The sequence below is a fragment of the Micromonospora pattaloongensis genome, from assembly GCF_900107255.1.
GTDB lineage: Bacteria > Actinomycetota > Actinomycetes > Mycobacteriales > Micromonosporaceae > Micromonospora_I > Micromonospora_I pattaloongensis.
The window spans coordinates 57,672-114,241 of record NZ_FNPH01000004.1 but is presented as its reverse complement, the minus strand read 5'-3'; the positions used below and the strand labels follow the sequence as shown (position 1 = coordinate 114,241).

The following is a 56,570-nucleotide window of genomic DNA, read 5'->3' as shown; positions in this document are numbered from 1 at the left end:
GCGCGGCGCGCACGCCGATCTTCGTGCCGCTCTGCCAGAACTCGGGCGCGCGGTACATGACCTGCTTTCCGTCGTCGGTCCAGTGCCACACGCCGGGCTGCGGCGGATCGGTGGTGACGAAGAGCCGCCGCTGCACGTCCGCCCGCTTGTCCTTCGGGATCCCCGGGTCGAAGTCCACCGCGACCGGCAGGGCCGTGCCGTACGTCTCGTTGTCCTTCACGTACAGCGTGGTCTTGGTCTGCTTGGCGGGCTTCTTCATGGTCGTGAAGGTCGTGCTCTGGCTCGTCGTCTTGCCCTTGTTGTTCACCGCGGTGACCCGGGCCGTGTACGACTGGCTGTACCGCAGCGCGCGGTCCGGCAGCCAGCTCGCTCCGTCGGCCCGCATCACGCCGTCGACCTTGGCGCCCTTGGCGTCGGTCACCGCGACCTCGGTGACCTTCCCGCCGGTGACCGAGACGCCGAGCTCCGTGCTCACGGGGACGTCCGCCGCGTTGCCGCCGGGCGTGAGCGCGACGGTCGGCGGTGGCGCCCCCTTCTTGATGGGATTGTCGGTGCAACCGGTCATCACCAATGGCGCGGCGGCGACCATCGCCACCAGCACTCCCACGCGACGCTGTCGTTTCATGATCCCCACCCCATTCCGTTGGCTGCTCGGGCCCAGTCTGTGCCGCGGCAGGGTGAGGCCGAGCGGGTTCAGCGCAGAACCGTCCTGGCGGTCCGGGGGGACACTCCGACCTCGGTGCCGGAAATCCTCATGTCGCTACGTGATTCGACGATCACGGTGTGCATGGAGCGGCCCGGGGCCGCTGATCTGAAGGAGTGCCCATGCTCACGTACTTCTCTTCGCACCTGACGTCGTTCGTCAACGCGTTGCGCGAGCGCGCGGACCGCGGCGCCACGGCCGTCGAGTACGGCCTCATGGTGGCCCTCATCGCGGTCGTCATCATCGCCGCGGTGATGCTGCTCGGCGACAACCTGAGCGGGATGTTCAGCGGCGTCGCGGACGAGGTGGGCGCCACCACCCCCACGACCGGGCCGTGATCATGCGGGCGTGTCCGGCGTCGCTGCGGCGCCGCACGCCCCCGTTCCCGCGGACCCGGCCGGCCGGGCGCCCCTTCTCCCTCCGGGGCGTCCGGCCGGCCGCACCCGGCCACGACCGCGGCGCGGCAGCCGTCGAGATGGCGCTGGTGATGCCGCTGCTGCTGCTGTTGCTCTTCGGGATCATCGACTTCGGTCGGATGCTGCATGCGCAGATCACGCTGACCGAGGCCGCCCGGGAGGGGGCGCGGGCGGAGTCGCTGCGCCAGCCCGCCGGGCCGCGCGTGACGGCGCTGACCGACCGGCTCGGCCCGGTCACGATGCAGACCATCCGCTGTGCCGGCGCCGCGCCTTACGCGGACGCCGTCGTGACGCTCTCCCATCCGTTCGAGCCGGTCACCCCGCTGGGCCCGATCATGCGCATGGTCGGCGGTGAGGAGACCGGCGCGGTCACGATCACCGCCAAGGGAGTCATGCCATGCCTCGGCTGAGCCGGATCCGCCGGCCGTCCGACGCCGATCGCGGCGCGGTCACGACCACCGTCGCGATCGTGCTCGGCTGCGGCGTCCTGCTCGGGATGGCCGCGATCGTCGTCGACGTCGGGCGGCTCTACGCCGAACGGGAGCAGTTGCAGAGCGGCGCGGACGCCGCGGTCTGGGCGATGGCCGAGGAGTGCGTCCGCACCCCGGCCGACTGCACCGACCGCTCCCCCACCGCCGCCCGCTACGCGAACGCGAACGCCGCCGACGGCGCCGCCACCGTGGCCGTCGTCTGCGGCCGCGGCGGCGCCCTGCCCGGCTGCCCGCCGCCGGCCACGAACCACACCGCGTGCCTGGGCGCCGCGCCCGCGACCGGACCGTACGTCGAGATCCGCACCGCGACCCGGCTGCCGGACGGGAGCACGCTGCTGCCCGCCACGTTCGCCGCCGCCGTCACCCCCGGCGACGACGACGGCACCGAGGTCGGGGCGTGCGCACGGGCCGCCTGGGGCTCGCCCCGCAGCGTCGACGGCCTGGCCGTGACGATCTCGACGTGTGAGTGGCGCGAACTCACCGACCACGGCACCACCTTCTGGCCCGCCCCCGAACTCGGCAACCCGCCGACGAGCGCGGAGCGGGTCCTCTACCTCAAGGACGGCAAGAGCCGGACCTGCCCGGCCGGGCCCTCCGGCTGGGACGCGCCCGGCGGGTTCGGCTGGCTGGACGCCCCCGCCGGCACCTGCCACACCATCGTCGCCGTCGACGGCGCGTACGACGGCGACACCGGCAACTCCGTGCCCGGCCCGTGCAAGACGGCGCTGACCGACGCCCGCGCCGACCGACGGGTGCTGTTCCTGCCCGTCTACGACGGCGTCACCGGCCAGGGCGCCAACACCCGCTACCACCTCGCCGGCTTCGCCGCGTTCGTGCTCACCGGCTATGAGATGTCGGGCTTCTCGGCCCCCTCGTCGCTGACCGGCAAGCGGCCGTGCAGCGGCGCCGAGCGGTGCCTGTCCGGCTACTTCACCCGGGCCCTCGTGCCGACGGCCGTCGGGCAGATCGGCGGACCGGAGATGGGCGTGTCGATCGTGAAGCTGGTGGGCTGACCCGTGGAGATGACGCAATGAGACGACGCATCCTGGCCGGACTGGTCGCGCTGGGGTTGGCCGCCGTGGGCTGCCTCGCCGTGCTGGCGTACGTCCGGGGCGCCGACGCCCGGGCCCTGGCCGGCCGCGAGGCCGCCTGGGTGCTGGTCACGACGCGGCGGGTCCCCGCCGGCACCACGGCGGTCGCGCTTCGCGAGCAGGGGTACGTCGAGCGCGTGGCGATGCCCGCCAGCACCGTGCCCGGCGACGCGCTCGGCGAACTCGACCCGCGCTTCGACGCGCTCGCCATCACCGGCGACGTGCAGGCCGGCCAGTTGCTGCTGCGCGCGATGTTCGGCGAGCCCACCCGGCTCAGCGGCGGTCTGGCGCTGCCCGAGGGGAAGCTGGCGGTCAGCGTGGAGATGACCGCGGCGGCCCGGGTCGCCGGCTACGTCCGCCCCGGCTCGAAGGTGGCGGTCTTCGACACCTTCGCCGTGCAGGAGGGCAAGGGCCGGGTGCCGGCCAGCGGGCGAAGCGGCCGGGGCGGAAACCAGGCGACCCGGGTGCTGCTGCCGCGGCTCGAGGTGATCGCGGTCGGCGAGCGCGGCACGGCCGGCGCGGCGACCTCGGCGGGCACCCCGGCGACGACGGCGCAGGGCGACCAGGGCGCCGCGCGGGGCGGCGCGACGATGTTGATCACGGTGGCGGTGACCCAGGACGAGGCGGAGCGGCTCGTGCACGCCGCGCACACCGGCACGCTCTACCTGGCGCTGCTCGACGACACAGCCAAGATCGAGCCCGGCCAGGGCGTGGACAACAACACCATCTTCCCGTGACCGGAGCCGCGCGATGACCGTCTACTGTGACCCCAGCCGCCGCCCCTGGCCGGGCGGGCCCGACGAGTCCGTCCGGGTGGTGGAGAGTCTCGCCGGGCTCGCCGCGGCGCTCGACGCCGACCCCGCCGAGCGGCTGGTGGTGCTCGGCCCCTCGGTGCCGCTGGACGCGGCGCTGGGCTGCGCCGAGTCGTACCGGGTCGGCCGTCCCACCCTCGGCGTACTGCTGCTGCGCGACCGGGTCGAGGTCGACGTCCTCGCCGCGGCGATCCGGGCGGGCCTGCGCGAGGTCGTACCGGCCGGTGACCCGGCGGCGCTGGGTGCGGCCGCCGAACGGTCGCTGCGGCTCTCCGCGCAGCTCGAGGCCGGACCCGCTCCGGGCGGCGCGCCCCGCGAGCGCGCCGAGGCGCAGGTCGTCACGGTCTTCGCCGGCAAGGGCGGCTGCGGAAAGAGCACGGTCGCCACGAACCTCGCGGTCACGCTCGCCGCCGGCGGCAGCCGCCGGGTCTGCCTGATCGACCTGGACCTGCAATTCGGCGACGTGGGCATCCTGCTGCAGCTGACGCCCGATCGCGGCATCGCCGACGCCATCGCGATGGCCGGCCGGCTCGACGAGGCGGGGCTGCGCTCGTTGCTCACCCCGTACCGCCCGGGCGTCGACGTGCTGTTGGCCCCGACGCGGCCGGCCGAGGGCGACCACGTGACCCGGCAGCTCGTCACGGAGCTGGTCACGCAGGCCCGGTCGCTGTTCGACTTCATCGTCATCGACACCCCTCCGTACTTCAGCGATCAGGTGCTGGCCGCGCTGGACGTCACCGACCGGTTCGTCCTCGTCGTCACCCCGGACCTGCCGACGCTGAAGAGCATCCGGCTCACCCTGGACATGTTCGAGCTGCTGGGGTACGCGGCCGACCGCCGACTGGTGCTGCTCAACCGGGCCGACTCCGCCGTCGGGCTGAGCGTGGCCGACGTGGAGCGGGCCGTCGGCGCCCCGATGGCCGTGCTCATGCCGTCCTCGCGCGACGTGCCGGTCTCGGTCAACCGGGGCGTGCCGCTCGCCGTGGAGAAGCCGCGGCACCCGGTGAGCCGGGCGATCGGCGAGCTGGCGGCGCAGTGCGTGCCGGGCGGGCGGGCGACCACGCACCGTCGGCGCGGCGTCTTCGGGCGACGGGGCTGAGCATGGGGCTGGCCGATCACCTCTCGCAGCGGCGCCGCGACGTCGACGCGCCCGCGCCCTCCGAGTCGGACCCGGTGCCGGCGCCGGCGACCGGGTCCGACGAGCCGCCGCGCTCCGACGGCGGCGAGCGCTACCGGGCCGCCGGCCAGCCCACCGGCGGTCAGCTCGCCGAGGTCCGGGCGCGGGTGCAACGCAGCCTCGCCGAGCTGCTCGGCCCGAAGCTGTACGACGACTTCGGCGCCGGCGACGACCTGGAGCGGCGGGTGCGGGCCACCCTCGCCCAGCTGCTGGCCCGCGAGGAGACACCGCTGGCGAGCGCCGACCGGGCGCGGATCCGGCAGGAGATCATCGACGAGGTGCTCGGGCACGGCCCGATCGAGCCGCTGCTGCGCGACCCGACCGTGACCGAGGTGATGGTCAACGGGGCGCACCGGATCTACGTGGAGCGGTCCGGGCAGTTGGAGCCGGCCGAGGTCTCCTTCGCGGACGAGGCGCACCTGCGGCGGGTGATCGACCGTATCGTGTCGCGGGTGGGGCGGCGCGTCGACGAGGCCAGCCCGATGGTCGACGCGCGGCTGCCCGACGGCAGCCGGGTGAACGCGGTGGTGCCGCCGATCGCGCTGGACGGCTCGTCGCTGACGATCCGGAAGTTCTCCCGCGACCCGTTCACGGTGGACGACCTGATCGCGTTCGGGACCCTCACCCCGCAGACCGCGGAGCTGCTGCGCGGCTGCGTACGCGGCCGGCTGAACATCCTGGTCAGCGGCGGCACCGGTTCCGGCAAGACGACCACGCTCAACGTGCTCTCCGGCTTCGTCCCCCCCGACGAGCGGATCGTCACCGTCGAGGACGCCGCCGAGCTGCAGCTGCACCAGGACCACGTGGTGCGGCTGGAGTCCCGACCGTCCAACGCCGAGGGCAAGGGGGCGATCACCGCGCGGGACCTGGTCCGCAACGCGCTGCGGATGCGTCCCGACCGGATCGTCGTGGGCGAGGTCCGCGACGGCGCCGCCCTGGACATGCTGCAGGCGATGAACACCGGCCACGACGGGTCGCTGACCACGCTGCACGCGAACACCCCCCGCGACGCGCTGGCCCGGCTCGAGACGATGGTGCTGATGGCGGGCATGGACCTGCCGGTACGCGCGATCCGCGAGCAGGTCGCCTCCGCCGTGGACCTCATCATCCAGGTCACCCGCCTTAAGGACGGCAGCCGCCGGATCACCCACATCACGGAGGTGGTCGGGATGGAGGGCGAGATCGTGACCCTGCAGGACCTGTTCGTCTTCGACTTCCGGGCCGGCACCGAGCCGAGCGGCCGGTTCCGGGGCACCCTGCAGCCGACCGGCCTGCGGCCGCGGTTCCTGGAGGAGCTGAGCGCGCACGGGGTGACCGTCCCGGTCAACGTCTTCCTGGCCGGCCCGCGATGACAGGTCGCAACGATCGTGGACTCCTGTCGCGGTACTCCGGCTCGTGTGGAGCCCTGACGCCGCGAGCGTCTGGAGCGCTGCGCGCGTGGGTCGCCACGGCGGGCGTGGCGCTGGTCCTCGCCGGGGTCGCGCCGGTACCGGCCCGCGCCGAGGTGTCGCCGAACGTCATCGTGACCGGCGTGCAGGCCTCCACCGGCGCGGTCGAGTTCTTCCTGGCCGCGCGGCACCTGCCGCCGGGAGTGACGCTGGCCGGCGCGCGGATCGGCGTCCGCGCCGACGGCGTCGAGCTCGCCAGCACCGTACGGCAGGTCGCGCACACGGACCGGGCGACGCCGGTGCGCGCCGTCGTCCTCGTGGTCGACGCGAGCGGTTCCATGCGCGGCGCCCGGCTGACCGCCGCCCGCGCCGCGGCCGCCGACTACGCCGCCGTTGCGCCGCCCGGCGTGCGGCTCGGGCTGGTGACGGTCGCGACCCGACCCACGGTCGCGCTCGCCCCCACCGCGGACCGCGCCGCCTTCGCCGCCACGGTCGCGCGGATCTCGGCCGACGGAGACACCGCGCTCTACGACGGCGTGGCCGCCGCCGCCCGCCTGTTGGATCCGGCCGCGACGCCCGCGGCGGCGCGCTACGCCGAGCGGCGCATCGTGGTCCTCTCCGACGGCGCGGATACCACCTCCGGCCTCGCCCTGGCAGAGCTGCAGCGCGACCTGGCCCGCGGACGCGCCACCGTGGACGCGGTCGCGTTCGGCGCCTCGGCGGACCTCGGACAGCTCGCGTCGCTCACCGACCGCACCGGCGGACAGACCGTGCGCGCCCGCGACCAGCAGGCGCTGCGCGCCGCCTTCCGGGCGATGGCGGCCGAGGTGTCCGCGCCGGTCGTGGTGACCGCCGTGGTCCCGCCGGAGCTCGGCGGACGCAGCACCGAGCTGCGGGTCACGGTGACGCTGCCATCGGCGAGCGCCACCGCCACCACGCCGGTCACGTTCCGGATGGACCCGCGCGCCGCCGCCGGGCCGGCGCGATTCTCGTCGCCCGCGGCCCGGCAGACCGGGCTGCTCACCGCCCTGGCGAGTCTGGCGGCCGGGGTCCTCCTCGGCGGATTCCTGCTGTTCGGTCCGCTCATCGGCCGGAGCACGGCGCAGCGCCGGCTGGCGACGCTGGACCAGTTCGTGATCGGCCGCCGCGCGGCCGCGCCGACCCCGGCCGCGTTCCCCGGCGCGCCGATGGTGCGCGCCGCCGTCGCCGTCGGCGAGCGCAGCGTGAGCGCGCCCGGCCGCCGGGACCGGATCGAGCTCGCGCTGGACCGGGCGGGAAGCTCGCTGCGGGCCGCCGAATGGCAGGCCATCCGGCTGGCGGTCACGCTGGCGACGGCGGTGCTACTCGCCCTGGTGCTGCCGTGGTGGCTGGGCGCGCCGCTCGGCCTGCTGGCCGGCTGGATCGGCACCGGGCAGTACCTGCGGCTGCGGGCCGCCCGACGCAGCCGACGCTTCGCCGACCAGCTCCCCGACGCGCTGCAACTGCTGGTCAGCTCGCTGCGCGCCGGTTTCTCCCTGCAACAGGCGATCGACGCGCTGGTGCGGGAGGGTGAGGAGCCGGTCGCCGGTGAGTTGGGCCGGGCGCTGGCCGAGACGCGGCTCGGCGGCGACCTGGAGGACGCGCTGGAGCGCGTGGGTGAGCGCAACTCCAGTCGGGACATGGCCTGGCTGGTGATGGCGATCCGGATCCAGCGGGAGGTCGGCGGCAACCTGTCGGAAGTGCTGGAGACCGCGGTGACCACGATGCGCGAGCGGGCACGGCTGGGCCGGCACGTCCGGGCCCTGTCCGCCGAGGGACGGCTCTCCGCGCTGGTCCTGCTCGGCATGCCGATCGTGCTGGCCGCCTGGATGTTCGCGTTCCGGCGCGACTACCTGCGTCCGCTCTACACCCAGCCGCTGGGGCTGATGATGCTCTTCGCATCGGTCGTCATGATGGTCATCGGCGGGCTCTGGTTGCGCAAACTGGTCCGGGTGGAGGTGTGATGCTGCTGCTGATCGGGTTGGGGGCGCTGGGCGGCGCCGTGGTGGTCGCCGTGCTGACGCTGGTCGGCGCGCCGACATCGCGGGTCGACGTGGCCCGGGTGATGGCCGTCGCGCACCCGCGTCGCCCGGGCGGCTACCTCGCCCCCCGCGACCAGCCGATGCGGCAGCGGTTCGTCGTGCCGCTGGTCCGGCGACTGGGCGGGCTCGGGCGGGCGCTGACGCCGACCGCCGCGGTGGCGCGGCTGCAACGGCACCTCGACTACGCCGGCAATCCCCCGGGCTGGCCGGTGGAGCGGGTGGTGCCGCTCAAGGGGCTGACCCTCGCCGCCGGCGCGGCGCTCGGCGCGGCGCTGGGGCTGCTGTTCGGCGCCGCCGCCGGCGCGATCGTCGGCGCGATCGTCGGCGCGGCCCTCGGGCTCTTCGCCCCCGACCTGATGGTCTACAACGCCGGACTCAAGCGCCAGCAGGAGGTGCTGCTGTCGCTGCCCGACGTGCTCGACACGCTGGTGATCAGCGTCGAGGCGGGGCTGGGCTTCGACGCCGCGATGGCGCAGGTCGGCCAGAACGGCAAGGGGCCGCTGGCCCGGGAGATGGTGCGGGTGCTGCAGGAGATGCAGATCGGCAAGTCGCGGCCGGACGCGCTGCGCGCGCTGGCACAGCGGACGACCGTGGCGGACCTGCGGACCTTCGTCACCGCCGTCGTCCAGGCCGGCGAGCTGGGCGTGCCCATCGCCGCGGTGCTGCGCGAGCACGCCCGGGAGATGCGGATCCGGCGGCGGCAGCGGGCCGAGGAACTGGCCCAGAAGGTGCCCATCAAGATCCTGTTCCCGGTGCTGTTCTGCCTCTTCCCCTCGCTGTTCGTGGTCATTCTCGGACCGGGCGTGCTGCAGATCATGGCGGCGTTCGCCCGATGAGCACGGCGTGGGTGCCGGGGGCGGCCCTGACCGGGCTGCTGCTCGCGCCGTGGCTGCGCCGCGCGATCGAGCGGCACGCCGTACCGGCCGGGCAGCCGTGGCGGCGGGCCTGCCCCCGCTGCGCCGCGCCCCGCCGTGGCACGCCGCCGTACGCCGGTCGGTGTCCGCGCTGCCGCACGCCGGTCGGCGCACCGCCGCTGCTGGTCGAGGCCGTCGCGGCGGCGGCGTTCGCGCTGGTGGCGCTGCTGGCCGGTACGCCGTGGGAGTTGGCGGCCTACGGCTGGCTCGCCGGATTCGGCGTCGTGCTGGCCTTCGTCGACGTCGCGGTGCACCGGCTGCCGGACCGGTTGACGCTGCCCGCGTTCGCCGGCGCCGGCGTGCTGCTCACCGCGGCGGCGCTGACCGACGGCCGCCCGGCGGCGGCCGGCCGAGCGGTGCTGATCGGGCTGGCGGTGGCGGCGTTCTACCTGGTGTTGGTGCTGATCTATCCCGCCGGGATGGGGTTCGGCGACGTGAAGCTGGCGCTCGCCACCGGCACGGTCCTGGGCTGGCACGGCGGGACGGTGGCGGCGCTCGGGACCGCCGGCGGGTTCGTACTGTCCGGGCTGCTGGCCGTGGCGCTGCTCGTGATCGGGCGGGCCGGTCGCGGCACGGAACTGCCGCACGGGCCGTTCATGCTGCTCGGCGTCCTCGCCGGTCTGGCGCTTACCGCCTGATCGCGCGTCGTCCCGGTCGCGCGTCGCCCCCGTTGATCAAGGGGTCGGCAGCGCGCGGAAGGGCGATCCCCGCCGCCGGGCCCTTGATCGACGGGGGCGCGCGCGTCGCCCGCGGTCACGGTCCCGGCACGCCGATGTCAGCAGAGGTCGCCGACCACGCGGTCGCGTCCGGAGCGCTTGGCGGTGTAGAGGTTCCGGTCGGCCTGCGCGAGCAGCGCCGAGGGCGTGATCTGACCGGCGGGCACGGTGGTCAGGCCGATGCTCGCGGTCACCGGCAGTTTCCCGGTGACCGGCTCCCACGGGTGCGACCCGATCGCCCGGCGCAGCCGCTCGCAGTGCCGCATCGCCGTCGCCGCGTCCGCGTCGGGCATGATCAGCAGGAACTCCTCGCCGCCCAGCCGCGCCGCGAGCGCCTGGTCCCCGGCGCCCTCCGCGGCGCCCGCCAGGAGTCGGGCGACCTGTTTCAGCACCACGTCGCCGGTCTCGTGCGACAGGGTGTCGTTGACCCGCTTGAAGTGGTCGAGATCGAGCAGGGCGACCGAGATCGGGGCGGCGAGCTGGGTGGCCCGGGTGAGCAACGCCGGCAGCAGCTCGTTCACGTGACGCCGGTTGTGCAGCCCGGTGAGGGCGTCCCGGTGCGCCATCTCGCGGAACCGCTCGCTCGCCCGGCGCGCCTCCTCGGTCTCGAAGACCGCCTGCAGCGCCCGCGCCCGCGCGTCGCGCTGCGCCGACAGCAGCGCCTGGGCGTCGGCGTAGAACCCGCGGTGCTCCTCGTACGCCTCCCGGTAACGGCCGGTTGCGGCGAAGAGCTCGGCCTGCTTCTGACGCACCCGCGCGCGCTGGCTGGCCAGGCCCCGCTCCTCGCAGACCCGCCGGGCCGCGTCGAGCGTCGCCTGCGCCTCAGCCAGCGCGCCGCGCAGCCGCTGCGCGTCGACCGTGGTCAGCAGGCACTCGGACAGCGCGTTCCCCTCGGTCAGCAGGTGCCCGGCCGAGCCGTCCAGAACGGGCCGCAACGTCTGTTCGGCCTCGGCGTACCGGCCGCGCATCATCTGGATCCGAGCGATCGTGTCGAGGTAGTTCGCGCCGAGCTGCACGCCGTAGCGCGACTCGATCCCGCGCATCCGGGTGGCCAGGGCCTCGGCCTCGTCCGGCTCGTCCGCCTCGTACGCCGTGTAGGCCATGTTGTTCAGCACCTGCAACGACAGCGCCGGGTCCTCGATCGTGGTCGCGATGTCGAGCGCCTCCTGGAAGCGCCGCGACCCCTCCTCGGCCGAGCCATTCTCGTGCAGGGTGATCGCCAGCGTGCACAGATGCCGGGCCCGGATGCCGGGCGGCACGTCGTCACCGGTGCCCGACACCGCCTGCACGGCGTGCGCCAGCGCGTCGGCGAAATCGCCGGCGTGCCGGAAGAAGTTCGCCAGGTGGTAGTGGCTGCGGGCGACCAGATAGTCGTCGCCGTGCTCGAGCGTCCACGCGTGCACCTCGTGGCCGACCCGACCGGACTCGGCGATGGCGCCCTCGCGCAGCAGCACGTCGGCCTGGATCAGCCGGGCGCGCATCCGCAGGTCGGGGCGGCCCAGTTCGACGGCGAGCCGCTCGGCGTACTGGGCGGGGGCGCCGACGGTGCGGAACCCGATCGGCGGGACGGACTCCATCTCCACCAGCGCGGCGGCCAGCGCCTCGGCCGAGCAGGGCGTCCCGATCGACAGCGCCGCGAGCAACTCGGCGACGGGCACGATGCCGCGATCGTCAGCGGGAGTCGACGGCGCCTCGCGCGCCGTTGCCTCTATGGTCACCACGCCTGCCTTTCCGGTCGGCCAGACTTGTCACGCTGCCGGGGCCGGGATGCCGCGCGGTTGTCGATACGGTTGCAATTCGGGCGCGGACAGCAACGGAGCGTTTACTGACAGTAGCGTCTTCGCGTTCTACCAGCCGATCTCGTCCGGGCGCGGTGCCGTTCGGAGGATTGCTCCCGTTCTGCACCCCGGCGCTTGCGCAGCTCGCACCCGGTCCGACTACAACTCCGGTATGAGCGAGAGCGGGACCACGATCGACGTCGCGCCCCGCGGCGCCGGGCGGCGCCGCGGGGCGCCGGCCTCGGGCGTCGGCGCGCTGATGGGCTGGTACCTGGTGGCGGTGATGGTGACCAGCGGCGGCGCGATCGCCGCGCCGGCCGGCCTCACCGGCGGCCTGTTCACCGTGGTCGAACTCGTCGGGCTCGCCGCCATCGTTCTCGGCCTGCGGCACCACCGGCCCGCCACCGGCCGCGCCTGGTGGTTCTTCGCCGCCGGCATCGGGGTGTCCGCGATCACCCACGTCGTGTGGTGGCAGTTGAAGGAGCACGGGCTCGGCACCCCGGTGGCCCGGGACGCCCTTCCGCTGCTGGTGCATCCGCTGATGGCGCTCGGGCTGGCCGCCCTCGTCCGGCAGCGGCACGGCCGGTCGCGATGGGAGGGGCTGCTGGACGCGGGGGTGGTCGGCGGCGGTCTCGCCGCGCTCGCCTGGGTGCTCTTCGTCGAGCGCAGCCTGGCGCACGTCCCGCACAACGGGCAGCTCGCGGTGACGGTCACCCGGCTGCTGCTGGACCTGATCCTCCTGGTGATGGCGCTGCGGCTGCTCCTGACGACCCGGGTGCACACGGCGTCGTTCGCGTTGCTGCTGGTCGCGTTCGGCGCGCTGCTGGCCTCCGACGCCGCCACCCTGCTGCAGATCCAGGACGTGTACGGGCACCCCGCGGCGCACACCGGCTGGCACCTGTGGAGCGCGCTGCTCGGTGCCGCCGCGCTGCATCCCTCGATGGCGCGCACGACGGACCTGTCGGAGTCCGACGAGCCGGTGCCGAGCCGGGGCCGACTGATCATCTTCACGGTCAGCGCCTTCGTCGCCTCGGTGCTGACCGTCTACGCGGCGGCGCGCACCACGCCGGACCGGTGGGCACACCTGCTCGTCATCGCTCTGATCGCGGCCACCGTCTCGGTGCTGTCGGTGCTCCGACTCGGGATCGTGGCCGCCGTCGCGCACCGCCGGGCCACCGAGCTCAACGCCCACGCCGCGCAGCTCGGGCGGGCCCTGCACGAGCAGCGGCTGCTGCAGGACCAGCTCAGCCACTACGCGCTGCACGACCCGCTGACGAATCTCGCCAACCGCACGCTGCTGCAGCGCAACCTGGAACGCCCGGCCGGCGGGCCACACGCCCCGCGCGGGCTGCTCCTGCTCGATCTCGACGGCTTCAAGGACATCAACGACAGCTACGGCCACCCGGTCGGCGACGAGCTGCTGGTGCAGGTGGCGCACCGGTTGTCGGGGCACGTGCGCGAGTCCGACACGGTGGCGCGGCTCGGCGGCGACGAGTTCGCGATCCTGCTGGAGGGCAGGACCGCGCAGCAGACCACGCTCACCGCGGAGCGCGTCGTCACGGCGCTGCAGGCGCCCTTCCGGGTCGCCGACCGCGATCTCTACCTCACGACCAGCATCGGGCTGCTCCCCCTGACGGGCGCGATCGACGCGGCCGACGCGCTGCGCGACGTCGACCTGGCCCTCTACGCGGCCAAGAGCGGCGGCAAGAACCGCGTGGCGCTCTACCACCCTCAGCTGCGGGCCAACCAGCTCGACCTGACCCGCATCGCCACGGGGCTGCGACACGCCACCCAGCGGCAGGAGTTCACGCTGAACTACCAGCCCGTCATCGACCTCACCAACGACGCGGTGATCGGTGTCGAGGCGTTGCTGCGCTGGACCCCATCGGGCGGCGCCCCGGTCTCGCCGGCCGATTTCATCCCGCTCGCCGAGGAGACCGGGCTGATCGTGCCGATCGGCGCCTGGGTGCTCCACCAGGCGTGCGTCGACGCCCGCGCATGGCACGAGCGGTACGGCGTCGGCGTCGCCGTCAACGTCTCCGGTCGACAGCTGCGCGAGCCCGACTTCCCGGAGACCGTGCTGGACGCGCTGCGCCGCAGCGGCCTGCCGGGGTCCGGCCTCATCCTCGAGATCACCGAGACCGCGCTGGTCGCCGCCGGCGCCGCCGAGACCACCTCGGTGATCGAGCGACTGGAGCGGCTGCGGCAGCACGGCATCCGGATCGCGGTCGACGACTTCGGCACCGGCTACTCGTCCCTGTCCTACCTGCGGCAACTGCCCGTGGACATCCTGAAGATCGACCGCGCGTTCACCGCGGTGGCCGGCGACACCGAGCAGTCGGCCGAGAACGCCGCCTTCACCCGGGCCATCCTCCAGCTCGGCCACACGCTCGACCTACACACCGTCGCGGAGGGGGTGGAGACCGCCGAGCAGGCCGGGGCGTTGCGGCAGATGGACTGCCGCCTCGCGCAGGGTTACCACTTCGCCCGCCCGATGCCCGCCGCCGACCTGACCCGGGCCCTCGCCTCGCCGGCCTCCGTCCGCTCCGGACCCGCCGGCCCGGGTCCCGTCGATCAGGGACTCGTCCCGACGGTGTGATCACCCTCCGGGTGGGCCGGTCGGCGGTCAGGCCGTCGGCTCCTCCGGGAAGTACACCCGGCTCACCGTCTCGGCGACGCAGACCGGCTTCTCCCCGCCGTCGCTGGAGATCACGACCGTCACCACCAGCTGCACGCCCCCGCCGGACACCGGGGTCGCCTCCGCGATCGTCGCGCTGGCGCGGACCGACCGGCCCGTGCGCAGCGGCGCCGGGAAGCGGACCTTGTTGAGCCCGTAGTTCACGCCCATCCGCGCCCCTGCCACCGTGTACAGGTCGCGCATCAGCCACGGGATCAGCGACAGCGTCAGGTAGCCGTGCGCGATCGTGCCGCCGAACGGCCCGGCGGCGGCGCGCTGCGGATCGGTGTGGATCCACTGGTGGTCGCCGGTCGCCCCGGCGAACGCGTCCACGCGGCTCTGCTCGATCGGGTGCCAGGGGCCCGGCCCGATCGTCTCGCCCACGGCGGCGATCAGCTCCGCCGGCGATGCGAACGTCCTCATGCCAGGTGCCCGCCGATCATGGTGTAGCCGCGCAGCAGGTCGCGGGAGAGGATCAGCCGCTGCATCTCGTCGGTCCCCTCGAAGATCCGGTAGAGCCGCACCTGGCGGTACCACCGCTCGACGGGCAGCTCGCGGGTGTACCCCATGCCGCCGTGGATCTGCAGGACCCGGTCCACCACCCGGTTGACCATGCCGGCGCCGTACAGCTTCGCCATCGACGAGGAGTGCCGCGGGTCCATGCCCTGATCGACGGTCCACGCGGCGCGCAGCACCAGCCAGCGCGCCGCCTCCAGTTCGGTCTCCGAGTCCGCGATCATCCACTGGATCGCCTGGTTGACGCCGATCGGCCGGCCGAACGTCTCGCGGGTGTTGGCGTAGTCGATCGCCATCTGCAGCGCCCGCTCGGCGATGCCGAGCGCGTGCGACGGGATCGTGTAGCGCCCCTTGCCGATCCACTGCATGCCGAGTTCGAAGCCCTGGCCGATCTCGCCGAGGATGTTGCGGCTCGGCACCCGGACGTTCTCGAAGATCAGCGACGCCGGCCCGCCCTCGCCCATCGTCTGGATGAACTCGGACCGCCAGCCCATCTCGCGGTCCACCAGGAACGCCGTCGTGCCGCCGCCGCGGGCGCCCTTCTCCCGGTCGGTGACCGCGACGACGATCGCGAAGTCCGCGTCGTTGCCGTTGGTGATGAACGTCTTCTCGCCGTTGAGCACCCAGTCGTCGCCGTCGCGGCGCGCGCTGAGCTTGATGTTCGCCGCGTCCGACCCCGCGCCCGGCTCGGTGATGGCGAAGCAGGAGATCCGCTCACCCTCGATGGTCGGGATCAGGAATTCCTTCTTCTGCTCCTCGTTCGCGTAGAACAGGATGTTGTCGGCCTCGCCGCCGAACCGGAACGGCACGAACGAACGCCCGATCTCGGTCCAGATCAGCGACTGCATGACCGCCGGCAGGTCCATCCCGCCGTACTCCTCGGGCGTGGACAGCCCCCAGAAGCCGAACTTCTTCGCCTTGAGCTGAAGTTCGCGCAGCTCGCTGCGGTCCAGCGACGGCTGATGGTTACGTTCGCGCCGCAGGACCTCGTGCTCCAGCGGCATGACCTCCTTGCGGATGAAGGTCCGGGCGGTCTCCCGGATCGCCTTCTCTTCCTCGCTGAGCGAGAAGTCCACTGTGTCCTCCCGAAAACTGTCAGGCGAAGGCGTTGACCCCGGTGAGGGCGCGCCCGATGAGCAGCTGCTGGATCTGGCTGGTGCCCTCGTAGAGGGTGGTGACGCGCGCGTCGCGCAGGTACTTGCCGACCGGGTACTCGTCGACGTAGCCGTACCCGCCGAAGACCTGGAGCGCGTCGTTGGCCGCGCGAACCGCGGCCTCGCTGGCGAACAGCTTCGCCATCGACGACTCGGTGGCGAACGGCTGACCCCGGTCGATCAGATCGGCGACCCGCCACACGAGCAGCCGGGCCGCCGCGGTGTCCACGGCGATGTTCGAGATGAGCCGCTGGACCAGCTGGTACGAGGCGATCGGCCTGCCGAACTGCTCCCGCTGTCCGGCGTAGCCGACCGCCGCGTCGAGGCACCCCTGGGCGATGCCGACGCAGCCGGCGGCCACCGACATCCGCCCCTTGGCCAGCGCCGCCATCGCGATCGAGAAGCCCTTGCCCTCCGCGCCGAGCCGCGCGGCGTCCGGCACCCGTACGCCGTCGAGATCGATCTCGGCGGTCGCCTGCCCCCGCAGGCCGAGCTTGCCGTGGATCTCGCGGCGGCCGAAGCCGGCGGCGTCCGTCGGCACCAGGAACGCGGTGATGCCCCGGTGTCCGGGGCCGCCGGTGCGGGCGAAGACGAGCGCGACGTCGGCCGTCGTCCCGTTGGTGATGAAGATCTTCGAGCCGGTGATGACCCAGTCGTCGCCGTCGCGCACCGCCCGGGTCGCCAGGGACGCGGCGTCGGAGCCGGTGCCCGGCTCGGTCAGCGCGAAGCAGCCGAGCGCCTCGCCGGCGGTCAGCCGGGGCAGCCACGCCCGCTTCTGCTCCGGGGTGCCGTATCCGGCGATGGACTTCGCGACCAGCCCGAGCGAGACCGAGACGATGCCGCGGACCGAGGAGTCACCCCGCCCGAGCTCCTCGAGGACCAGGCAGTACGCCAGGTGGTCGCCGCCGGACCCGCCGTACTCCTCGTCGATGGTCAGGCCGAGGAAGCCGAGCCGGCCGAGCGCGCCGACGATGCCGGGGTCGACGGCTTCGCGCCGGTCCCACTCGGCGGCGTGCGGCGCCACCTCGCGGTCGACGAACTCGGCGGCGAGCTGGCGCACGGCCGCCTGTTCCGGCGACAGTTCCAGATTCATCGGTGTCCCACCAGTGCCTCGTCTTCGGGGGTCGGGGTGGTTCTCGCCATTAAACTAGCGGTGCAAGTTTTCTTCCGTCCAGCCCCCGGTGTGGCAGAGTTCCAGATCAAGGAGGTTCGCTCATGCCTCGGCCCCGCCAGGCCCTGCTGACCCGGGAACGGATCATCGAGGTCGCCGCCGCGCTCGTCGACGCGGAGGGACTCGCCGCGCTCTCCACCCGGCGGCTCGCGGCCGAGCTCGGCGTCCGCGGACCCTCGCTCTACAACCACTTCGCGACGAAGGAGGAGATCCTCGCGGCGGTCGCGGACTCGATCACCGGCCGGGTCGACATCTCCGTCTTCGGGCGGCACGACTGGCGTACCGCGCTGCGGCTCTGGGCACACTCCTACCGCGCGGCGCTCGCCGCCCACCCGAACATCGTGCCGTTCCTGGCCCAGGGGCCCGGGCGGCGCCCGGCCGCACTCGCGATGGCCGACGCGGTCTACGGCGCACTGGTCGACGCCGGCTGGCCGCCCGCCCGCGCGACCCACATCGGCGCAACGATGCGCTACTTCGTCGCCGGTTCCGCGCTCGGCTCGTTCGCCCGCGGCTTCGTCGAGGACCCGCAGCTCTACGCCGAGCAGTACCCGCACCTGACGCAGGCGCACCGGCTGGCCGAGCACCAGCAGCAGGTGGACGAGGGGGCGTTCGCGCTCGGGCTGGACGCCCTCATCGACGGCCTGGGGCGGATCTACGAGACCGTCGTCGGCCCGCTCCCGCCCCTCCCGCCCGAGCCGGACGCGTACTACAGTCAAAACTTGCACTGATAGTTTCCCGACGGCCGCGCCGACTCCGGCGTGGACACGTCTGGTCGCCGCCAGTTCCCGTGCGGCCAGCCGGGCCGCTCGACGCCGAGGACGCCATGGATCTCGTAGCCGACCGCACGACGCTCTACATCGACGGGAAGTGGGCGCCCCCGCTGGGCACCGAAACGATCCCGGTCGAGAACCCCACCACCGAGCAGATCATCGCGCGGGTGCCCGCCGGCACCGCCGCCGACGTCGACCGCGCCGTCGCGGCGGCCCGCGCCGCCTTCGACAGCTGGGCCGTCCTGCCGGCGACCGACCGCGCCGCCCACCTCGACCGGCTGCACGCGGCGCTGTCCGGGCGCGCCGCGCAGCTCGCCCGGACCGTCGCGTCGGAGCTCGGCACCCCGATGAAGGTCGCCACCCGGGTGCAGGCCGGCCTGCCGTTGACCGTGCTGCGCGGCTACGTCGAGCTCGCCGGCCGGCCACCGGCCGAGCAGACCATCGGCAACTCCCTGGTTGTGCGCGAGCCGATCGGCGTCGTCGGCGCGATCACGCCGTGGAACTACCCGCTGCACCAGATCGTCGCCAAGCTCGCCCCGGCGCTCGCCGCCGGCTGCACCGTGGTGCTCAAGCCCAGCGAGCTGACCCCGCTCGTCGCCTACCTGCTCTTCGACGCGATCGACTCCGCCGGCCTGCCGCCGGGCGTGGTCAACCTCGTTCCCGGCACCGGCCCGGTCGTCGGCGAGGCGATCGCCGCCCACCCCGACGTCGACATGGTCTCGTTCACCGGCTCCACCGCCACCGGGCGACGCGTCGGCCAGCTCGCCGCCGACCGGATCGCCCGGGTCGCCCTCGAACTGGGCGGCAAGTCCGCCAACGTCATCCTCGACGACGCGGACCTGGGCAGGGCCGTCAAGGTCGGCGTCGGCAACGCGTTCCTCAACTCGGGGCAGACCTGCACGGCGTGGACGCGGATGCTGGTGCACCGCAGCCGCTACGACGAGGCGGTGGAGCTCGCCGGCCGGGCCGCGGCGGCGTACGCCCCGGGCGATCCCTTCGACGACGCGACCCGGCTCGGCCCGCTGGTCTCGGCGGCGCAGCGCGACCGGGTGCGCGGCTACATCAGGGCCGGCCTCGACGAGGGCGCGCGGCTGGTGACCGGGGGTCTCGACGGCGACGTGCCCACGCACGGGTACTTCGTGGCTCCCACGGTGCTGGCCGACGTCCACCCGGACGGCACGGTCGCGCAGGAGGAGATCTTCGGCCCGGTGCTGGCGGTCATCCCGTTCGACGACGACGACGAGGCGGTCGCGATCGCCAACAACTCGAGGTACGGCCTCGCCGGCGCGGTCTGGTCGGGTGACGAGGAGCGCGCCCTCGGCGTCGCGCGCCGGATGCGCACCGGCGCCGTGGACGTCAACGGCGGCGCGTTCAATCCGCTGGCCCCGTTCGGCGGATACAAGCAGTCCGGCGTCGGCCGGGAGCTCGGTGAACACGGCCTGCTGGAGTTCCTGCAGACGAAGGCGATCCAGCGGTGAGCGCGCCGGTACGCGCCCTGGTCGCCCGCGGCACCGGCCGGGACCTCGCGATCGAGCAGGTGACGCTCCCGCCGCCTGCCGCGGGCGAGGTCCGGGTGCGGATCCGGGCCGCCGGGGTCTGCCACTCCGACCTGTCCATGGTCAACGGCACCCTCGCGCCGCCGTTCCCACTCGTGCTCGGGCACGAGGCCGCGGGCGTGGTGACCGAGGTGGGCGACGGGGTCGACCGGGTCACCGCCGGCGACCACGTGGTGCTCAACTGGGCGCCGGCCTGCCGGCAGTGCTGGTTCTGCCGCCACGATGAGCCGTGGCTCTGCGCGAGCTCCGGTGGGCCGGCGGTGGCGCGCGGCCACACCGAGGACGGCGTCCCACTGCACGTCACGCTCGGGCTCGGCGCGCTGGCGCAGGAGGTCGTCGTGCCGCAGGCCGCGGTGATCCCGGTGCCGGACGCGCTGCCGTGGGCCCAGGCAGCGCTGCTCGGCTGCGCGGTGCTCACCGGGGTCGGCGCGGTCCGCAACACCGCCGCCGTCGCGGCCGGCGACTCGGTCGCGGTGATCGGCCTCGGCGGGGTGGGGCTGGCGGCGCTCACCGCCGCCCGCACGGCCGGAGCGGGTCCGATCATCGCGGTGGACGTCTCCTCCGCCAAGGCCGCGCTGGCGCGCGCCGCCGGCGCGACCGAGTTCCTGCTCGCCGACGACCGGTTGTCGAAGTCCATCCGGGAACTCACGGAGGGGCGGGGGGTCGACCACGCCTTCGAGTGTGTCGGACGGGCGGCCACGATCCGTACCGCCTGGCGCAGCGCGCGCCGCGGCGGCCACGTCACCGTCGTCGGGATGGGCGCCAGGGACGACGAGCTCACCCTCGGGGCGCTCGACATCTTCCACTCCGCCCGCACCCTGCGCTCGTCGGTGTACGGCTCCTCCGACCCCGACCGCGAGGTCCCCGAGCTGGCCCGCGCGGTCCTGGACGGGTCGCTGGAGCTGGCCCCGCTGATCACCGACCGGATCGGGCTGGACGCGGCGCCCGCGGCCTTCGACCGGATGATCCGCGGCGAGGGCGCCCGTTCCGTCGTGGTCTTCGAGGACTGACCGGGTCGCCGACGGCGTCCGGGCGGGCAATCCGGTGCCTATCGCCTCGGATCGCGGCCCGTCCGCACTCCGCATCCAATGCTGCATGTCCATATATGATCGCGGTCGGTCACCGCCGGCCCGCAGCGCCACAACCCCTCCGCCGCGGTGGCCCGACCCTGTCCCGGACGACCATCGTGGCGAAAGAGGCGCGCCGTGACCCACCCCTACCCTCCGCCCCACCACGCACCGGCACAGCCCCGCAGGAGCCGCGCCTGGCTCTGGACCGTGATCGCCGTCGGCGCCGTCACCGTGGCCGGCGCCGGCGTCCTGCTCGCCAGCGGGACGGACTCCACCCCGCCGGACGCCGCCGACGGCGAGCCCCGCGCCACCGTGGGCGCCCCGACCCCGCCCGCCGACGTCAACGACGCCGCCGGCCTGGACGCCTGCGAACGGCTGCGGGGATTCGGCGCGACCACCTTCGATCCCGGGGCCAACCGCGAGCTCGGCGAGCTCGCCGGGCGGTCCGTGCACTCAGAGATCGTGACCGCCGGCCGGAACCTCATCGCCGCGGTCGAGAAGGCGGCCGGACAGGACCCGATCGACGCCAACCTCGCGCTGTCCCGCGCTCAACTCGCGCTCGGCGACGCCTGTACCCGCACGTTCGGCGCCGCCGCCCGCTGACCCCACGCCGTCGATCAGGGACCTGGTTCCAGCAATGTCCGGTCGCGGAACCGGGTCCCTGATCGATCGCGGGCGCGGCCGGGACCCCCGGCGTCGCCGTCGCGCGCTCACGGCCGCGACAGCACCCGGAACTCGACGCAGACCACCGCCGTGGCGTCCTCGATGGTGTGGCCGAGCGCCTCCCAGTAGCGCCGGTGGGTGCGCGCCCAGTCGTCGTGGCCGCCGTACCCCTCCCCCTCGGCCCGCGCGAACTCGTCGCTGACGTCGGCGAAGGGCACCACCTCGACCGTTGTGATCTCGATGGTCGCCACCGCACTCCCACCGTCGTCGATGACCAGTTGCCGCTCACCGATGGTTTCCAACGCCTCGCCCTCGGCGACGTAGTCCGCGTCGAGCAGGCCCGCCGTGGCGGTCTTCGTCCCCGCGAGCACCAGGTCGGTGAGCTCGCGCCGCACCCGCCCCGGTGTGCCGAGCTCAAGCGTGCGCAGTCCGTCAACCCGTGGCCACATGTCGCTCTCCTCCACAAACGCGCCGGCCGGCACGCGCTGCGCGTGCCGGCCGGCGCCGTTGTCAGTTCAATCCCCTGAAGCGCCTCAGTCGCAGGCTGTTGGTGACCACGAAGACCGAGGAGAAGGCCATCGCGGCGCCCGCGATCAGCGGGTTGAGCAACCCCGCGGCCGCCAATGGCAGCGCCGCGACGTTGTAGGCGAAGGCCCAGAACAGGTTGCCCTTGATCGTGCGCAACGTGGCGCGGGACAACCGGATCGCGTCCGCGGCCGCCCGCAGGTCGCCGCGGACCAGCGTCAGGTCGGACGCCTCGATCGCGACGTCCGTGCCGGTGCCCATGGCCAGCCCGAGGTCGGCCCGGGCCAGCGCGGCGGCGTCATTCACGCCGTCACCGACCATCGCGACCACGCGCCCCTCGCCCTGCAGCCGGCGCACCACGTCGACCTTCTCCGCCGGCAGCACCTCGGCGATCACGTCGGTCGCGGCGATGCCGACCCGGGCGGCGACTGCGGCCGCGGCCCGCGGGTTGTCGCCGGTGAGCAGCACCGGCTTGAGGCCGAGCGCCCGCAGCTGGGCGACCGCCTCCGCGCTGGTCGGCTTCACGGTGTCGGCCACCACGAGCACGCCGCGGATCCGGCCGTCCCAGCTGACCCAGATCGGCGTACGCCCCTGCTCCTCGGCCGCCTGCGCGGCGGTGCGCAGCTCGGCCGGCGGCGTCAGCGCCCACTCCTGCTCCAACCAGCTGAGCCGGCCGGCGAGCACGGCGTGTCCCTCCACCAGGCCGGAGACGCCGCGCCCCTCGGTGCTGGTGAACTCGTCCACCGCGGGCAGCCCCGCGCCGAGGCGCTCACGGGCGCCGGTGGCGACCGCCCGGGCGATCGGGTGCTCCGAGGCATCCTCCACCGCTCCCGCGAGCCGCGCCAGCTCCTCGGCGCGCTCACCGGGGGCCGGCACGAGGTCGACCAGCGCCATCCGGCCGGTGGTCACGGTCCCGGTCTTGTCCAGCACGATCGTGTCCACCCGGCGGGTCGACTCCAACATCTCGGGTCCCTTGATCAGGATGCCGAGCTGGGCGCCGCGCCCGGTGCCGACCATGAGCGCGGTCGGCGTGGCGAGGCCGAGGGCGCAGGGGCAGGCGATGATCAGCACGGCCACCGCGGCGGTGAACGCGACCTCGGCGCTGGCGCCGTTGCCGAGCCAGAAGCCGAGCGTCGCCACCGCCAGCGCGATGACGATCGGCACGAAGACGCCGGACACCCGGTCGGCGAGCCGCTGCACCGCGGCCTTGCCGTGCTGGGCCTCCTCGACCAGGCGCGCCATCTGCGCCAGCTGGGTCTCGGCGCCGACGCGGGTGGCCCGCACGATCAGCCGGCCGCCCGCGTTGACGGTGGCGCCGACGACGCTGTCGCCGGGGCCGACCTCGACCGGCACGGACTCGCCGGTGACCATCGCCGCGTCGATGGCGCTGGTGCCGTGCACGACGGTGCCGTCGGTGGCGATCTTCTCGCCGGGCCGGACCACGAACTCCTCCCCGACGGCGAGCTGGTCGACCGGGATGAGGGTCTCGGCGCCGCCGCGCAGCACGGCGACCTCCTTGGCTCCAAGCTCGAGCAGCGCGCGCAGCGCCGCGCCGGAGCGACGCTTGGCGCGTGCCTCGACGTAGCGGCCGGCGAGGATGAACAGGGTCACCGCCGCCGCGACCTCGAGGTAGATCTCCTCCGCGCCGGAGCCGCGGGCGGGGACAAGGGTGAACGCCATCGTCATGCCCGGCTCGCCGGCGCCGCCCAGGAACAGTGCGTAGAGCGACCAGCCGAAGGCGGCGAGCACACCGAGCGAGATCAGCGTGTCCATGGTCGCGGCGCCGTGCCGCAGATTGGTCCAGGCGGCCCTGTGGAACGGCCACGCGCCCCAGGTGACGACCGGCGCGGCCAGCGTCAGCGTCAACCATTGCCAGTACTCGAACTGCAGCGCCGGGATCATCGCCAACGCGATGATCGGCAGCGTCAACACCAGGCTGGTCACCAGGCGGTGCCGCAGCGGCGTGAGCGGGTCGGATTCGTCCGCCGGCGCGGCCTGGGCGCGGGGCGGCTGCGGCAGGGTGGCGGTGTAGCCGGTCGCCTCGACCGTCGCCACCAGGTCCTCCGGCGCGACGGTGCCGGCGTACGTCACCTTCGCCTTTTCCGTCGCGAAGTTCACGGTCGCGCTCACCCCGTCCATCCGGTTGAGCTTCTTCTCGATCCGCGCCGCGCAGGAGGCACAGGTCATGCCGCCGATGGACAGCTCGATGATGTTTCCCGCGTCGGCGGTCCGGGCGCTGCCCGATCCGCCGACCGGGGAGGTGGACGTCACGAGGGTTCTCCTTCCTGGCGTGACGAGGCGTGCGCCGCCCCGTCGCCGAGCAGCACCGTGAACTCGGCGGTGCGCACCACGCCGCCGTGCCGGAAGTCCAGGAAGAGTCGGTACGCGCCCCCGGTCGGGAAGGTGGTGGTGAACCGTACCTGCGGACCGCCCGGCTCGCCGGCGTGCGCCTCCTGCCCGGGGTGGGTGTGCAGGTACGCGAGGTCGCCGTCGCGCAGCGACACCAGGTGCCCGTACGCGCCGAGGTAGGGCTGCAGATCGGTCACCTCCCGCCCGTCCCTGCGCACGGTGAAGGTGAGCTCCGATTCCCGTCCCGCCTGCGGCGTCCCCTCCATGCGGACCTCGTACCCCTGCACGATCGCGGTAGCCGCCGGCGCCGGCAGCGGAGCCGGGGTGAACCCGCCGGCGACGGCGATGTCGGTGCCGAGGGTGAGCCCGTCCCCGAGCGCGGCGGGGGTGAAGTCGGCGAACACCCGGTACGTGCCGGCGGCCGACAGGTCCAGCGGGACGCTCCAGGTGCCGGCGGCGTCGCGGGCGGGGTGCACATGCTGGAACCCGGTCAGGTCACGGCGGACCACGATCAGGTGCAGCTCCTTCTCGTGCGAAACGGTGAAGTCCCGCACCGGCGCCCCGTCCGGGGCGGTGATGGTGAACGTGAACGGCACCCGGTCACCGGCGGGCACGGTCGTGGCCGCCGGGGTCAGGGCGTAGCCGCGCTCGGCGACCGCGAGCCCGGCGGGGGCGGCGGGGACGTGCCCGCCGGCCGGATCCGCCGCACCCGGGTGGGCCGCGCCCTCCTCCGGCGTCGCGCCGTGGGCGCCGCCCGGTGCGGGCGTGGCGATCGGATCGATCACGCCGCCGGCGGCGAAGGCGGCGGCGAAGACGAGGGCGAGTCCACCGGCGTACGCCCCGAGCTTCACCGGGGCGTCGCCGAGGTTCATGCCTGCGCTCCGGTCAACTCGTACCCCGCCTCGTCGACCGCGGCGCGGACGGCGGGCTCGTCCAGCGGGGCGTCGCTGGTCACCGTGACCGTGGACACGCCGCCGGCGACGAGCGCCACGTCGACGTCGCGCACGCCGGGCAGCGCGGTGAGCTCCTCGGTCACCGCCGAGACGCAGTGGCCGCAGGTCATGCCGGAGACGGTGTAGCGGGCGGTGGTGGCCATGGTCGGCTCCTTCTATCGCGTCGGCGCCCTCGCGCCGGATCCCCTGTCCGATTGCTTACCCCTGGGGGGTACCCGTTGGAGATCATATACCCCCTCCCGGTAACCGGTAAAGCGGGGACCCGCCGCACCGGCGCTGTGACCTGCACAACGAGCAGCCGCGGCGGCGGTCGGCAATCACGCCCGTTTTGCGCCCTCGGCCTCGCCGGAGGCGGGGCCGAGGTGGACGCGGAGCGACGGCGGCTCCCGGGCGCCTCGGTAGGGAACACCGAGGACGCGCCGGGAGCCGCCGTCACGAGGGAACGGGTCCGTCCGTCAGGCGGGAAGACCGCCGACCTGCGTGTTGATCCAGGAGCGGATGGCGGGCAGGTCCTCGTAGATCGAGGGACCCGTCGCGCACGTCGGGCTGCCGTTGCCGGACCGGCTGGTGGCGCCGATCAGGTTCCAGACTCCGTTGATCCGGCGCACCTGCGGGCCACCCGAGTCGCCGTAGCAGGCACCCGCGTTGCCATTGGTGTTGTTGGTGCAGATCTCGTACGGGCCGTTGATCCCCGCGCACCGGCTGTCGGCGACGATCGACGTGTCGAGCTCGTTGGCGACGGCCGGCGCGCCGCCGCAGCCCCGGGTCGGGCAGGTCTGGCCCCAGCCGATGATCCGGGTCGCCGTGCCGACCGCGCCGGCCGTCGTGGGGATCGGCGCCGGCGCGTAGGAGACCGCGCTGCTGAGCTGCAGCAGCTTGACGTCGATGGACGGGTGGTTGACCGCGCGGGCGACGCCCACCACGGTGCCGCCGCTGGTGCGGTTGACGCTGCCGACGCGCACGGAGCCCGGCGTCGAACAGTGCTTGGCGGTCACCGCCCAGTTGGCCTTGATGAGCGAACCGGTGCAGCCGGAGACGTACACCAGGAACGGATAGTTCTCGGTGGCGGGTCGGCCGTTGACGACCAGGATGCCGATGTCGTCGGGGCCCGAGGGCGCGGCGCTGGCCGCGGCCGGCGCGGCGAGCCCGGCGGCCGCGAAGCCGGCCACCAGAAGCAGCCGGGCGAGGAGAGCGTGTGCCTTCATCGTTGCGTGTCCTTCTCTGCCGGGGTCGGGCACGTCGGCATACGCCGCGATCGCAGGGGTTGACGATCTCGGGGGTCGGCGTCGCCGGCGGGACCGGAGCGGTGTGGGGGATGGAGCCGTGGGCACCCGAGGGATACGCTATCGTCAGCCTCGACGTATTTCAGTGTCTCGATGTATACCTGTTCCGCCCTACCACCGCGCGATGACGCTCGACGGCGACAGCGACCTTCCGGCACGCACACACCGCGACGGAGGCGATCCCCGCGTCCGGGGCCGGCGCATGACGATGGTCGACCATTTCATTTGACGGCACCCGCCGTGTTTTCTCAGGAGGTGGCATTGACCTCAATCGCAGTCGAGGTTGCAGACTCGTCCCTGTCCGACCGACGTGGATCTGTAGGAGGCAGCAATGTCCGAAAAGCAGCAGGAGCCAATCAGTCCGGAACAGAACCTCAGCCAGGAACAGAGCCTCCATCGGGAACAGCCCCCATCCACGCCGCGGCGGGGCGTACGGGTCCGTAATCGCGCCATCGTCGTACTGGCGGGCGTCGTCGCGGCGACCCTGGTCTGGGTCATCGCCGTTCCCGTCCTCGGCGCCGATGTCTCTGTGCCCAAGCAGTACGGCTCGGACGAGAAGACGGACCTGACCGTCGGCGCGGTGATCTTCGCCGCGCTCTTCGCCGGGCTCGCCGGCTGGGCCCTTCTCGCCGTGCTCGAGACGTTCGCGAAGCGCCGCGCGGCGCTCATCTGGACAATCATCGCGGTCGTGGTGTTCCTGGTCACGCTCCCCTGGCAGATGCCCGGCTTCAGCGGGGCCAACATCACCGTCCTGGCCCTGCTGCACACCACGGTCGCAGCCGTTCTGATAGCCGGACTACCCCGCGCGGCCACGGTCGGCCAGCCGCATTGACCTCCGACAGCGGTTGAGGCTGAAAACCGGGGACATGGCAATCGGACGGGTTCTCACCCGGCCGGGGCGGCGCGGTCCAGGAAGAGCAGTTGGGCCCGCTTCTCCGGCAGGTCGATCTGCGGCCCCGGAACGAAACCCGCGCGCATCAGCCGGGCGATGGCCCTGTCGTTGCGGGCGTCGGGTTCGGCGACGATGCGCCGCCGACTCGGGTCACTCAGCACGAAGGCGAGGAACGTGTCCAGGATGGTGGCGGTGAAGCCCGGCTCGGTGCCGCCGTCCGGAGGGCCGATCATCAGGTGGATCCCGAAGTCGCCGGGTCGCACGTCGTAGCACTCCCCCACCGGGTCCGCCGCGGGCTCGTACGTCTGGAAGAGCGCCACCGGGTGGCCGTCCCGGTGGATCAGATACGCGTGGTGGGTGGAGAGCGAGTCCAGGTACTCGTAGATCTCCAGCACCCGTTCGCGACTGGCGTCGCGCATGCCCCAGAACCGGGCCCGCTCCCGGGTGACCCAGTCGTGCAGCAGCCCGACGTCCTTCGCCGGCTCCACGGGACGGATATGCACCTCACCGAAACCGTCAATCGACCGGCGGAAACAGGTGGGGTCAGTCGTCATGCCGCTCCTCCGTGAGTTGATTCCAGTCGGTGGTGACCGGAACGAGGTCGCCGCGCAGCCAGAGCGGCAGCTGGTCCCGGTGGTGCGGGTCGCCCGGCACGCCGGAGGCGCCGAACGGAACGATCCACAGACTGTTGTCCCGGCGGGACAGGTCCCAGACGTAGCGCGCCGCGGGCGCCCGAACGCTGTCGTCGGTGACGCCGGGGACGCTCGAGGTGGCCAGCACGCAGTCGTGGTCGCCGGCCAGCCCCGGCCACCGCTCCGTCGGGTCGGGAAGCGCCTGCCACGGCGCGAGCCGGTGCACCTCGCCCCAGCGCAGCGGCGGCCGCCCGGCCACGTCCTCGATCGCGGCACGCACCACAGCCGCGACGTCCACCGCGGACAGGCCCGCGGCGGTCAGCAGCGTCTCCAGCGCGAAGGCGATCCGCGGGGCGAGCGCGAGCCAGGGCCGGAACAGCTCCGGGTACGGCGGCGGGTCGGCGAGCGGGCGCAGCGCCGGGTCGGCCGCGAGGCGGCGCACCACCGCCGCGCGCACGGCGGCGTACGACCCGGCGTCGACACTGTCGGCCTCCATGCGCCGGTCCCAGCCGTTGAGCCGGTCGCGCAGTTCGGCGGCGCGCGGGGTGAGCCCGTCCAGCCCGGCCAGCAGCTTGAGCAGCGGCTCGGCCGATGCCAGGTGGGTGTCGGTGTGGATCGCCGCCATCTCCCCGGCGGACCAGTCCGTCGACCCGCCCAGCAACTGCCGGATCCGCTCGGCGCGGTGCGGCGCGGCGAACTCGACGCCGAGCGGCGCGGAGAGCCCACGGTGGTTCGCCATCACCGCGGCGCCGTCGACCTCCTCGCGCGGCATCGGGCCGTGCCATCCGCGCCACTCGTGCTCCGCGCGCCAGGCCGGTACGACCCGCAGTCCGTTGTCGGCGTGCCGAACCGGCACCGCTCCCGCCACCCGGTGCAGCAGCCCGCCCCCGGTGTCCGCGGCCTGCACCACGTTCACCGGCTCCACCCACCGGTCGCACGCGCGGTCCACGTCGGCGACGGAGCGGGCGGCGAGCAGGGCGGGCAGCGCGTCGAACCCGAGCTCACCCCGCACCCGGGGCGGGTAGCGGAGGCTGATCGCGACATCCGCGTCGGGTCCGCCGATGATGACCGGCCCCCGCGCGGTCTCGATGACCTCCACCTGCACCGCCGCGGCGTTCGCCACCTCGACGGTCTCGACGTGGACCGCCGCGGGTCGCCAACCCTCCGGGCCGAGCGCCTCGACCGTCGACCCGCAGCGCCGGAGGCGCTCCACATAGAGGTCCTGGTAGTCGGCCATGGCATTGGTGATCCCCCAGGCGACCGTCCCGGCGTGCCCGAAGTGAGCGATCCCCGGCGTCCCGGGCACGGCCAAGCCGATCACGTCGTACTCGGGGCAGGCCAGCCGGATCTGCTGGTATATGCCGGGATCCTCGATGTACCGGTGCGGGTCCCCGGCGATCAGGGCCGCGCCGGTGGCGGTGAGCCGGCCGGGGAGCAGCCAGCCGTTGCTGCCGGACGTGGCTGGCCCATCGGTGGCGAACAGGCCGATCGCGTCGGCGCCGAGGCGACGGCCGACCTCCGTACGCCACAGTTTGGCCGGGAAACCGGCGAAGAGGATGTGGTGCGACAGCCACACGCCGAGCGGCGTCCACGGGTCCCACCGGCCGGGGGTGAGTCCGGTGGCGGCGAACTGCGGCGCCCGTCGCGCGCCGGCGGCGAGGCCGGCGTTGACCCCGTCGACGTATGCGCCCACCCACGCGCTCGTCGCCGGGTCGAGGTTGTGGTAGCAGCGTCGGGCCGTGTCGTCGAGCCGGACCTGTCGGGCGAAGCGGTCCCAGCCGACGGCGTCGCCGCCGAGGAAGGAGGCGGTGCTGCCGCACGCCCGGTGGCGCTCCACCTCGAGCTGCCACGCCCGGTCCGTCGCCGCGTTGTGCCCTTGCGCGAAGGCCAGTTCCCGCGGGCTGTCGGCCCGCAGGTGCGGGATCCCCCACGGGTCCCGGAAGACCTGATGGCCCACGCGACCCCCTCATAGGTTAGGGCTACCTAACCTAGGCGAGGGCCAGCCACGCCGCAATCCCCGTTCGCGCCCCGGCGAGCGGCCGGACCCGCCGGACCTCACGGTTTCAGCAGGTCACGACCGCTCCCGCGGTCCCCGTCGTCAGACGTTTGCGATTAACAGCGCCGGCTGTTCGATGCAGTCGGCCACGTGCCGCAGGAACCCGCCGGCCACGCCGCCGTCGCAGACCCGGTGGTCGAACGTCAGGCTGATCTGCGCGACCTTGCGGACCGCCAGGGCGCCGTCGACGACCCAGGGCTTGTCGACGATGCGCCCGATGCCCAGCAGCGCCGCCTCCGGGTGATTGATGATCGGGGTGGAGCCGTCCACACCGAACACCCCGTAGTTGTTGAGTGTGAAGGTCCCCCCGGTCAGCCGGGCGGGCGCGAGCGTGCCCGCCCGCGCCGCGGCCGTCGTCTCGACCAGCTCGGCCGCCAGCTCCCACGTCGTGAGGCGCTGCGCGTCGGAGATGACCGGCACCACCAGTCCCCGGTCGGTCTGCGCGGCGATGCCGAGCTGGATCCGACGGGACTGGACGATCTCCCCGCGTTCGGCGTCCACCCGCGAGTTCAGCTCGGGAAAGCGCTGCAGCCCGTTGACGCAGATCCGGGCGAGCAGGGCCAGCACGCTGACCGGCCGGTCCGGGCGGGCCGCGTTGATCGCGGCACGGGTGTCGAGCAGTCTGGTCGCGTCCACGTCGACCCAGATCGTGACCTCGGGGATCTCGCGGCGGCTGCGGGAGAGCTTGTCCGCGATGGCACGGCGCACCCCTCGCAACGGGATGACGACCTCGTCGCCGCCGGCGGCCGGGGCCGAGCCCGGTGCGGGCACGGCCGGCGTCCGCAGCGCGGCCTCCACGTCGGCGCGGCGCACCACGCCGCCCGGCCCGGTGCCACGCAGCGCCGCCACGTCGATTCCCTGCTCCCGCGCCAGCCGACGCACCAGGGGCGAGATCACCCGAGGGGTGGTCGTCGCCGGGTGCGCGGGCTGCACGTCCCGGGCGGGCGCGACCGCGGTGTCACGGCCGTGTGGAGCGTCCGCGGCGACCGGAGCTGACCCGGCCGGCGGACCGGACACCACCGGCGGGGCGGGGGCAACCGGCGGGGCGGCGACCCGGCGGCGCCGCCGGCCGCCGTGGCCGTGCCCGGTCCCGTACCCGATCAGCACGTTGCCGGAGCCGGCCCGCTCCTGTTCGCGGTAGACCGCGTGCCCGGCGGGCTCGGGCACCCCGCCGTCCAGCGGCGCCACGGTGACCAGCGGCTGGCCGACCGGGCGCACCTCGCCGGGCGCGCCGTGCAGCGCGACGACCCGACCGGCGTACGGACAGGGCACGTCGACGACCGCCTTCGCGGTCTCCACCTCGACCACGGTCTGGTCCACCTCGACGGTGTCGCCGACGGCGACCCGCCACTCCACGATCTCCGCCTCGGTCAGCCCCTCCCCGAGGTCGGGCAGGAGGAAGACGTGTTCGGTCATGCCGCCAACCACCGCGGGTCCGGCTGGTCGTCCCACTGCAGCCGCGCCACCGCGTCGAGCACCCGGTCGACGTCGGGCAGGTGGACGTGCTCCAGCTTCGGCGCGGGGTACGGGATGTCCAGACCGCTCACCCGCAGCACGGGCGCGTGCAGCGAGTGGAAGCAGCGCTCCTGGACCCGCGCGGCGATCTCCGCACCGACGCCCGCGAAGCCCTGCGCCTCCTGGATGACCACGCACCGGCCGGTCCGGCGCACCGAGGCGGTCACCGTCTCATCGTCGAACGGCACGATGGTGCGCAGGTCCACCACCTCCAGATCCCACCCCTCGCCGCGGGCCGCCTCGGCGGCCTCCAGCGCGACCGGCACGGACGGCCCGTACGCGACCAACGTCGCGTCGCGCCCCGGCCGGCGCACGACGGCGCGGCCGAACGGCTCGGTGGTCACCGGCAGGGTGGCGTCGGCGCTGGCGAAGTAGAGCTTCTTGGGCTCCATGAACACGACCGGGTCCGGGTCCGCGATCGCCTCGCGCAGCAGCGAGTACGCGTCCGGCACGGTCGCCGGCGTGACCACCTTCAGCCCCGGCGTGTGCGCGTAGTAGCCCTCGCTGGAGTCGCAGTGGTGCTCCACGCCGCCGATCCCGCCGGCGTACGGAACCCGGATCACGATCGGGACGCTCAACGCGCCCCGGGTGCGGTTGCGCAGCTTCGCGACGTGCGAGGCGATCTGCTCGAACGCCGGGTAGGCGAACGCGTCGAACTGCATCTCGACGACCGGGCGCAGCCCGGACATCGCCATCCCGACGGCGAAGCCGACGATGCCGGCCTCGGCGAGCGGGGTGTCGAAGCAGCGGCGTTCGCCGTACGCGGCGAGCAGCCCGTCGGTGATCCGGAAAACCCCGCCGAGCTGCCCGACGTCCTCGCCGAAGACGACCACCCGGTCGTCGTCGGCCATCGCGTCGCGCAGCGCCGCGTTGAGCGCCTTCGCCATCGTGACCGTGCCCATCAGCCGGCCACCTCCTTGTTCTCGGCCGCGGCGGCCAGCTCGGCCCGCACCTGTTCGCGCTGCTCGACGAGCTGCGGCGTCGGTGCGGCGTAGACGTGGTCGAAGAGGCTGAGCGGGTCGACGGTCGGCTCCGCGTTCATCCGGGTCCGCAGGTCGGCGGCGAACGCCTCGGCCTCGTCCCGGATCGCCGCGACCGCGGCGTCGTCGAGGACCCCGAGCCCCCGCAGGTGGGTCTCGAGGCGGTCGATCGGGTCGCGCCCGCCCCACGCCTCGACCTCGGCGCCGTCGCGGTAGCGGCTGGCGTCGTCGGCGTTGGTGTGCGGCTCCATCCGGTAGGTGTGCGCCTCGACCAGGAACGGGCCGTTGCCGGCGCGCGCGTGCGCGACGGCGCGGGTCAGCACCGCGAGCACCGCGACGGGGTCGTTGCCGTCGACCTGCTCGCTGGCGACGCCGTATCCCACGCCCTTGTAGGCCAGCGACGGGGCGGCGGTCTGCCGGGACAGCGGCACGCTGATCGCGTACCGGTTGTTCTGCACGAAGAAGACCACGGGCGCCCGGAAGACGGCGGCGAAGTTGACGCCCTCGTGGAAGTCGCCCTCGCTGGTGGCGCCGTCGCCGATGAAGGCGAGCGCGACGGTGTCGCGGCCCTGCTGCGCCTCGCCGTACGCCAGCCCGGCGGCATGCACGGTCTGGGTCGCGAGCGGGGTGCACTGCGGGGCCGTGCGGCGGGCGGCCGGGTCGTACCCGCAGTGCCAGTCGCCGCGCAGCAGGGTGAGCACCTCGACGGGGTCGAGGCCGCGCGACACCAGCGCCATCGACTCCCGGTAGGTCGGGAACACCCAGTCGGTGTCGCGTACCGCCATGACGGCGCCGACCTGGCAGGCCTCCTGCCCGCGGGCGGACGGGTAGACGGCGAGCCGCCCCTGCTTGGTCAGGGCGGTGGACTGCAGGTCGAAGCGGCGGCCGATCACCATCCGGCGGTAGAGCTCGCGCAGGCTGTCGGTGGGCGGCTCGGGATAGCCGGCGACGGCGATCCGGGCGCCGGACTCGTCGAGCAGCCGGACGGGTTGCGGGCTGGGCAGCAGCGCGCGGGCCGGGTCGGGCGGCGCGGCGGCGCGGCGGGTGCGCGGGGATGCCCTGCGGACCGCCGGGGGTGTGGTCGTCACGGCGAGGACCTCCTGGGACGGGTGTGGGGCTATGCTCCGGCCTGGTGGATCATTGACTCAACAACCGTGGGAAACGCGGGACGTTTGACCGGCAGGAGCGTGCTCGGTGAGCCAGGAGACCGAATCAGAGCCCGGGTACCCGGCCGTGCCGGGACGAACGGCCCGCCTCCTCGACGAGGTCGACCGACGGCTGCTCGACGCGCTGGTCCGGGACGGCCGGGCGTCGATCCGGACGTTGGCCGAGCGCATCCACATCTCGCGCACGAACGCGTACGCCCGGGTGGAGCGGCTGGTCCGGGAGGGTGTGATCACGGGGTTCCGCGCCCAGGTGGCGCCCGAGCCCGCCGGGCTGGGCACCTCGGCGTACATCAGCCTGACGATCGAGCAGAACACGTGGCGGGAGGTGTCGGCGCGGCTGGCGCAGGTGCGCTACCTGGAACACGCGGCGCTGCTGGGCGGGGACTACGACGTGCTGGCCCTGGTTCGCGCCCCCGACAACGCCACCCTGCGCGACGTCGTGCTCAACCAGGTGCAGAGCATCCCGGGCGTGCTGTCGACCCGCACATGGCTGGTCTTCGACGAGTTCGACGGGGTGCGCAGCCCCTGGACATGACCCCTTTCCGCCGTGGCGGGGGTGGCCGCGCGGGTAGCGTCGGCGCATGCGGGCCCGGCAGTCCACGCGGGGGCGGCTGCGCGCGTGGTGGCACCGGCTTCCGGGGTCGCTGCACGCCTGGTGGCACCGGCTTCCGGGATCGCTGCGCGCGCGGCGGCACCGGGTGCGGGCGAACATCGGGCTGGCGGTGCAGAGCGCGCTCGCCGCGGCGATCTCCTGGTTGATCGCCCACGACCTGCTCGGCCACCCCGAGCCGGTCTTCGCCCCGATCGCGGCGGTCGGCACCCTCGCCGGCTCGATCGGCCAGCGGCTGCGCAACACCGTCGAGCTCGTCGTGGGGGTCGCGCTGGGCGTCGCGGTGGCGGACGGCGTCGTCGTCGGCATCGGCGCCGGGTGGTGGCAACTCGGGCTCGTGACGCTGCTGGCGATCGTCGCCTCGATCTTCCTCGGCGGCGGGCCCGCGCTGGTCACCCAGGCGGCCAGCGCCGCGGTGCTGATCGCGACGCTCTCGCCGCCGGAGACCGCCGGCATCTACACGGCCCGGTTCTGGGAGGCGCTGATCGGCGGGCTGGTCAGCCTCGCGGTGATCATCGCCGTGCCGGTGCGGCCGCTGACGCTCGTGCGCCGGGCGGTGGACCCGATTCTCGACGTGCTGGCCGCGTCGTACAGCGACGCCGGCGCGGCGCTGGCCGATGCCGACCGCGACCGGGCGAACGCGGCGCTGGAGCGGCTGCGCGGCGCGGAGAACGAGATCGCGACGATGCGCGAGGCGCTGCAGGCCGGGCTGGAGAGCGCGCGGCTGGCGCCGGTGCACTGGCGCAAGCGCGGCATGCTGCGGCGGTACGTCAACGCCTCGGAGTTCCTGATGCGGTCGGTGCGCAACGGCCGGGTGCTGGCCCGGCGCTGCGTGACCGCGCTCGACGCCGGCGAACCGGTCCCGGTGTGCCTGCCGGCCGCGCTCGGGACCCTCGCCGGCGCGGTGGCACGGCTGCGGGACGAACTGATGTCGCGGACGGACGAGCCGAGGGCGCGGGACCGGCTGCTGGAGGCGGCGGCCCAGGTCGGTGAGGCGTACGCGGCGGGGGTGGGTTTCTCCGGCCACGTGATCATCGCGCAGGTCCGGGCGGCGGCGGTGGATCTGCTGCAGGCCACCGGGGTCGGTCCGGAGGACGCGAACGTGCTGGTACGCGCGGCGGTGGCGCGGCGGGCGCCGGAGCAGCCCCCCGACTGACACCCGGTCGGCGTCGACACGGACGTTCGGACGCGACACTTAGCACTTTGTCCGCAATCGATTGTTTGACACAATTTGGTCAATCTGATCAAATTGTACGCTGTGGATGATCAACTTGGTTGGTTGAGCCGGCCGTGAGCGGGGGCACCGAACAGCGGCGCCGTTGGCCGCTGCGGACGTACGTCGTCGCCCTCGTGGTCCTGTTCATCGTCGCGAGCGCGATCAGCAGCGCGTACCAGCGCGCCCAGGCGGAGCAGTACGCCCGGCGCGCGGCCGTCGAGGACGCGACGTTCGCGGCGCGCCTCGCCGCCCGCGACATCGGCGACGCCCTCGCCGCGCTGCAGAAGGCGCTCGACGAGACGGTGGCCAACCCCGCCATCGCGCAGGCCTTCGCGCCCGACCTCGACCCCGGCGCCTGCTCCCTGTCCTTCTCCGGGGTCGGCGCGTTCAAGAGCGGCCACCTCGACGTGATCCGCGCCGACGGCACGGTCGCCTGCAGCTCACTCAAGGACCGCCGCGTCCCCGGCTACCGCGGCGCGCCCTGGCTGGCCGAGGCGCGGTCCACCCGCGGCGTCCTCGGTCCCGTCACCGACGACCGCACGGGACGCTACGTCATGATCGGCAGCGCCCCCGTCGGCCGCCTCGGCATGGTCGCCGGCTTCCTCGATCTCGAGTCGCTGGGCCCGGCGCTCGCCACGATGTACGGCGGCCCCCGGCAGCTGTCGATGCTCGTCACCTCGGCCGACGGCGCCACCGCGGTGACCCGGTCGATCGACTCCCGGCGCTGGACCGGCGCGTCGCTGCGCGACACCCCGTTCGCCGCCGACGCGGGTCTGGTCGAACGGCGCGACCCCGACGGGGTGCGCCGGCTGTACGGCGCGGCGACCGTGCCGGAAATCGACTGGCAGGTGCACGCCGGCGCCGACCAGAACAGGGCACTGGCCGCCGCCCGCGAGCTCAGCACCCGGCAGTCAACGATCACCCTGGCCGGCCTGCTCGTCGTCCTCGTCGCCGCCGCCGTCTTCCACCGCCGCATCCTGCGCCCCGTCCGGCGGCTCAGCATCGCGGTCCGCACGGCCGGCGCGACCGGCAACACGCCGGTGCCGGTCACCGGCCCCGCCGAGCTCGCGGACCTGGCCGAGGATTTCAACCGGATGACCGCGGCCGCCGAACGTCACCTCGCCGAGGTGTCCCGGCTCGCGGCGATCGTGCATTCGTCGGTCGACGCCATCATCGGCAAGACCCTCGACGGCATCATCACCAACTGGAACGACGGTGCGATGGCGGTGTACGGCTACCGGGCCGAGGAGATCTGCGGCCGGCACATCTCGGTGATCGTCCCGCCGCACCTGCACCCGGAGCTGGAAGAGCTGCTGCGGCGGATCAGGCGGGGCGAACGCGTCGAGCGGCTGGAGACGCAGCGGGTCCGCAAGGACGGGACGGTGATCGAGGTTTCCGTGACGATCTCGCCCATCCACGACGGCGCCGGCCGGGTGGTCGGCGCGGCGGCGGTGGGGCGGGACATCACCGAGGAGAAGCGGGCGGCCGCGGAGCGGGCCTGCCTGCAGCAGCGGCTGCACCAGTCGCAACGGTTGGAGAGCCTGGGTCAGCTCGCCGGCGGGGTGGCGCACGACTTCAACAATCTGCTCGCCGTCATCCTGTCCTGCACCGAACTGCTGGCCGACGAGCTCGATGCGGCCTCGGCGGCCGGTCGGGACGTCCAGGCGATCCAGCGGGCCGCGGAGCGGGGCGCGCGGCTCACCCGCCAGTTGCTCATCTTCGGCCGGAAGGACACCACCCGCCCCGAACTCCTCGACCTGAACGCCGTGGTCGCCGACCTGCAGGAGCTGCTGGCCCGCAGCATCGGCCAGCACGTCGAGCTCGTGGTCCGCGGGGCGTCGGAGTTGCCCGCCGTCCGCGCCGACCGGGGTCAGCTGGAGCAGGTGCTGGTGAACCTGGCGGTGAACGCGCGCGACGCGATGCCCGACGGCGGCCGGTTGACCATCGAGACCGCGTCGGTGGACGTGGATGAGGTGTACGCGCAGCTGCACCCGCAGCTCACGCCGGGGCGGTACGTGCAGCTGCTGGTGAGCGACACCGGGACCGGGATGGCCCCGGAGGTGGTGGCGCGCGCCTTCGAGCCGTTCTTCACGACCAAGCCGAAGGGCACCGGAACGGGTCTGGGCCTCGCCACCGTGTACGGCATCGTCGCCGAGGCCGGCGGCACGGTGACGATCTACTCGGAGCCCGGCCTGGGCACGACGTTCCGGGTCTACCTGCCGGAGGTCGTCGGAGCGCGCCCCGCGCCGACCACGCACGCGCCCGCCCCCGTGGCACGGGGACGCGGCGAGACGATCCTCGTCGTGGAGGACGAGGCGGCGCTGCGCGAGGCCACGACACGGCTGCTGCGCCGCAACGGCTACGAGGTCGTCGAGGCCGGCAACGGGATCGAGGCGCTGGAGGCCGCCGCGAACACGCGGTGGGACCTGCTGCTCACCGACGTCGTCATGCCACACATGTCCGGCCGGGAGCTCGCGGAACGGCTCCGCCTGCACCGACCCGACCTGCGGGTGCTGTTCATGTCCGGCTACAGCCAGGAGGTGCTCGGACCGGGCAAGGCGCTCGACGAGGGCGTCACGCTGCTGGCGAAGCCGTTCACCGAGGCCGCGCTGCTCGCGAAGGTGCATGCGGCGCTCGCGGGCGGCGTCGCGGGATCGCCGTCGCTGCACCCCGGCGGGTAGCGACCGGGTCCGTCGCGGACCACGCCGCAGGATTGCGCCCTTTTATCAGGAAAAACCAGTGAGTTCGCGGAACTGCCCCTGGCGTGTCGCGTTGAGCAGAGACGTGACAGGGGTGTCCGATGCCGAAACGATCAGCTCCAGGAAGCAAACGAACAGCTCCGGGAAGCAAACGATCAGCTCCAGGAAGCGGAGTCCGCTGCTGGTCTGCGGCCTTCTCGCCGGGGTCGCCGTCGCGGCGGCGGCCTTTCCCGCGGTGGCGGTCTCCGGCCTGGCCGTGAAGGCCGGGGCGGAGACCTTCGAGGGGCTGCCCGGCGAGCTGACCACCAAGCAGGCGCCGCAGGCGACCGAGGTGTACACCTCCGACGGCGAGACGCTGCTGGCGCGCTTCGCCGACGAGAACCGCCGGGACGTCCCGCTGGCCGACGTCGCGCCGATCATGCGTCAGGCGATCGTCGCGGCCGAGGACCGCGCCTTCTACCGCCACAACGGCATCGACGCCAAGGGCATCGCCCGGGCCTTCGTCGCCAACAACTCGGGCAGCCTTCAGCAGGGCGCGTCCACCCTGACCATGCAGTTCGTCCGGATGTCGATCACCTACGCCGCGACGGACCCCGCGGCCATCGTCGCCGCCAGCGAGGACACCGGGGTGCGCAAGATCCGGGAAGCTCGGTTGGCGATCCAGATCGAGAAGCGGCTGTCGAAGGACGAGATCCTGGAGCGCTATCTCAACCTGGCGCCCTTCGGCAACGGCACGTACGGCATCTACGCGGCCAGTCAGTTCTACTTCCGCAAGCAGCCGCACGCGCTCGGGATCGACGAGGCGGCGATGATCGCCGGTCTGGTGAAGTCGCCGTCGGAGTTCAACCCGCTGACCGAGGACGGGGCGCGCGCGACCCTGCAGCGGCGCAACTGGGTGCTCGAGCAGATGCGGGAGACCGGGGTGATCACGCTCGAGGAGGCGGCGGCCGCGCAGGCGAGCACGCTGCACGTGCGGGGCGAGGCGCCCCCGAACGGCTGCCTGGCGGCCCGCCCCAACCACTGGGGCTTTTTCTGCGACTACTTCTACCGCTGGTGGCTCGCGCAACCGGCGTTCGGGATCACCACCTACGACCGGGAGCGGCGCCTGAAGGGCGGCGGCTACCGCGTCGTGACCACCCTCGACGCCCGTACCCAGGCGGCCGCCCGGCGCAACGTGCACACGCGGCTGCGCGACGCCGACCCGGCGGCGTTGATGGTCGCGGCCATCGAGCCCGGCACCGGTCGGGTCCGGGCGCTCGCCGCCAACCGGACGTTCGCCCTCGACAACCCCGCGGCGCCGCGCAACGGATTGTCCGCCAATCCGCCCAAGGCCAGGAAGGGCATCCGCGGCAGCTACCCCCGCACCACCAACCCGATCGTCACGGGCGGCGGCGACATCGCCGGCTACCAGGCGGGATCCACGTTCAAGATCTTCACGTTGATCGCCGCCCTGCAGAACGCCTACCCGCTGGACTACACGATCAACGCGCCGAGGATCTACCAGTCGAAGTACACCGGGGCCTCCGGCGCGGCCGCCTGCCCGCACAGTCGACGCTACTGCCCGCGCAACGCCGACGACGGCATGGCCGGGGTCCACAACGCCTGGACCGCCTTTGGCAGCTCCGTGAACACGTACTTCGTTCCACTGCAGGAGCGCGTCGGCGCGGCGAACGTCGTGGACGTGGCGCGCCGGCTGGGCATCACGTTCCGGGCGCCGAAGGAGGCCGCGCTCGCGGACGACCCGCAGGCGGCGAACGGGTGGGGCGCGTTCACGCTCGGCGTCTCCGCGACCACGCCGTTGGAGGTCGCCAACGCGTACGCGACGCTCGCCGCGGACGGCCGGTTCTGCCAGCCGACACCCGTGCAGGAGATTCGGGACTCCCGCGGCGCGGATCTGCCGGTCGCGGCACCGGCCTGTGTGCAGACGATCAACCGGGAGGTGGCGCGCGCCGCGCTGGACGCCGCGCGGTGCCCGGTGGGCGACAAGTCCGCCTTCGGCGAGTGCCGCGGCGCGACGGAGCCGCGCGTACGCCGGGTGGTGCGCCATCCGGTGGCTGGCAAGACCGGCACGACCGACCGGGACCGCACGGCGGCCATGGTGGCGACCACCCGGTCGCTGGCGGTCGCCGGAATCCTCGCCGACCCGGACTGGCCGGAGACGACCCGGAAGATGAGCCACCGGATCGTGAATCCGGCCGTCTACCGCACGCTGGCGGCCGCGATGGCGGGCAGGAGGCCGCAGGACTTCCCGCGGCCGGAGCCGCGGCTTGCCTACGGCGACCAGGTGGCCGTACCGGACGTCACGTGCAAGAGCGTCGCCGAGGCGACCGCGCTGCTGACCGGCGCGGGATTCCAGGTGGAGGTCGAGGCCCGGCCGGTGCCGTCGGGGTGCCCCGCGAACACCGTCGCCGGCACCGAGCCCAGCGGCTGGACGGTCGCCGGCGGCGTCGTGGTGATGCGGGTCGTCGGCCCCACGTACGGGGGATACCCCTGATCGCCCCGGTGGCGGCTCCTATTCGAAGGGGCGCTGCGGCTGATCCGGCACCGCGAACGGGTCATGCGCGGCGGCGTCGCGGCGCTTGCGCTGCTCGCGCAGCTCACGCTTCTTCCGCTTCTGCTCCTCGGTGTAGCGCTTGCGCGCGGCCAGGTCGCGCTTCCAGCCGTCACGGGCCGCGGCGCTGGTGCCCTGCACGGCATTGTCGACGGTGGGCGGGCCGAGGAACTTGAACAGGACCTCGAAGAGCCGGTCCCGCTTCACCGGCTTGTCCGGCTCCGGCCGCTCCGCTTCGCTCATCGCCGACCCCTCCCGTCCCGTCGTCCGCTGGTGCACAAATTGTTTGTGCACCAACAACAGTATGATCGACGGGACGACGGGAGGTTGCGGTGGGTGACGTGGACACGATCACGGATCCGCTCGCGCTGGAGCGGCAGGTCTGCTTCGCGCTCTCCGTGGCATCCCGCAGCGTCGTCGCGGTCTACCGGCCGCTGCTCGAGCCCCTGGGCCTCACCCACCCGCAGTACCTGGTCATGCTCGCGTTGTGGCAACGCGCGCCGCGCTCGGTGAAGGAGCTCAGCGGCGTGCTCCAACTGGACCCCGGCACGTTGTCGCCGCTGCTGAAGCGCCTGGAGTCGGCGGGGTACGTCCGACGCGAACGGGACCGCAGCGACGAGCGGGCGCTGGCGGTGACGTTGACCGAGCCGGGGGCGGCGCTGCGCTCCCGGGCCGAATCGATCCCCGGCGCCGTGGTGGCCCGGCTCGGGATGAGCCTCGACGATCTGGTCGACCTGCACGCGGCCCTGACCCGGGTGATCGCCGCCGCGCAGCGGCCGTGACGCGGGTGATCGCCGCCGAGGCGGCCGTCACGCGGACGCTCATGACCGGCTACGACGACCGTCCGGCCCACGGCTCGGGCTCGGTCAGTGAGTCGAGGACGTCGCCGAGCCGCAGCGTGCGCCGGACCCGCTCCGCGGGGCCGATCACCACGACGGCGACGCCGTCGTCGCCGGCCCGATCGGTGACGGTCACCACCGCGTCGGCGCCGGCGTCGTCGAGCAGGGTCACCCCGTCGAGGTCGAGGATGAGCTCGGCGACATGGTCGACCGTGATCGCCCGTTCGACCGCCGCGACGAGCACCTCCACGGTGGACCGCTCCAGCTCCCCGTCCACCGCCAACCGTACGACCCCGTCGTTGACCGGGTGCTCCGTCACCGTGAGCCTCATCTGACCTTCCCAACGGTCGTGTCCACGCGCCGCCGCGCCGCCCCGCCCCGCCCCGCCATCCTCCTCCCGTACGCGGCATATTCTCAGCGTTTCGGCCGAATTCACCCGGCCGACCGGCGACGCCCGGACGCGGGAAGCGTCCGGGCGTCGCGATCGTTGGGAAACTGCCGCTACTCACCATCGCCGTCGGCGGGGGCCGCCCCGGTCGATGCGGCGCTGGGCGCTCCGGTCGGTGCGGCGGTGGGCGAGCCGGTCGGTGCGGCGCTGGGCGCCCCGGTCGGTGCGGCGGTGGGCGCCGGCTGCGGCGCGGCCCTCAGCTCGTCCGGGACGGGCAGGGCGCTGCCCTTGATGTACTCGTCCCAGCTCATGTCCCAGGCCGTCCACCCGTTTCCGGGGTCCAGCTTGACCTCGGTCCCCTTGATGGTGACCAGATCGCCGACGTGCGTGACCTTCATCAGCCAGTCCGCGTTGGCCGGGGAGACGTTCGTGCAGCCGTGGGAGACGTTGACGTATCCCTGGTCGCCCACCGACCACGGCGCGGAGTGGATGAACTCGCCGCCCCAGGTCAGCCGCTGGGCGTCCTCCACGTCGACCACGTAACCGCCGTTCGGCTCGCCCCGCGTGTCGAACGTGGTGTAGTCGTGCTTCTCCATGATCACCATCTTGCCGCTCGACGTCGGCGTACTCGGCTTGCCCATGCTCACCGGGATCTTCCTGGCCAGCTTGTCGTCCTTGTAGACCGACATCAGCTTCGTCTTGTTGTCGATCTCCAACGTGACCTTGTTACCGATCGTCGCCGACTCGGCGTGGTCGACGTCGCCGTAGCTGCCGTCGCCCATCGGCAGGCCCCCCAACGCGGCCCGGACGTTGATCTTCGTGCCGGGACGCCAGAAGTCCGGCGCGCGGTAGTACACCTGCTTGCCGTCCTTCTCCCAGTGCCACAGCCCGGGCTGCGGCGGGTCGGTGGTGACGAAGAGCCGCCGCTGCACCTGTGCCCGCGCCTGTTTCGGCACCCCCTTCTCGAAGCCGATCGTGACCGGCATGGCGACGCCGTACGTCCGGCCGCTGCCGAGGTAGAGCGTCGTCTCGTTGCGGCTCTGCGGCTTGCCCATCGTCGTGAACGTCGCCGTCTGCGTCGTACTGCGCCCCTTGTCGCTCACCGCGGTGACCTGCGCCGTGTACGACTGCTTGTGCTTGAGCGCCGCGTCGGGCAGCCACGACGAGCCGTCCGCTCGCATCACACCCGCCACCCTGGCCCCGGTGGCGTCGGTCAACGTCACCTCGGTGACCTTCCCCCCGGTCACCACCGCGCCGATCTCCGCGCTGACCGGCACGTTCGTGCTGTTCGCCGCCGGCGTGATCGCGACCGCCGGCGCTGGCGCCTGCGCGATCCTCGCCGGCTTGCCGGTGCAGCCCGCGAGAAGCAGCGGCGCCGCCGCAGCGGCCACGGCGATCACCCCGGCCCTCCGCCTTCCCTTCATGATCCCCACCTCGTTTCCCCCGACCCCCGCCACATTTTCTCCGGGGCAGGGTGACCGCGAGGCCGGTTTCGTGAGAACCATCCGCGTCAACCAGGACCATTTGACGGCCCTGAAAACCCTTTGCTACCAGCCGTTTCCAACCGTTACGGCGGTTTGGGGGCCCACCGGGCGACCGACGACGCCGGCAGGTCCGGAGCGCGCGGACCGCACAGCCCGTCCAATGTGGCCGGCCACGGGGACGGAGATCGGGGCGCGCCGCGCACGGCCGATCGGCGTCACGAGCCCTGCCACTCCCGGCGGAAGTCGGGGTGGTCCGCGTACGGCAACGCCAGCTGCCGCATGATCGGTTCGGCGTACGGCGACGGCGTCGCCTCGATCAGCTCCAGCAGCGCGCGCTTCGCGCGCACGTCGCGCAGCACCCGTGCCGGGTCGTGCCGGGCCACGTGCTCCACGACCGCGACCGCCATGCCGGTCGGCCCGCTGAGCACACCGGAGCCGCGGGCCCGCAGATCGCACCGCTCGCCGGCGCCGTCGTACCAGGGGTCCACGTCCCAGATCCCGAACCGCGCGTTCGGTCCGGCGGCGCCGCAGGCGATGACCTCGTCTTCGTCGAGGCGGAGCCGGAGGAAGAGCAACAGCTGATTGCTCATGCCCCATCTTCGCTCCCCCGCCGTCGGCGGGCCAGCCCAGCGTGCGTGCCGTTTCCGCGGACGGCGGCCGGCGCTCAGCCGCCCGCGAACCCCGGGTCGGCGGCGATATCGGCCTCGAACCGGTCCACCGCCGACGCCGCGCCCTCCCAGGCCCGACGCAACGCCAGCGCCAGTCGGCTCGACCCGGCGCCGATCACATCGAACCGCAGCTCCCGTAGCCCCTGGCCGCCCGTTCGGCTGGCGGGCGCGAGCGCCTCCTCACCGGAGGGCCGCAGCACCGCCGGGTCGTACTCCTCGATCTGCCACCGGTGGCCGGACGTCGGCGTCTCGTCCAGGCGGACGACCACCACGTCGCCGGGGACCGCGCGGTGCGCGCGCCCGGCGTCCGCCCGCGCGAGATTGATCCGCGCCACCCGCCCGCTCCCGTCCCATCCGACGCCCGGTGCGGCAGTTCGGCGGTCCGGCACGCCTCGCCGCCATCGTTCAGCAGGCCGAGTCGCCGCGCCTGTCGCGAACCGGCTGTCGAGCCCACCCTAGCCCTCGATGACCTTGCAATCACAGCAGACCGCCGGACTTTCGGCGACAGCGGGCACGACTTTCGTCGCTGAAACGGGGTCTTTGCATGGTCGACAAGAACGCGTAACCTAGCTCTCGCCATCGAACCGTTTACATTGCCGGATCTTTTATCTGCAGAGCCGGACTTCGTTCTGGCACGACCCGAAGTACCCGCTCGCGTACCTCCGCATCCCCATGGCTCGCGCCAACGCCCACCCCTGGGCAGTGTCGCCGGTCGCCCGCCCGGCCGCCATCCGGGCGTCGACCAGCCGCTCACGCCGACCCTGTCACGCGTAAGGAGGCACCTCAGCATGGAGCACGACGACCACGGCCGACCGCCGCAGACGGACCCGTCCCTGAGTCGCCGCGGGATCTTCCGCGCCGCGACCGTCGGCGCCGCCGCGCTCGGCGCCGGGCAGTTGTTGTCCGGGCCGGCCGAAGCCGCGCCGGCCGCGACGGGCCACTCGGACCACGGCCGCCGGAGGGTCCCGACCGACCGGATCAGCATCCAGCTCTACACGCTGCGCGACCAGCTCGCGATCGACCTGCCCGGCACCCTCGCCGCGCTGCGGCGCATCGGTTACACCCGCGTGGAGCACGCCGGCTTCGTGGGTCGCACCGCGGCCCAGTTCCGGGCGGCGCTCGACGCCGCCGGGCTGCGCGCCACCTCTGGTCACGCCAGCATCCCGCAGCCGTTCGACGACGCCGCCTGGCAGACGGCGCTCGCCGACGCCCGCACCGTCGGCTGCCGCTACCTGGTGCACCCGTGGTTCGGCCTCGACGCAAACGGCGAGCCGATCCGGGACCCCGCCCGCTACCGGGCTCTCGCCCGGGACCTCAACCGCGCGGGGGCGCTGGCCCGCCGCGCCGGCATCCAGTTCGGCTACCACAACCACCAGTTGGAATTCGTCCCGCTCAACGGCGAGCGCCGCACCGGGTTCGACATCCTCACCGCCGAGACCGATCCCCGACTGGTCCACTTCGAACTCGACCTGTTCTGGGCGATCCGCGGGGCGCACGACCCGGTCGACGTGATCCACCAGCACCGCGGCCGGATCAAGCAGGTGCACGTCAAGGACATGAACGTCAACGCCGGCTTCGACGACCTCGGCCGCGGGCTCATCGACTTCGGCCGCATCTTCGCACACGCGCAGGCCGCCGGCCTGGACGAGTACATCGTGGAGCGGGACGACGCGGGCACGCCGCCGCGCACCCCGGCGGACGCGCTGAGCACCGCACGCGTCGGGTACGACTACCTCACGTCCCTTCGCTTCTGACCGTTGTCCACGACCAAGGGAGGAAATCGCAGATGAGAAGGGGCGCCATACTGGCCTCTCTGGCACTGGTGCTCGGCGGGCTCAGCGCGCCGCAGTCCGCGACCGCCGCGCCGACGGCCGCACCTGCAACGCCGCCGCCGGACACCAGCTTCCAGAAGGTCACCCTCAACGACTTCCCCGGCGAGCCGGTCAGCCTCGCCGTGCTGCCGGACAACCGGGTTCTGCACACCGCACGCACCGGCGAGGTGCGCATCCACAACCCCCGCACCGGCCTGAACACGATCGCCGCCAACGTCCCCGTCTACGAGCACGACGAGGAGGGGCTGCAGGGCGTCGCGATCGACCCCGACTTCAGCCGTAACAAGTGGGTCTACCTCTACTACTCGCCGCCGCTGAACACCCCCGTCGACGACCCGGCCACGCCGAGCGTCAACGAGGGCGACGCGCCGACCGTCGGCACCGAGGCGGACTGGCAGCGCTTCCGTGGGTTCCTGCGGCTGTCGCGGTTCAAGCTCGCCGGCGACACCCTGAAGCTCGACACCGAGCAGCGCATCATCGACGTACCGGTGGACCGGGGGATCTGCTGCCACGTCGGCGGCCAGATCGACTTCGACAGCCAGGGCAACCTCTACCTCTCCACCGGCGACGACACCAACCCGTTCGACTCCAGCGGCTACACCCCGATCGACGAGCGGGCCGACCGCAACCCGGCGTTCGACGCCCAGCGCAGCTCGGGCAACACCAACGACCTGCGCGGCAAGCTGCTGCGCATCCGGGTCAAGCCCGGCGGCGGCTACACCATCCCGGAGGGCAACCTCTTCCCGGTCGGCAAGGCGTACACGCGGCCGGAGATCTACGCGATGGGGCTGCGCAACCCGTTCCGGTTCGCCGTCGACCGGCGCACCGACAACGTCTACATGGCCGACTACTCCCCCGACGCGAGCGCCGCCAACCCCGATCGCGGTCCCGCCGGACACGGTCGCTGGATGGTCATCGACCGCCCGGCGAACTACGGCTGGCCGTACTGCGTCGCCCCGGACATGCCGTACGTCGACTACGACTTCGCCACCGGCGAGTCCGGCGAGCCGTTCGACTGCCGCGCCCCGATCAACGACTCGCCGCACAACACCGGGCTGAAGCGGCTGCCCCGCGTCGAGCAGCCCGAGGTCTGGTACCCGTACGGGGAGGCGGCGGAGTTCCCCGGGCTCGGCACCGGCGGCATCGGCCCGATGGCCGGCCCCGCGTACGTCTTCGACAGCAACAACAAGTCCGCGACGAAGTGGCCCGCCTACTACGACGGGGTGCCGCTGTTCTACGAGTGGACGCGCGACTACATCAAGGAGTTCCGCCTCGACCGGCAGAACCAGGTGCGGGACATCCGCCCGGTGGTCCCGTCGATCGTGGTGGACAACCCGATGGACATGGAGTTCGGCCCGGACGGGGCGCTCTATGTGCTGGAGTACGGCGACGGCTACTTCGCGGAGAATCCCGACGCCCAGTTGTCCCGGATCGACTTCGTGCGCGGCAACCGTACGCCGATCCCGAAGATCAGCGCGAACCCCGGCTCCGGCGCGGCGCCGCTGACCGTCTCGTTCTCCAGCGTCGGCACCACCGACCCCGACGGCGACTCGCTCAGCTACGCCTGGGACTTCGACGCCGACGGCAAGGTCGACTCGCGGAAGGCCAACCCGACCTTCACCTACACCGAGAACGGTTCGTACCTGCCGACCGTGAAGGTCACGGACGTGACCGGGCGCTCCGCCTCGGCGTCGCTGCGGTTGGTCGTCGGGCCCGGCGCGCCGACCGTGGAGTTCGTCCGGCCCGTCACGGGCCAGGCGTTCCAGTTCGGCCAGCAGGTGCCGTTCGAGGTGCGGGTCACCGACGACGCGCCGGTCGACTGCGCGCGGGTCAAGGTGACCTACATCCTCGGCCACAACGAGCACGGCCACCCGATCTCGTCGGCCACGGGATGCACGGGCACGATCACCACCAGCCTGGAGGGCGGTCACGGCGGGGCGGACAACCTGTCCGCGGTCTTCGTCGCCGAGTACACCGACGCGCCGACCGAGCCGGGGGCGCCGGCCCAGACGGGCACCGCCACCGTCGTGCTGAGGCCGACGGCCCGATAGTGGTGCGGTGATGAGCGGGGTCGGCGCACGCCGGCCCCGCTCATCCGTGTCGACCGCCGGCTACGGCAGCTCGCCCTGCGCGTCGCCACGAGTGGCCGCTTCGGGGGCGACGGTGCGGGCTCCGGCCCGCGACGGCCGAACCCGTGACCCACGGGTGCGGCACGGACCGGCGTAGTAGAACGGACAGGTGCCCCGGTTGTCGACCGATCGCTTCCCGCCCGTCGGGCGGCGACGGAGCGCGGCGCGGTGAAGGATTTGCTCGACCGGCTGCTGACGCTGCCGGGCGCCCTCGTCTACACGCTGGTCACGCTGGTCGTCTTCGTCGAGGACGCGCTCTTCTTCGGGTTCGTGCTCCCCGGCGAGACGGCCGCGATCCTCGGCGGCGTGGCGGCCAGCCTCGGCCACGTGTCGCTGCCCGTGATGATCGCGCTCGTGGTCGCCGCGGCGATCGTCGGCGACACCGTCGGCTACGAGATCGGCCGCCGCCTTGGCCCGCGGCTGCTGACCAGCCGGCGATTGCGTGCGCGCCAGGCACGCCTGGACCGGGCGAGGGAGCTGCTCGCGCGGCGGGGCGGGACCGCGGTCTTCCTCGGCCGGTTCACCGCGTTCTTCCGGGCGGTGATCCCCGCGCTGGCCGGCGCGTCGTCGATGCCGTACGCGAAGTTCCTGGCGTTCAACGCCGCCGGCGGTCTCATCTGGGGGGCCGGTTCGGTGTTGGCCGGGTATCTCGGGGGTCACTCCTACCGGACCGTGGAGAAATTCGTCGGGCGGGGCACGGCACTCACCGCCGTCGTGATCGCCGCCGGCGCGCTGCTGATCTGGCGGATCCGCGCTCGCCGCGGACGACGTTAGGAAGGGTCGCTTCCCGTACGGAAAGCGACCCTTCCCCACCACCGGTCAGCCCGGCAGGGTGAGACCGCCGATCGGGGCCAGCACCTCGCCGGTGTAGTACGACGAGAGCAGGTCGCTGGCGAAGAAGACGTACGACGGGGCGATCTCGTCGGGCTGCGCCGGGCGCTTCATCGGGACGTGGTCGCCGAAGCCCTTGACCTTGTCGGCCGGGAAGGTGGCCGGGATCAGCGGGGTCCAGACCGGGCCGGGGGCGACGCAGTTGACCCGGATCTTGCGCTTGAGCAGCGACTGCGCGATCGAGTACGTGAACGCGATGATCGCGCCCTTGGTCGCGGAGTAGTCGATCAGGTGGTTGTTGCCCTTGAGTCCGTTGATCGAGGCCGTGTTGATGATCGCGGAGCCCTCGGGGAGGTGCGCCAAGGCGGCCTTGGTCACCCGGTAGTAGCTGTGGATGTTCACGTCGAACGTGTGCAGCCACTGCTCCTCGGAGATCTCCTCCAGCGAGTCGGCGTTCCGCTGGTAGGCGACGTTGTTCACCAGCAGGTCGAGCCCGCCGAGCTCGCTGACCGTCCGCGAGACGACCTCCTGGCACTGACCCGGGTCCGCGAGGTCGCCGGGGAGCAGGACGCAGCGCCGTCCGGCCGCCTCGACGAGCTCGGCGGTGCGCCGGGCGTCGTCGTGCTCGCAGAGGTAGGCGATCGCGACGTCGGCGCCCTCTTTGGCGAACGCCACCGCGACCGCCCGGCCGATGCCGGAGTCGCCGCCGGTCACCAGGGCCCGTCGCCCCTGGAGCAGGCCACGCCCGACGTAGTCGGCCATCGTGTCGCGCGGACGCGGCTGCATCTCTGCGCTGTCACCGGGATAGGGCTGTTCCTGGGCCGCCGGCAGCGGCGTCTGCTCGGGAGAAGTCATGGTCGGGCCGGTACCCCGGCGCCGAAAACAGCAAACGAGGCGATACGCCGCGCGCGCGGCGTATCGCCTCGGCGGCGATCGGCGAATCGGTGACGGTCGGCCCCTAGGCCGGGTCACGAACCGGGCGGCTCATCGGCCGCGCGCCTTGCGGGTGCTGCGCTCGTTGGCCTTCTGGATCGCGTCGACGAGCTCCGGCTTGGTCATCCGCGACCGGCCGCGCACGTCGAGCTTCCGGGCCACGTCCATCAGGTGCTCCTTGGTGGCGTTGGCGTCGACGCCGCCCGCGGTCCCGGTCGGCCTGGACCGCCGGCCCCGGGCCGCCTGGGCGTCGCTCGGGCCCTTCTTGCCCTTCGCCTCCCAGTGGTCGCCGACCTTCTCGAACGAGTGCTTGACCGCGGAGAAGGCGGTGCGGTGCGCCCGCTCCCCCTCGCCGTACGAGTCGACGGCCGAATCGTGCGCCTTGGCCCAGGTGTCCTGCGCCTTCTTCGGAGAGCGCTTCAGCGTGCTGGGCATTTCCTTCCGGGCCGGCATCGTCTCCTCCTTCGCGAGCGCGTACGGGCGCAAACGTTCCCGTTGGGCGATCCGGGCAAACCGCGCCCTCAGCCCTTGCGCCGGCGAGGTGGCGAGCCCCTCGACGAAATGCCGCTGCGCCAGGAAGGCCCCGTGAGGCGTAACGGCCCGCATCGCGGGCATCCGGGCTGCACACCGACAACTCGGCGGAGGTCCGCGATGCCACAGAGCCCGGTCAAGGACAAGAACTACGACCTGGTCAGCATTCTGCACATGTCGCTGGAGAACGCCTGGCGGATGGAGCACTACATCAAGGATGCGGAGCAGGAGGGCGACGCCGAACTCGCCGACTGGTTCCGCAAGATCCAGCAGAACAGCCAGAAGGCCGGCGATCAGGGCAAGCAGATGCTCAAGAAGCGGCTCCAGACGGAGCCCGGCTGACGTCGCTGCCGGTATGGGTGCGTGTGTTGTCGTTCCAGCGACAACACACGCACCCACACCCGTCAAGATCGGTCGGCAGAGCCAGGGCGCGGACGGAAACGTTGCCGCGGCGACGGGGATCGGCGCACTCCCCCGGAAAGCGCCCGGCATGCCCGGTACGGTGACGATGTCGCGATCCGGAAGCGGAGGTCGCCGTGCTCGTCGCGCATCTCAGTGATCCGCACATCACCACCGGCGCGCTCGCCGCCGAGCCCGCGTCCGGACTGCACCGGGCGCTCTGCCGGGTGCTGGCCCTGGACCCGCGACCGGACTGCGTCGTGATCACCGGTGACCTGGTGGAGCACGCCCGGCCGGACGAGTACGCGGTGCTGTGCGAGGTGATCGGGCGTTTCCCGCTGCCGCTGCACCTGGTGACCGGCAACCACGACGGCCGCGAGTCGCTGCTGGACGCCTTCGGCGACACCCCGTTGCTGCCCGCCACCGAGTGCGCCTACTACGCGGTGGACCATCCGGGGGCCACGATCGTGGCGCTGGACTCGCTGCAGCCCGGCGACGCGGCCGGCCATCTCGGCGCCGAGCAGCTCGGCTGGCTCGACGAGACATTGGCGCGCCGCCCCGACGTGCCGGTCTTCGTCTGCCTGCACCATCCGCCGATTCCGGTCGGGATCCCGTTCCTGGACGCCATCCGGCTCACCGACGGCGACGAGCTGGCCAAGGTCGTCGCCCGCCACCCGCAGGTGGTGCGCGTCCTCGCCGGCCACCTGCACCGGCCGGTCACCGCCGGCTTCGCCGGCAGCACGCTCACCGTCGCGCCCAGCACGTACCGGCAGAGCGACCTGTGCATGCGCCCGGACCGCGCGATGGGCTACTTGGCCGAGCCGACCGGCTTCCTGCTGCACGCGCTGACCGGCGCCGAGTGCGTCACGCACACCGTCCCGGTCAGCCACGCGGCCGCCCTGCTCGGCGGCTCCTGACCAGGTGGGCGGGGCGCGCCGGCGCGCGCGACGCGCCCGCGGTCACTCGGCCGTGCCCTTCCAGTCGACGAGTTGCACGATCACGCCGTTCGGGTCGGTCACCTGGAACGCGCGTTCTCCCCACTCCTCCACCGTCAGCGGCATGGTGATGGGGACGCCCTCGGACCGCAGCCGCGCGAGTTCGCCCTCGAGGTCGTCGACGACGAACGCGAGGATCACCCCGTCGGCGTGGTCGTCCCGCTGGTCGTCGGGGAGCGTCTTCAGCCCCCGCCGCAGGTAGATGACGTTCATCCCGGCGTCGTCGCGGGTCAGCGACGCGAACCCGTCGGCGGCCATCTCCGCCCGGAAACCGAAGTGCGTGGTCAGGAACCGGGTCGACGCCTCGACATCGTCGACGTTGAGCGACACGGCCGATGAGGTGATCTTCACGGGGGCCTCCGGAGCGGGTCGGCGACACTTCTCCGTACATTGTACGTCGTAAGGAGATCGACGACCGCTTCTCCGGTCCCGCCGCGGGGCGGCCGCGCCGGATGGCGGCACGGCCGCGGAAGGGGGGCTGCCGCCGCGTCAGGACTGGTTGCCGGGGATCCGATTCCACTCCTGCGGGCTGGTGCCGGGAGGCGGTGCCACATCCGGGCCGGTCCCGCGCCCCGGTCGCGTCGATTCCGGCGGCGCCTGCCCCATCTCCCGTAGCAGCTGTTCCTTGTTCTTGCGCTCCGGGTTCTGGATGCCCGCCCGCCGGGCCGCCTCGACGACCTCGCCGGTCTTCTTCTGCCACAGGTATCCGTCGCTCACCGTCTGCTCCCTCCTGCGTGACGTTGCCTCCCCCGCCGGTTACCCGGTGCGGTTGCCGCCATTCGCGGCCAGCCGGCGCCGCCGCCGGTTGCCGGGCGGAAACCGGGGTAACCGGGCGACGCCAGGGCCACCGGCGGCCACCACCACGACACGAGGCGAGGAAGCGTGCCCGAGGTGACCGAACCCGCGCAGCCGCACCCGCAGCCCGAGGAGAACTCCGGACACGGACGCCTGACCGCGCGCCCGTACCCACCGGTCTCCGCCTCGACCACGACCGGCCTGCTACCGCTGGACGGGCCGACCGGCGAGTTGCTGGGGCTGGCCTACGTGCCCGAACCGGCCGACGGCCGCCCGTACCAGTTGGCGCTGCTGCTGCACGGGGCCGGCGGCTCGCCGCGGCACGGGCTGGACCTGCTGCTGCCGATGGCCGACGAGCACCGGCTGCTGTTGTTGGCGCCGAAGTCGGCCTCCAGCACCTGGGACCTCATCGTCGACGGGTTCGGCCCGGACGTCCGTCGGATCGACCGGCTGCTGGAGGAGATCCTCGACTCCTATCCGGTGCGACGGATGCTGATCGGCGGCTTCTCCGACGGCGCCTCGTACGCGTTGTCGTTGGGGTTGACCAACGGCGACCTGTTCGACGCGGTGCTCGCGTTCTCCCCGGGCTTCGCCGCCCCGCTGCTCGCGCACGGTCAGCCGCGGGTGTACGTCTCGCACGGCACCGACGACACCGTCCTGCCCATCACCGTGTGCAGCCGCCGGCTCGTGCCGCGGCTGGAGGCGGTCGGCTACCCGGTCACGTACGAGGAGTTCGACGGCGGGCACGAGGTGCCGGAACGCATCGCGCAGCGGGCGGTCGAGTGGCTGCTGGCCGGAGCGGGCACCGCGACCGCGGCCTGAGCGGTCCGCGAGGTGACGCCGAAGGCACCCCCGGTCACCGCGCGATCAGCCGTTGCGTGGGACCTCGATGGTGGCGCCGGGCGCGAGGTCGTAGACGCGCTCCCGGATCGTGACCTTCGAGGGGGGCGCGGCACCGCCCGGATGGGCGTGCAGGGTCAACTTGGTGGGGTCGACGCGGAGATTGATCCACTGGCCGCGGTAGCGGATGTCGAGGTCGAGCGAGCGCAGCTCGTCCGGGAGCATCGGGTTGAGCCAGAGCATGTCCTCCCGGGTGTCCAGGCCGGTGTAGCCGCGCTGGAGAATGTCCAGGCTGCCGGCCATCGCGCCGAGGTGAATTCCCTCGCTCGTCGAACCCCCCTCACGGTCGGCGATGTCGCTGTTCAACGCCGCGCGCAGCATTTCCCACGAACGGCTCCGGTCCGTGCGGGAGAGCACCCAGGCGTGCGCGACGCGGCTCAGGCTGGAGCCGTGCGAGGTGCGCCGCATGTAGTAATCGATCATCTGCGGGATGATCGCGGGATCGAAGGGATAGTTGAGCTGGCGCACCAGCGCGGTGAGCTCCTCGGCGGTGAACAGGTACAGCAGCATGAGCACGTCGGCCTGCTTGGACGCCTGGTAGCGGTTGGGGCTGTCGTTCTCGGCCTCCAGCACCAGCCCGAGTGTCTTCAGGTCCCCGTGCTGCCGTTTGAACTCGTCCCAGTCACGCTCGGCCAGCCGCCCGTAGCCCTCGAACTGCTCGATCAACCCGTTCGGCAGGAAGCACACCCGCAGCCGCCGGGAGATGTGGTCCCACTTCTGCAGCTCGGCGTCGCTGAGGCGCAGACCCTGCCACATCTCGTCGCCGTGGTGTTTGCCGATCAGCTCGTGGGCGTCCCGGGCCCGCGCCAACGTCCATGCGGTCATGATGTTCACGTACGCGCTGTTGTCGATGCCCTGACCCGGCCGGTCCGGGTAGCCGTCGTGGAACTCGTCGGGCCCCATCACCCCGCGGATGTCGTAGCGGTCGTCGTTCGGGTCGTAGGTGGCGAGGCTGGCGGCGAAGCGCCCCGTCTCGAACAGCAGCTCCGCGCCGTACGCGGCGAGGAAGCCGAAGTCGGCGGTGGTCTGCCAGTAGTGCCAGACGTTGTAGGCGACGGCGAGGTTGACGTGGTATTGCCGGGACGAGTAGTCCTGCCGCCACCGGCCGGCGTGCGGGTTCCAGGAGGCGCGGGGCGTCTCCTCGCGGCCGTCGCTGCCGCTCTCCCAGGGGAACAGCGCCCCCTTCATGCCGAGTGCGGCGGCGCGGCGCCGGGCCTGCGGCAGCCGACGGTGCCGGTACCGCAGCAGCGCCCGGGTCAACTCGGGCAGCCGGAAGTTGAGGAACGGGAAGACGAACAACTCGTCCCAGAAGATGTGCCCGCGGTACGACTCGCCGTGCAGGCCCGGCGCGGGCACCCCGGCGTCGAGGTCCGCGGTGTGCGGGGAGAGCGCCTGCAGCAGATGGAACACGTGCACGTGCACGGGCAGCCGCGATCCGTCCCCGTCGTCCAGCCCCACGTGGAAACGCTGCCACAGCCGGTCCCACGCCGCGCTGTGCGCCAACAGCAGATCCTCGAACTTGCTCGCGTCGGTGATCTCCTCGCGGGCCGCGACGAGCGGCTCGGCGATCGCCCGGTCCCGCGACGTGAACAGCGCGACGGCCTTGTCGATCACGACGTCCTCGCCCTGCCCGACGTCGATCTCCAACTCCTGACCGATCAGGCCCGCCTCGCTGACCGTGCGCCGGTCCGCCCGCACCTCGTGCCCGCCCTGGTAGACCAGCGTGCGCGCGACCTCCGCGACCCGCTGCTTCGAGCTGCTCGTCTCGGCGACCAGCCACACCAGGTCACGGCCGTCGCACCCGGTCTCCGTGACCGTCAGGTGCTGGGCGGCGAGCGCCCCGAAGGACGACACGTTGCCGTTGCTCACCCGACCGTCGAGCGCCGAGCGGATCTCGATCCGCCCGGACCAGTTCTCCAGCACGATGCGGGTCTCCAGCGCGCCGAGGTGCGGTGCGGCCATCGAGACCAGCCGCCGCTGCCGCAGCCGGGTGCGCCGGCCGTTCCGGTCGGCCACCAGCAGCTCGCGGGTGAGCAGGCCACGCCGCATGTCGAGCACGAGATGCTCGTGCACCCGCTCGAACGCCTCCGGCACCAGCCATTCGCCGCCGAGGGATCGGAAGGTCAGCGGCAACCAGTTGGGCAGGTTGACGATGCTCTCGTCCTCGCGCGTCTGCCCGTCCACCTGCGAGGTGAGACGGTTGTAGAGGCCGGCGGCGTACGTGCCGGGGTAGTGGGACTCGTCGGCGGTCGCCTCCGGCGCCGCGCCGCGGGTGGCGAAGTAGCCGTTGCCGACGGTGAGCAGGGTCTCCCGGGTCCGCTCGCTCGCCGGATCGGCGTCGGAGTAGCTCAGCACCCATTCGTCCGGCCCGCTCGAGACGCACAGTTCGCAGCCCGGGTCCGCGCCCATCAGTCACCTCCGCACGCCGTCGCCGCGACGCGGCTTTCCCCGGAACGCGGTCGCTACACGTGCGTCGGCGCCGTCAGTCGAAGCGGACGTGGTCGAAGGCGAACGGGGCGCCCATCTCGTCCCGGCGCGACCGCAGCGCGTCGAGGTTGCGGCCGAGCGCCTGCTTCGGGGTCAGCACCGGCTCGACGGTGTCGAGCCGCTTGAGCCGCTCCCCGATCGCCGCCGCGGCGAGGTCCTCGGCCAGGCGGCCGGGGTCGACGCCGCAGGAGAAGGCGTGTTCGGCGACCCGCACCCGCTCGAAGAGGCAACGCCCGTCGCGCACCTCCAACCAGCCCCAGCCCTCGGCGGCCCCGGTCGCCCAGCGCACATGCAGGCCCCTGATGATCGGATCGGCGACGGGCGCGTGGCGTACGCGTCGACGGCGGCGGCCCGGGCGACCGCGCCGAGGTCGTTCACGGCGCCGGTGCGCCCGTCCGGGAGCCGGCAGCACGGCCATCAAGGCGGGTCGGTCGAAGACGGGCGCTGCCCCGCTCCCGGTGCGCGGGAGCGGGGCAGCGGCGGGATGGGTCAGTGACCGTCGTGACCGGCGCTCGCGGTCGGGGTCGGCAGCGGCGCGTGGTGGCCGCCCGGCGGCATGTTCCCGTTTTCGTCGAGCACGTGGAACATCGTGTGCATACCGCCGTCCGAGTGGAACTGCATGTGGCAGTGCAGCATCCAGTGGCCCGGACCGACCGAGTCGCCGGCGACGATCTGGAATCCGAACGAGTCACCGGGGCCGAGCGTCTTGTTGTCGACCATCTGGATGGAGTCGGTCAGCGCCGAGTCCTCCGGCGGCACGAAACCCGTGCGGGTGTTCGCCCACGAGTGCCCGTGCAGGTGCCAGGTGT

Annotated in this window: 53 protein-coding genes (2 of these 53 cut by a window edge); 26 read left to right on the top strand and 27 right to left on the bottom strand. The window is 73.1% G+C overall.

Translation table 11 applies throughout. The features are described from left to right. A protein-coding gene (locus BLW47_RS12955; RefSeq protein ID WP_091556726.1) for a L,D-transpeptidase crosses the window boundary here: on the bottom strand, positions 1-625 show its 5' portion. It extends 605 nt beyond the left edge of the window; 625 of the gene's 1,230 nt are visible here — the first part of the coding sequence; it begins with the start codon at positions 623-625; its stop codon lies beyond the left edge, outside the window. 200 nt (positions 626-825) lie between these two features. Here BLW47_RS12955 and BLW47_RS12950 point away from each other — a divergent pair, with 200 nt between their 5' ends. From BLW47_RS12950 to BLW47_RS12910, 9 genes are all read left to right on the top strand, one after another. Further along, a complete protein-coding gene (locus BLW47_RS12950) occupies positions 826-1,041 on the top strand; it encodes a Flp family type IVb pilin (RefSeq protein ID WP_091556032.1) in 216 nt (71 codons plus the stop codon). Between the two features lie 2 nt (positions 1,042-1,043). Next, positions 1,044-1,529 (top strand): TadE family protein, encoded by a 486-nt coding sequence (locus BLW47_RS12945; protein WP_091556724.1) that lies wholly within the window; start codon positions 1,044-1,046, stop codon positions 1,527-1,529. Then, positions 1,517-2,623: a pilus assembly protein TadG-related protein gene (locus BLW47_RS12940; RefSeq protein WP_091556030.1), complete on the top strand. Its 1,107-nt coding sequence runs from the start codon at positions 1,517-1,519 to the stop codon at positions 2,621-2,623. The genes BLW47_RS12945 and BLW47_RS12940 overlap by 13 nt, the downstream gene beginning before the upstream one ends. A 17-nt stretch (positions 2,624-2,640) precedes the next feature. Then, positions 2,641-3,438, top strand: a complete 798-nt coding sequence (gene cpaB / locus BLW47_RS12935) for a Flp pilus assembly protein CpaB (protein ID WP_091556028.1) — start codon at positions 2,641-2,643, stop codon at positions 3,436-3,438. A 13-nt stretch (positions 3,439-3,451) separates the two neighbouring features. Further along, entirely contained in the window at positions 3,452-4,612 is a 1,161-nt protein-coding gene (locus tag BLW47_RS12930) for a CpaE/TadZ family protein (RefSeq protein WP_091556026.1), read from the top strand. Between the two features lie 2 nt (positions 4,613-4,614). Beyond that, positions 4,615-6,042, top strand: coding sequence for a TadA family conjugal transfer-associated ATPase (locus BLW47_RS12925; RefSeq protein WP_091556722.1), 1,428 nt, complete (start codon positions 4,615-4,617; stop codon positions 6,040-6,042). A gap of 104 nt (positions 6,043-6,146) precedes the next feature. After that, positions 6,147-8,060: a type II secretion system F family protein gene (locus tag BLW47_RS12920; RefSeq protein WP_175543612.1), complete on the top strand. Its 1,914-nt coding sequence runs from the start codon at positions 6,147-6,149 to the stop codon at positions 8,058-8,060. Beyond that, positions 8,060-8,974 (top strand): type II secretion system F family protein, encoded by a 915-nt coding sequence (locus BLW47_RS12915; protein ID WP_139307278.1) that lies wholly within the window; start codon positions 8,060-8,062, stop codon positions 8,972-8,974. The genes BLW47_RS12920 and BLW47_RS12915 overlap by 1 nt, the downstream gene beginning before the upstream one ends. Beyond that, positions 8,971-9,690, top strand: a complete 720-nt coding sequence (locus tag BLW47_RS12910) for a prepilin peptidase (protein WP_091556020.1) — start codon at positions 8,971-8,973, stop codon at positions 9,688-9,690. Before BLW47_RS12915 ends, BLW47_RS12910 begins: the two co-directional genes overlap by 4 nt. A 137-nt stretch (positions 9,691-9,827) precedes the next feature. On the opposite strand, the gene BLW47_RS12905 is transcribed toward BLW47_RS12910, so the two are convergent. Beyond that, a complete protein-coding gene (locus tag BLW47_RS12905; protein ID WP_245736615.1) occupies positions 9,828-11,486 on the bottom strand; it encodes a tetratricopeptide repeat-containing diguanylate cyclase in 1,659 nt (552 codons plus the stop codon). A 232-nt stretch (positions 11,487-11,718) separates the two neighbouring features. Here BLW47_RS12905 and BLW47_RS12900 point away from each other — a divergent pair, with 232 nt between their 5' ends. After that, the gene (locus BLW47_RS12900) at positions 11,719-14,145 is read left to right on the top strand and encodes a putative bifunctional diguanylate cyclase/phosphodiesterase (protein ID WP_175543611.1); all 2,427 of its coding nucleotides are present in this window, start codon (positions 11,719-11,721) and stop codon (positions 14,143-14,145) included. Positions 14,146-14,172: 27 nt separating this feature from the next. Here the strand turns inward: BLW47_RS12900 and BLW47_RS12895 are convergent, their stop codons facing one another. The 3 genes from BLW47_RS12895 to BLW47_RS12885 are packed head-to-tail and all read right to left on the bottom strand — an operon-like array spanning position 14,173 to position 16,986. Continuing rightward, positions 14,173-14,646 (bottom strand): MaoC family dehydratase, encoded by a 474-nt coding sequence (locus tag BLW47_RS12895; RefSeq protein ID WP_091556015.1) that lies wholly within the window; start codon positions 14,644-14,646, stop codon positions 14,173-14,175. Next, positions 14,643-15,815: an acyl-CoA dehydrogenase family protein gene (locus BLW47_RS12890; protein ID WP_091556013.1), complete on the bottom strand. Its 1,173-nt coding sequence runs from the start codon at positions 15,813-15,815 to the stop codon at positions 14,643-14,645. The genes BLW47_RS12895 and BLW47_RS12890 overlap by 4 nt, the downstream gene beginning before the upstream one ends. A gap of 19 nt (positions 15,816-15,834) precedes the next feature. Next, a complete protein-coding gene (locus tag BLW47_RS12885) occupies positions 15,835-16,986 on the bottom strand; it encodes an acyl-CoA dehydrogenase family protein (RefSeq protein ID WP_091556011.1) in 1,152 nt (383 codons plus the stop codon). A gap of 122 nt (positions 16,987-17,108) precedes the next feature. On the opposite strand from BLW47_RS12885, the gene BLW47_RS12880 reads away from it, so the two are divergent. The 4 genes from BLW47_RS12880 (at position 17,109) to BLW47_RS12865 (ending at position 21,063) form a co-directional block, all read left to right on the top strand. Continuing rightward, positions 17,109-17,792, top strand: coding sequence for a TetR/AcrR family transcriptional regulator (locus tag BLW47_RS12880; RefSeq protein WP_091556010.1), 684 nt, complete (start codon positions 17,109-17,111; stop codon positions 17,790-17,792). Positions 17,793-17,887: 95 nt separating this feature from the next. After that, complete coding sequence (locus BLW47_RS12875) at positions 17,888-19,312, top strand: aldehyde dehydrogenase family protein (protein ID WP_091556718.1); 1,425 nt, start codon at positions 17,888-17,890, stop codon at positions 19,310-19,312. Next, the gene (locus tag BLW47_RS12870; protein WP_091556008.1) at positions 19,309-20,400 is read left to right on the top strand and encodes an alcohol dehydrogenase catalytic domain-containing protein; all 1,092 of its coding nucleotides are present in this window, start codon (positions 19,309-19,311) and stop codon (positions 20,398-20,400) included. The genes BLW47_RS12875 and BLW47_RS12870 overlap by 4 nt, the downstream gene beginning before the upstream one ends. A gap of 195 nt (positions 20,401-20,595) precedes the next feature. Beyond that, positions 20,596-21,063, top strand: a complete 468-nt coding sequence (locus tag BLW47_RS12865; protein ID WP_139307275.1) for a hypothetical protein — start codon at positions 20,596-20,598, stop codon at positions 21,061-21,063. A gap of 107 nt (positions 21,064-21,170) precedes the next feature. Here BLW47_RS12865 and BLW47_RS12860 read toward each other — a convergent pair whose 3' ends face one another. The 5 genes from BLW47_RS12860 to BLW47_RS12840 all read right to left on the bottom strand — a co-directional run bounded on the left by BLW47_RS12860 (position 21,171) and on the right by BLW47_RS12840 (position 26,155). After that, positions 21,171-21,572 carry an ASCH domain-containing protein gene (locus BLW47_RS12860; RefSeq protein ID WP_091556716.1) on the bottom strand — a complete coding sequence of 134 codons (402 nt, stop codon included), beginning with the start codon at positions 21,570-21,572 and terminating at the stop codon, positions 21,171-21,173. Between the two features lie 61 nt (positions 21,573-21,633). After that, positions 21,634-23,919, bottom strand: coding sequence for a heavy metal translocating P-type ATPase (locus BLW47_RS12855; RefSeq protein WP_425435395.1), 2,286 nt, complete (start codon positions 23,917-23,919; stop codon positions 21,634-21,636). Continuing rightward, positions 23,916-24,869 (bottom strand): hypothetical protein, encoded by a 954-nt coding sequence (locus tag BLW47_RS12850; protein WP_091556005.1) that lies wholly within the window; start codon positions 24,867-24,869, stop codon positions 23,916-23,918. The genes BLW47_RS12855 and BLW47_RS12850 overlap by 4 nt, the downstream gene beginning before the upstream one ends. After that, a complete protein-coding gene (locus BLW47_RS12845; RefSeq protein ID WP_091556003.1) occupies positions 24,866-25,093 on the bottom strand; it encodes a heavy-metal-associated domain-containing protein in 228 nt (75 codons plus the stop codon). The genes BLW47_RS12850 and BLW47_RS12845 overlap by 4 nt, the downstream gene beginning before the upstream one ends. A 312-nt stretch (positions 25,094-25,405) precedes the next feature. Beyond that, positions 25,406-26,155, bottom strand: a complete 750-nt coding sequence (locus BLW47_RS12840) for a S1 family peptidase (protein WP_091556002.1) — start codon at positions 26,153-26,155, stop codon at positions 25,406-25,408. A 409-nt stretch (positions 26,156-26,564) separates the two neighbouring features. On the opposite strand from BLW47_RS12840, the gene BLW47_RS25605 reads away from it, so the two are divergent. Next, the gene (locus BLW47_RS25605) at positions 26,565-27,065 is read left to right on the top strand and encodes a DUF6069 family protein (protein ID WP_091555999.1); all 501 of its coding nucleotides are present in this window, start codon (positions 26,565-26,567) and stop codon (positions 27,063-27,065) included. Between the two features lie 53 nt (positions 27,066-27,118). On the opposite strand, the gene BLW47_RS12830 is transcribed toward BLW47_RS25605, so the two are convergent. The 5 genes from BLW47_RS12830 to pdhA form a co-directional block, all read right to left on the bottom strand. Then, positions 27,119-27,679 carry a GNAT family N-acetyltransferase gene (locus tag BLW47_RS12830; RefSeq protein WP_091555996.1) on the bottom strand — a complete coding sequence of 187 codons (561 nt, stop codon included), beginning with the start codon at positions 27,677-27,679 and terminating at the stop codon, positions 27,119-27,121. Further along, complete coding sequence (locus tag BLW47_RS12825) at positions 27,669-29,714, bottom strand: penicillin acylase family protein (RefSeq protein ID WP_091555994.1); 2,046 nt, start codon at positions 29,712-29,714, stop codon at positions 27,669-27,671. The genes BLW47_RS12830 and BLW47_RS12825 overlap by 11 nt, the downstream gene beginning before the upstream one ends. Before the next feature lie 141 nt (positions 29,715-29,855). After that, complete coding sequence (locus BLW47_RS12820) at positions 29,856-31,229, bottom strand: dihydrolipoamide acetyltransferase family protein (protein WP_091555992.1); 1,374 nt, start codon at positions 31,227-31,229, stop codon at positions 29,856-29,858. After that, entirely contained in the window at positions 31,226-32,230 is a 1,005-nt protein-coding gene (locus tag BLW47_RS12815; protein ID WP_091555989.1) for an alpha-ketoacid dehydrogenase subunit beta, read from the bottom strand. Before BLW47_RS12815 ends, BLW47_RS12820 begins: the two co-directional genes overlap by 4 nt. Further along, complete coding sequence (gene pdhA / locus BLW47_RS12810; protein WP_091555987.1) at positions 32,230-33,396, bottom strand: pyruvate dehydrogenase (acetyl-transferring) E1 component subunit alpha; 1,167 nt, start codon at positions 33,394-33,396, stop codon at positions 32,230-32,232. Before pdhA ends, BLW47_RS12815 begins: the two co-directional genes overlap by 1 nt. Positions 33,397-33,541: 145 nt before the next feature. Here pdhA and BLW47_RS12805 point away from each other — a divergent pair, with 145 nt between their 5' ends. The 4 genes from BLW47_RS12805 (at position 33,542) to BLW47_RS12790 (ending at position 40,493) form a co-directional block, all read left to right on the top strand. After that, positions 33,542-34,009, top strand: a complete 468-nt coding sequence (locus BLW47_RS12805; RefSeq protein WP_245736650.1) for an Lrp/AsnC family transcriptional regulator — start codon at positions 33,542-33,544, stop codon at positions 34,007-34,009. Between the two features lie 46 nt (positions 34,010-34,055). Then, the gene (locus tag BLW47_RS25095; RefSeq protein ID WP_091555982.1) at positions 34,056-35,240 is read left to right on the top strand and encodes an FUSC family protein; all 1,185 of its coding nucleotides are present in this window, start codon (positions 34,056-34,058) and stop codon (positions 35,238-35,240) included. 134 nt (positions 35,241-35,374) lie between these two features. After that, entirely contained in the window at positions 35,375-37,981 is a 2,607-nt protein-coding gene (locus BLW47_RS12795; protein ID WP_091555979.1) for a PAS domain S-box protein, read from the top strand. 112 nt (positions 37,982-38,093) lie between these two features. Beyond that, positions 38,094-40,493, top strand: a complete 2,400-nt coding sequence (locus BLW47_RS12790) for a penicillin-binding protein (RefSeq protein ID WP_245736614.1) — start codon at positions 38,094-38,096, stop codon at positions 40,491-40,493. Positions 40,494-40,511: 18 nt separating this feature from the next. Here BLW47_RS12790 and BLW47_RS12785 read toward each other — a convergent pair whose 3' ends face one another. Then, positions 40,512-40,793, bottom strand: coding sequence for a hypothetical protein (locus BLW47_RS12785; RefSeq protein ID WP_091555978.1), 282 nt, complete (start codon positions 40,791-40,793; stop codon positions 40,512-40,514). Between the two features lie 107 nt (positions 40,794-40,900). Here BLW47_RS12785 and BLW47_RS12780 point away from each other — a divergent pair, with 107 nt between their 5' ends. Then, positions 40,901-41,332, top strand: a complete 432-nt coding sequence (locus BLW47_RS12780; protein WP_217634853.1) for a MarR family winged helix-turn-helix transcriptional regulator — start codon at positions 40,901-40,903, stop codon at positions 41,330-41,332. A 49-nt stretch (positions 41,333-41,381) separates the two neighbouring features. Here BLW47_RS12780 and BLW47_RS12775 read toward each other — a convergent pair whose 3' ends face one another. The 4 genes from BLW47_RS12775 to BLW47_RS12760 form a co-directional block, all read right to left on the bottom strand. After that, a complete protein-coding gene (locus BLW47_RS12775; RefSeq protein WP_091555975.1) occupies positions 41,382-41,720 on the bottom strand; it encodes an STAS domain-containing protein in 339 nt (112 codons plus the stop codon). A gap of 170 nt (positions 41,721-41,890) precedes the next feature. Then, the gene (locus BLW47_RS12770) at positions 41,891-43,201 is read right to left on the bottom strand and encodes a L,D-transpeptidase (RefSeq protein WP_091556709.1); all 1,311 of its coding nucleotides are present in this window, start codon (positions 43,199-43,201) and stop codon (positions 41,891-41,893) included. A 275-nt stretch (positions 43,202-43,476) separates the two neighbouring features. Next, positions 43,477-43,851 (bottom strand): DUF6221 family protein, encoded by a 375-nt coding sequence (locus BLW47_RS12765; RefSeq protein ID WP_091555973.1) that lies wholly within the window; start codon positions 43,849-43,851, stop codon positions 43,477-43,479. A 74-nt stretch (positions 43,852-43,925) separates the two neighbouring features. After that, positions 43,926-44,264, bottom strand: coding sequence for a protease inhibitor I42 family protein (locus BLW47_RS12760; protein ID WP_175543610.1), 339 nt, complete (start codon positions 44,262-44,264; stop codon positions 43,926-43,928). 453 nt (positions 44,265-44,717) lie between these two features. Here BLW47_RS12760 and BLW47_RS12755 point away from each other — a divergent pair, with 453 nt between their 5' ends. From BLW47_RS12755 to BLW47_RS12745, 3 genes are all read left to right on the top strand, one after another. After that, positions 44,718-45,683 carry a sugar phosphate isomerase/epimerase family protein gene (locus BLW47_RS12755; protein WP_091555968.1) on the top strand — a complete coding sequence of 322 codons (966 nt, stop codon included), beginning with the start codon at positions 44,718-44,720 and terminating at the stop codon, positions 45,681-45,683. A 32-nt stretch (positions 45,684-45,715) separates the two neighbouring features. Then, positions 45,716-47,812: a PQQ-dependent sugar dehydrogenase gene (locus BLW47_RS12750; RefSeq protein WP_091555966.1), complete on the top strand. Its 2,097-nt coding sequence runs from the start codon at positions 45,716-45,718 to the stop codon at positions 47,810-47,812. Positions 47,813-48,058: 246 nt separating this feature from the next. Continuing rightward, the gene (locus tag BLW47_RS12745; RefSeq protein ID WP_091555965.1) at positions 48,059-48,664 is read left to right on the top strand and encodes a DedA family protein; all 606 of its coding nucleotides are present in this window, start codon (positions 48,059-48,061) and stop codon (positions 48,662-48,664) included. A 45-nt stretch (positions 48,665-48,709) separates the two neighbouring features. On the opposite strand, the gene BLW47_RS12740 is transcribed toward BLW47_RS12745, so the two are convergent. Beyond that, the gene (locus BLW47_RS12740) at positions 48,710-49,576 is read right to left on the bottom strand and encodes an SDR family oxidoreductase (RefSeq protein ID WP_217634837.1); all 867 of its coding nucleotides are present in this window, start codon (positions 49,574-49,576) and stop codon (positions 48,710-48,712) included. Between the two features lie 129 nt (positions 49,577-49,705). Beyond that, on the bottom strand, positions 49,706-50,107 hold the full coding sequence (locus tag BLW47_RS12735) for a ChaB family protein (protein ID WP_091556707.1): 402 nt from the start codon (positions 50,105-50,107) through the stop codon (positions 49,706-49,708). A 198-nt stretch (positions 50,108-50,305) separates the two neighbouring features. On the opposite strand from BLW47_RS12735, the gene BLW47_RS12730 reads away from it, so the two are divergent. Both BLW47_RS12730 and BLW47_RS12725 read left to right on the top strand, forming a co-directional pair. Continuing rightward, on the top strand, positions 50,306-50,527 hold the full coding sequence (locus BLW47_RS12730; protein WP_091555961.1) for a hypothetical protein: 222 nt from the start codon (positions 50,306-50,308) through the stop codon (positions 50,525-50,527). Between the two features lie 194 nt (positions 50,528-50,721). Next, the gene (locus BLW47_RS12725; protein WP_091555959.1) at positions 50,722-51,501 is read left to right on the top strand and encodes a phosphodiesterase; all 780 of its coding nucleotides are present in this window, start codon (positions 50,722-50,724) and stop codon (positions 51,499-51,501) included. A gap of 42 nt (positions 51,502-51,543) precedes the next feature. On the opposite strand, the gene BLW47_RS12720 is transcribed toward BLW47_RS12725, so the two are convergent. Continuing rightward, on the bottom strand, positions 51,544-51,930 hold the full coding sequence (locus BLW47_RS12720; protein WP_091555957.1) for a VOC family protein: 387 nt from the start codon (positions 51,928-51,930) through the stop codon (positions 51,544-51,546). A 138-nt stretch (positions 51,931-52,068) separates the two neighbouring features. Next, positions 52,069-52,296, bottom strand: a complete 228-nt coding sequence (locus BLW47_RS12715; protein WP_091555955.1) for a hypothetical protein — start codon at positions 52,294-52,296, stop codon at positions 52,069-52,071. Positions 52,297-52,470: 174 nt separating this feature from the next. Here BLW47_RS12715 and BLW47_RS12710 point away from each other — a divergent pair, with 174 nt between their 5' ends. After that, a complete protein-coding gene (locus BLW47_RS12710) occupies positions 52,471-53,196 on the top strand; it encodes an alpha/beta hydrolase (RefSeq protein WP_091556705.1) in 726 nt (241 codons plus the stop codon). A 45-nt stretch (positions 53,197-53,241) separates the two neighbouring features. On the opposite strand, the gene BLW47_RS12705 is transcribed toward BLW47_RS12710, so the two are convergent. The 3 genes from BLW47_RS12705 to BLW47_RS12695 all read right to left on the bottom strand — a co-directional run. Next, positions 53,242-55,683, bottom strand: a complete 2,442-nt coding sequence (locus tag BLW47_RS12705) for a glycoside hydrolase family 65 protein (protein ID WP_091555953.1) — start codon at positions 55,681-55,683, stop codon at positions 53,242-53,244. A gap of 73 nt (positions 55,684-55,756) precedes the next feature. Next, on the bottom strand, positions 55,757-56,050 hold the full coding sequence (locus BLW47_RS12700; protein ID WP_091555951.1) for a hypothetical protein: 294 nt from the start codon (positions 56,048-56,050) through the stop codon (positions 55,757-55,759). 200 nt (positions 56,051-56,250) lie between these two features. Further along, positions 56,251-56,570, bottom strand: partial view of a multicopper oxidase domain-containing protein gene (locus tag BLW47_RS12695; RefSeq protein WP_217634836.1) — the 3' portion only. It continues 805 nt past the right edge of the window; only the last 320 of its 1,125 coding nucleotides appear in the window; the start codon falls outside the window, past its right edge; the stop codon is at positions 56,251-56,253.

What these genes read in the sequence shown, in the direction of transcription:
- BLW47_RS12755 (WP_091555968.1), top strand. Translation starts at nt 44,718, where the DNA reads ATGGAGCACGACGACCACGGCCGACCGCCGCAGACGGACCCGTCCCTG.
- BLW47_RS12735 (WP_091556707.1), bottom strand. Translation starts at nt 50,107, where the DNA reads ATGCCGGCCCGGAAGGAAATGCCCAGCACGCTGAAGCGCTCTCCGAAG.
- BLW47_RS12740 (WP_217634837.1), bottom strand. Translation starts at nt 49,576, where the DNA reads ATGACTTCTCCCGAGCAGACGCCGCTGCCGGCGGCCCAGGAACAGCCC.
- BLW47_RS12880 (WP_091556010.1), top strand. Translation starts at nt 17,109, where the DNA reads ATGCCTCGGCCCCGCCAGGCCCTGCTGACCCGGGAACGGATCATCGAG.
- BLW47_RS25605 (WP_091555999.1), top strand. Translation starts at nt 26,565, where the DNA reads ATGTCCGAAAAGCAGCAGGAGCCAATCAGTCCGGAACAGAACCTCAGC.
- BLW47_RS12860 (WP_091556716.1), bottom strand. Translation starts at nt 21,572, where the DNA reads ATGTGGCCACGGGTTGACGGACTGCGCACGCTTGAGCTCGGCACACCG.
- BLW47_RS12945 (WP_091556724.1), top strand. Translation starts at nt 1,044, where the DNA reads ATGCGGGCGTGTCCGGCGTCGCTGCGGCGCCGCACGCCCCCGTTCCCG.
- BLW47_RS12875 (WP_091556718.1), top strand. Translation starts at nt 17,888, where the DNA reads ATGGATCTCGTAGCCGACCGCACGACGCTCTACATCGACGGGAAGTGG.
- BLW47_RS12910 (WP_091556020.1), top strand. Translation starts at nt 8,971, where the DNA reads ATGAGCACGGCGTGGGTGCCGGGGGCGGCCCTGACCGGGCTGCTGCTC.
- BLW47_RS12840 (WP_091556002.1), bottom strand. Translation starts at nt 26,155, where the DNA reads ATGAAGGCACACGCTCTCCTCGCCCGGCTGCTTCTGGTGGCCGGCTTC.
- BLW47_RS12705 (WP_091555953.1), bottom strand. Translation starts at nt 55,683, where the DNA reads ATGGGCGCGGACCCGGGCTGCGAACTGTGCGTCTCGAGCGGGCCGGAC.
- BLW47_RS12900 (WP_175543611.1), top strand. Translation starts at nt 11,719, where the DNA reads ATGAGCGAGAGCGGGACCACGATCGACGTCGCGCCCCGCGGCGCCGGG.
- BLW47_RS12820 (WP_091555992.1), bottom strand. Translation starts at nt 31,229, where the DNA reads ATGACCGAACACGTCTTCCTCCTGCCCGACCTCGGGGAGGGGCTGACC.
- BLW47_RS12775 (WP_091555975.1), bottom strand. Translation starts at nt 41,720, where the DNA reads ATGAGGCTCACGGTGACGGAGCACCCGGTCAACGACGGGGTCGTACGG.
- BLW47_RS12925 (WP_091556722.1), top strand. Translation starts at nt 4,615, where the DNA reads ATGGGGCTGGCCGATCACCTCTCGCAGCGGCGCCGCGACGTCGACGCG.
- BLW47_RS12930 (WP_091556026.1), top strand. Translation starts at nt 3,452, where the DNA reads ATGACCGTCTACTGTGACCCCAGCCGCCGCCCCTGGCCGGGCGGGCCC.
- BLW47_RS12940 (WP_091556030.1), top strand. Translation starts at nt 1,517, where the DNA reads ATGCCTCGGCTGAGCCGGATCCGCCGGCCGTCCGACGCCGATCGCGGC.
- BLW47_RS12850 (WP_091556005.1), bottom strand. Translation starts at nt 24,869, where the DNA reads ATGAACCTCGGCGACGCCCCGGTGAAGCTCGGGGCGTACGCCGGTGGA.
- BLW47_RS12765 (WP_091555973.1), bottom strand. Translation starts at nt 43,851, where the DNA reads ATGAGCAATCAGCTGTTGCTCTTCCTCCGGCTCCGCCTCGACGAAGAC.
- BLW47_RS12815 (WP_091555989.1), bottom strand. Translation starts at nt 32,230, where the DNA reads ATGGGCACGGTCACGATGGCGAAGGCGCTCAACGCGGCGCTGCGCGAC.
- BLW47_RS25095 (WP_091555982.1), top strand. Translation starts at nt 34,056, where the DNA reads ATGCGGGCCCGGCAGTCCACGCGGGGGCGGCTGCGCGCGTGGTGGCAC.
- BLW47_RS12895 (WP_091556015.1), bottom strand. Translation starts at nt 14,646, where the DNA reads ATGAGGACGTTCGCATCGCCGGCGGAGCTGATCGCCGCCGTGGGCGAG.
- BLW47_RS12785 (WP_091555978.1), bottom strand. Translation starts at nt 40,793, where the DNA reads ATGAGCGAAGCGGAGCGGCCGGAGCCGGACAAGCCGGTGAAGCGGGAC.
- BLW47_RS12915 (WP_139307278.1), top strand. Translation starts at nt 8,060, where the DNA reads ATGCTGCTGCTGATCGGGTTGGGGGCGCTGGGCGGCGCCGTGGTGGTC.
- BLW47_RS12830 (WP_091555996.1), bottom strand. Translation starts at nt 27,679, where the DNA reads ATGACGACTGACCCCACCTGTTTCCGCCGGTCGATTGACGGTTTCGGT.
- BLW47_RS12950 (WP_091556032.1), top strand. Translation starts at nt 826, where the DNA reads ATGCTCACGTACTTCTCTTCGCACCTGACGTCGTTCGTCAACGCGTTG.
- BLW47_RS12730 (WP_091555961.1), top strand. Translation starts at nt 50,306, where the DNA reads ATGCCACAGAGCCCGGTCAAGGACAAGAACTACGACCTGGTCAGCATT.
- BLW47_RS12750 (WP_091555966.1), top strand. Translation starts at nt 45,716, where the DNA reads ATGAGAAGGGGCGCCATACTGGCCTCTCTGGCACTGGTGCTCGGCGGG.
- BLW47_RS12770 (WP_091556709.1), bottom strand. Translation starts at nt 43,201, where the DNA reads ATGAAGGGAAGGCGGAGGGCCGGGGTGATCGCCGTGGCCGCTGCGGCG.
- BLW47_RS12885 (WP_091556011.1), bottom strand. Translation starts at nt 16,986, where the DNA reads ATGAATCTGGAACTGTCGCCGGAACAGGCGGCCGTGCGCCAGCTCGCC.
- cpaB (WP_091556028.1), top strand. Translation starts at nt 2,641, where the DNA reads ATGAGACGACGCATCCTGGCCGGACTGGTCGCGCTGGGGTTGGCCGCC.
- BLW47_RS12845 (WP_091556003.1), bottom strand. Translation starts at nt 25,093, where the DNA reads ATGGCCACCACCGCCCGCTACACCGTCTCCGGCATGACCTGCGGCCAC.